The organism is Agrobacterium vitis (assembly GCF_013337045.2).
GTDB lineage: Bacteria > Pseudomonadota > Alphaproteobacteria > Rhizobiales > Rhizobiaceae > Allorhizobium > Allorhizobium vitis_B.
This window is the reverse complement of the sequence record NZ_CP118260.1, coordinates 114,654-172,324: the sequence shown is the minus strand read 5'-3', so window position 1 is coordinate 172,324 and position 57,671 is coordinate 114,654. Positions and strand designations below refer to the sequence as shown.

Annotated in this window: 43 protein-coding genes and 2 pseudogenes (2 of these 45 cut by a window edge); 15 read left to right on the top strand and 30 right to left on the bottom strand. The window is 57.2% G+C overall.

What is annotated here, in order from left to right:
- Positions 1-584 (top strand): annotated as a pseudogene (locus G6L01_RS18735) (IS6 family transposase); it begins 169 nt to the left of the window's first position.
- A gap of 79 nt (positions 585-663) precedes the next feature.
- On the opposite strand, the gene G6L01_RS18730 reads toward G6L01_RS18735, so the two are convergent.
- Entirely contained in the window at positions 664-1,740 is a 1,077-nt protein-coding gene (locus G6L01_RS18730) for a LacI family DNA-binding transcriptional regulator (protein WP_070163484.1), read from the bottom strand.
- Between the two features lie 298 nt (positions 1,741-2,038).
- Between G6L01_RS18730 and G6L01_RS18725 the strand changes: the two genes are divergently transcribed.
- The 3 genes from G6L01_RS18725 (at position 2,039) to G6L01_RS18715 (ending at position 4,937) form a co-directional block, all read left to right on the top strand.
- A complete protein-coding gene (locus G6L01_RS18725) occupies positions 2,039-3,352 on the top strand; it encodes an MFS transporter (protein ID WP_070163483.1) in 1,314 nt (437 codons plus the stop codon).
- Between the two features lie 75 nt (positions 3,353-3,427).
- The gene (locus tag G6L01_RS18720; RefSeq protein ID WP_197432327.1) at positions 3,428-4,369 is read left to right on the top strand and encodes a dihydrodipicolinate synthase family protein; all 942 of its coding nucleotides are present in this window, start codon (positions 3,428-3,430) and stop codon (positions 4,367-4,369) included.
- An 88-nt stretch (positions 4,370-4,457) separates the two neighbouring features.
- Entirely contained in the window at positions 4,458-4,937 is a 480-nt protein-coding gene (locus G6L01_RS18715) for a NanQ anomerase/TabA/YiaL family protein (RefSeq protein ID WP_070163482.1), read from the top strand.
- Between the two features lie 137 nt (positions 4,938-5,074).
- On the opposite strand, the gene G6L01_RS18710 is transcribed toward G6L01_RS18715, so the two are convergent.
- A complete protein-coding gene (locus G6L01_RS18710) occupies positions 5,075-5,269 on the bottom strand; it encodes a hypothetical protein (protein WP_070163481.1) in 195 nt (64 codons plus the stop codon).
- Between the two features lie 488 nt (positions 5,270-5,757).
- Here G6L01_RS18710 and katG point away from each other — a divergent pair, with 488 nt between their 5' ends.
- Both katG and G6L01_RS18700 read left to right on the top strand, forming a co-directional pair.
- A complete protein-coding gene (gene katG, locus G6L01_RS18705) occupies positions 5,758-7,941 on the top strand; it encodes a catalase/peroxidase HPI (protein WP_070163480.1) in 2,184 nt (727 codons plus the stop codon).
- A gap of 435 nt (positions 7,942-8,376) precedes the next feature.
- Positions 8,377-10,029, top strand: a complete 1,653-nt coding sequence (locus G6L01_RS18700) for an ATP-binding response regulator (RefSeq protein ID WP_234891895.1) — start codon at positions 8,377-8,379, stop codon at positions 10,027-10,029.
- Here the strand turns inward: G6L01_RS18700 and G6L01_RS18695 are convergent.
- The 14 genes and pseudogenes from G6L01_RS18695 to G6L01_RS18630 all read right to left on the bottom strand — a co-directional run bounded on the left by G6L01_RS18695 (position 10,000) and on the right by G6L01_RS18630 (position 27,064).
- The gene (locus G6L01_RS18695; protein ID WP_070163479.1) at positions 10,000-10,662 is read right to left on the bottom strand and encodes a response regulator transcription factor; all 663 of its coding nucleotides are present in this window, start codon (positions 10,660-10,662) and stop codon (positions 10,000-10,002) included. The genes G6L01_RS18700 and G6L01_RS18695 overlap by 30 nt on opposite strands.
- A 235-nt stretch (positions 10,663-10,897) precedes the next feature.
- Entirely contained in the window at positions 10,898-11,425 is a 528-nt protein-coding gene (locus tag G6L01_RS18690; protein WP_070163478.1) for an invasion associated locus B family protein, read from the bottom strand.
- A complete protein-coding gene (locus tag G6L01_RS18685; protein ID WP_070163477.1) occupies positions 11,425-14,406 on the bottom strand; it encodes an autotransporter domain-containing protein in 2,982 nt (993 codons plus the stop codon). The genes G6L01_RS18690 and G6L01_RS18685 overlap by 1 nt, the downstream gene beginning before the upstream one ends.
- 565 nt (positions 14,407-14,971) lie before the next feature.
- Positions 14,972-15,546, bottom strand: a pseudogene (gene istB / locus G6L01_RS18680) (IS21-like element helper ATPase IstB); the annotation flags it as partial.
- A 510-nt stretch (positions 15,547-16,056) separates the two neighbouring features.
- Complete coding sequence (locus tag G6L01_RS18675; RefSeq protein ID WP_070163475.1) at positions 16,057-17,358, bottom strand: LLM class flavin-dependent oxidoreductase; 1,302 nt, start codon at positions 17,356-17,358, stop codon at positions 16,057-16,059.
- A 133-nt stretch (positions 17,359-17,491) separates the two neighbouring features.
- Positions 17,492-18,853 carry an MmgE/PrpD family protein gene (locus G6L01_RS18670; protein WP_070163474.1) on the bottom strand — a complete coding sequence of 454 codons (1,362 nt, stop codon included), beginning with the start codon at positions 18,851-18,853 and terminating at the stop codon, positions 17,492-17,494.
- An 8-nt stretch (positions 18,854-18,861) separates the two neighbouring features.
- Positions 18,862-19,647 carry an amino acid ABC transporter ATP-binding protein gene (locus tag G6L01_RS18665; RefSeq protein ID WP_070163473.1) on the bottom strand — a complete coding sequence of 262 codons (786 nt, stop codon included), beginning with the start codon at positions 19,645-19,647 and terminating at the stop codon, positions 18,862-18,864.
- Positions 19,648-19,659: 12 nt separating this feature from the next.
- The gene (locus G6L01_RS18660) at positions 19,660-20,439 is read right to left on the bottom strand and encodes an amino acid ABC transporter permease (protein ID WP_139190074.1); all 780 of its coding nucleotides are present in this window, start codon (positions 20,437-20,439) and stop codon (positions 19,660-19,662) included.
- Positions 20,439-21,185 (bottom strand): amino acid ABC transporter permease, encoded by a 747-nt coding sequence (locus G6L01_RS18655; RefSeq protein WP_070163472.1) that lies wholly within the window; start codon positions 21,183-21,185, stop codon positions 20,439-20,441. Before G6L01_RS18655 ends, G6L01_RS18660 begins: the two co-directional genes overlap by 1 nt.
- A 104-nt stretch (positions 21,186-21,289) precedes the next feature.
- Entirely contained in the window at positions 21,290-22,126 is an 837-nt protein-coding gene (locus G6L01_RS18650; RefSeq protein ID WP_070163471.1) for a transporter substrate-binding domain-containing protein, read from the bottom strand.
- A 239-nt stretch (positions 22,127-22,365) separates the two neighbouring features.
- The gene (locus G6L01_RS18645) at positions 22,366-23,367 is read right to left on the bottom strand and encodes an ABC transporter permease (RefSeq protein WP_234891897.1); all 1,002 of its coding nucleotides are present in this window, start codon (positions 23,365-23,367) and stop codon (positions 22,366-22,368) included.
- Between the two features lie 7 nt (positions 23,368-23,374).
- Positions 23,375-24,436, bottom strand: coding sequence for an ABC transporter permease (locus G6L01_RS18640; protein WP_070163470.1), 1,062 nt, complete (start codon positions 24,434-24,436; stop codon positions 23,375-23,377).
- Positions 24,426-25,979, bottom strand: a complete 1,554-nt coding sequence (locus tag G6L01_RS18635; protein WP_070163469.1) for a sugar ABC transporter ATP-binding protein — start codon at positions 25,977-25,979, stop codon at positions 24,426-24,428. Before G6L01_RS18635 ends, G6L01_RS18640 begins: the two co-directional genes overlap by 11 nt.
- Before the next feature lie 71 nt (positions 25,980-26,050).
- Complete coding sequence (locus G6L01_RS18630; RefSeq protein WP_070163468.1) at positions 26,051-27,064, bottom strand: sugar ABC transporter substrate-binding protein; 1,014 nt, start codon at positions 27,062-27,064, stop codon at positions 26,051-26,053.
- Between the two features lie 344 nt (positions 27,065-27,408).
- Here G6L01_RS18630 and G6L01_RS18625 point away from each other — a divergent pair, with 344 nt between their 5' ends.
- A complete protein-coding gene (locus G6L01_RS18625; RefSeq protein WP_070163467.1) occupies positions 27,409-28,731 on the top strand; it encodes an O-acetylhomoserine aminocarboxypropyltransferase/cysteine synthase family protein in 1,323 nt (440 codons plus the stop codon).
- Positions 28,732-28,875: 144 nt separating this feature from the next.
- On the opposite strand, the gene G6L01_RS18620 is transcribed toward G6L01_RS18625, so the two are convergent.
- Genes G6L01_RS18620 through G6L01_RS18610 form a run of 3 tightly spaced genes read right to left on the bottom strand, consistent with a single transcriptional unit; the run spans position 28,876 to position 32,866 of the window.
- Positions 28,876-30,138 carry an SfnB family sulfur acquisition oxidoreductase gene (locus G6L01_RS18620; protein ID WP_070163466.1) on the bottom strand — a complete coding sequence of 421 codons (1,263 nt, stop codon included), beginning with the start codon at positions 30,136-30,138 and terminating at the stop codon, positions 28,876-28,878.
- Between the two features lie 21 nt (positions 30,139-30,159).
- A complete protein-coding gene (locus tag G6L01_RS18615) occupies positions 30,160-31,428 on the bottom strand; it encodes an SfnB family sulfur acquisition oxidoreductase (protein WP_070163465.1) in 1,269 nt (422 codons plus the stop codon).
- Between the two features lie 34 nt (positions 31,429-31,462).
- Positions 31,463-32,866 (bottom strand): LLM class flavin-dependent oxidoreductase, encoded by a 1,404-nt coding sequence (locus G6L01_RS18610; protein ID WP_070163524.1) that lies wholly within the window; start codon positions 32,864-32,866, stop codon positions 31,463-31,465.
- Between the two features lie 550 nt (positions 32,867-33,416).
- On the opposite strand from G6L01_RS18610, the gene G6L01_RS18605 reads away from it, so the two are divergent.
- Positions 33,417-35,747 (top strand): methyl-accepting chemotaxis protein, encoded by a 2,331-nt coding sequence (locus G6L01_RS18605; protein ID WP_070163523.1) that lies wholly within the window; start codon positions 33,417-33,419, stop codon positions 35,745-35,747.
- A gap of 391 nt (positions 35,748-36,138) precedes the next feature.
- Here G6L01_RS18605 and G6L01_RS18600 read toward each other — a convergent pair whose 3' ends face one another.
- From G6L01_RS18600 to G6L01_RS18565, 8 genes are all read right to left on the bottom strand, one after another.
- Positions 36,139-37,161 carry a LacI family DNA-binding transcriptional regulator gene (locus tag G6L01_RS18600; RefSeq protein WP_070163464.1) on the bottom strand — a complete coding sequence of 341 codons (1,023 nt, stop codon included), beginning with the start codon at positions 37,159-37,161 and terminating at the stop codon, positions 36,139-36,141.
- Between the two features lie 59 nt (positions 37,162-37,220).
- Positions 37,221-39,293, bottom strand: coding sequence for an alpha-L-fucosidase (locus tag G6L01_RS18595; protein WP_070163463.1), 2,073 nt, complete (start codon positions 39,291-39,293; stop codon positions 37,221-37,223).
- A 75-nt stretch (positions 39,294-39,368) separates the two neighbouring features.
- Positions 39,369-41,594, bottom strand: a complete 2,226-nt coding sequence (locus G6L01_RS18590) for a glycoside hydrolase family 95 protein (protein ID WP_070163462.1) — start codon at positions 41,592-41,594, stop codon at positions 39,369-39,371.
- Positions 41,595-41,632: 38 nt separating this feature from the next.
- Positions 41,633-42,715, bottom strand: a complete 1,083-nt coding sequence (locus G6L01_RS18585) for an ABC transporter ATP-binding protein (RefSeq protein WP_070163461.1) — start codon at positions 42,713-42,715, stop codon at positions 41,633-41,635.
- 60 nt (positions 42,716-42,775) lie between these two features.
- Entirely contained in the window at positions 42,776-43,600 is an 825-nt protein-coding gene (locus G6L01_RS18580) for a carbohydrate ABC transporter permease (RefSeq protein ID WP_070163460.1), read from the bottom strand.
- Positions 43,597-44,520, bottom strand: coding sequence for a carbohydrate ABC transporter permease (locus G6L01_RS18575; protein WP_234624704.1), 924 nt, complete (start codon positions 44,518-44,520; stop codon positions 43,597-43,599). Before G6L01_RS18575 ends, G6L01_RS18580 begins: the two co-directional genes overlap by 4 nt.
- A complete protein-coding gene (locus tag G6L01_RS18570; protein ID WP_070163459.1) occupies positions 44,520-45,821 on the bottom strand; it encodes an ABC transporter substrate-binding protein in 1,302 nt (433 codons plus the stop codon). The genes G6L01_RS18575 and G6L01_RS18570 overlap by 1 nt, the downstream gene beginning before the upstream one ends.
- A gap of 664 nt (positions 45,822-46,485) precedes the next feature.
- Positions 46,486-47,157, bottom strand: a complete 672-nt coding sequence (locus G6L01_RS18565) for a FadR/GntR family transcriptional regulator (protein WP_070163458.1) — start codon at positions 47,155-47,157, stop codon at positions 46,486-46,488.
- Positions 47,158-47,323: 166 nt separating this feature from the next.
- On the opposite strand from G6L01_RS18565, the gene G6L01_RS18560 reads away from it, so the two are divergent.
- The 7 genes from G6L01_RS18560 (at position 47,324) to G6L01_RS18530 (ending at position 55,341) form a co-directional block, all read left to right on the top strand.
- On the top strand, positions 47,324-48,898 hold the full coding sequence (locus G6L01_RS18560) for a sugar ABC transporter ATP-binding protein (protein ID WP_070163457.1): 1,575 nt from the start codon (positions 47,324-47,326) through the stop codon (positions 48,896-48,898).
- Positions 48,891-49,940 (top strand): ABC transporter permease, encoded by a 1,050-nt coding sequence (locus G6L01_RS18555; RefSeq protein ID WP_070163456.1) that lies wholly within the window; start codon positions 48,891-48,893, stop codon positions 49,938-49,940. The genes G6L01_RS18560 and G6L01_RS18555 overlap by 8 nt, the downstream gene beginning before the upstream one ends.
- A gap of 97 nt (positions 49,941-50,037) precedes the next feature.
- On the top strand, positions 50,038-50,979 hold the full coding sequence (locus G6L01_RS18550; protein ID WP_070147936.1) for an ABC transporter substrate-binding protein: 942 nt from the start codon (positions 50,038-50,040) through the stop codon (positions 50,977-50,979).
- A 67-nt stretch (positions 50,980-51,046) separates the two neighbouring features.
- Positions 51,047-52,051 (top strand): aldo/keto reductase, encoded by a 1,005-nt coding sequence (locus tag G6L01_RS18545; RefSeq protein ID WP_070163455.1) that lies wholly within the window; start codon positions 51,047-51,049, stop codon positions 52,049-52,051.
- Positions 52,052-52,053: 2 nt separating this feature from the next.
- Positions 52,054-52,869 (top strand): amidohydrolase family protein, encoded by an 816-nt coding sequence (locus tag G6L01_RS18540; RefSeq protein ID WP_070163454.1) that lies wholly within the window; start codon positions 52,054-52,056, stop codon positions 52,867-52,869.
- Positions 52,870-52,984: 115 nt separating this feature from the next.
- Positions 52,985-54,274, top strand: a complete 1,290-nt coding sequence (locus G6L01_RS18535; RefSeq protein WP_070163521.1) for an L-fuconate dehydratase — start codon at positions 52,985-52,987, stop codon at positions 54,272-54,274.
- Between the two features lie 53 nt (positions 54,275-54,327).
- The gene (locus tag G6L01_RS18530) at positions 54,328-55,341 is read left to right on the top strand and encodes a zinc-binding alcohol dehydrogenase family protein (RefSeq protein WP_070163453.1); all 1,014 of its coding nucleotides are present in this window, start codon (positions 54,328-54,330) and stop codon (positions 55,339-55,341) included.
- A 66-nt stretch (positions 55,342-55,407) separates the two neighbouring features.
- Here the strand turns inward: G6L01_RS18530 and G6L01_RS18525 are convergent, their stop codons facing one another.
- The 3 genes from G6L01_RS18525 to G6L01_RS18515 form a co-directional block, all read right to left on the bottom strand.
- A complete protein-coding gene (locus G6L01_RS18525) occupies positions 55,408-56,016 on the bottom strand; it encodes a J domain-containing protein (protein WP_070163452.1) in 609 nt (202 codons plus the stop codon).
- A 119-nt stretch (positions 56,017-56,135) separates the two neighbouring features.
- Positions 56,136-57,506 (bottom strand): sensor histidine kinase, encoded by a 1,371-nt coding sequence (locus G6L01_RS18520; RefSeq protein ID WP_070163451.1) that lies wholly within the window; start codon positions 57,504-57,506, stop codon positions 56,136-56,138.
- Positions 57,503-57,671, bottom strand: the 3' portion of a protein-coding gene (locus G6L01_RS18515) for a response regulator transcription factor (protein ID WP_070163450.1). Its footprint extends 500 nt past the window's final position; 169 of the gene's 669 nt are visible here — the last part of the coding sequence; the start codon falls outside the window, past its right edge — the gene reads right to left on this strand; its stop codon occupies positions 57,503-57,505. Before G6L01_RS18515 ends, G6L01_RS18520 begins: the two co-directional genes overlap by 4 nt.

The following is a 57,671-nucleotide window of genomic DNA, read 5'->3' as shown; positions in this document are numbered from 1 at the left end:
ATCACAGCACCGTCAACCGCTGGGTTTTGGCTTATGCGCCGATGATTGAAAAACGGCTGCGGCAGTTTCGGCGCCCGCATTGTGGTTCGGTCCGGATCGACGAAACCTACGTCAAGATCCGCGGCAAGTGGCGCTATCTTTACCGGGCCATCGACAAGCACGGAAACCCTATGGATTTCCTGCTGACAGCCAAGCGCGATCTCGACGCTGCCAAGCGGTTCTTCCGCAAAATGCTGAAGGACGAGCCTTTGTTGTCACCGGCAAAGATCGGGACGGACGGAGCCAATACCTTTCCGTCGGCAATCAAGACGTCAGTCGATAGTGGGCACCTGCATCCGGGTCCGGTTCATTATGTCACCAAGCACCTCCAACAGAGAATCGAGAGCGACCATTTCCGGATAAAGAAGAACATGCCAAAGATCGGTGGCTTTCAATCCTTCAACACGGCGCGGCGAACCATCGCGGGTTTCGAGGCGATGCTATAGTTGAAGAAAGGTTTCGGCTTTTCCGGCGGCTGGACTGTCAACGACCAGAACGATTTGCTTGCGCGCCTCTTCGGACTGCAAATGGTTAATAAAGTATGAAACTTAAGATGCTCACGGGATAATCGCGCGCTCCGAAAATGTTTGCGACAAGCCCGTTACAAGTCCACCCTGATACAGTCTATCTCGTTGGCGGGGCCGCTGTACTTTCCCGGATATGCAAGCTGACCGATATTTCCCGGGATTGAGGCGAGGTTATCTCGCCTCCAAGACACAGAACGAGTTGTTCTGCGGCAATGCGTCCGATTTCCTTGTTATCGACAGACATCGTGGTGAGTGCCGGAGACAATCGAGACGAGAGTTCCAGATCGTCGAAACCCGTCACCGAAAAATCGCCCGGAACGCTTGCTCCCATCTGTGCCAAACCCATCAGCACGCCGAGTGCCAGAGTATCATTTCCGCAAATGATCGCAGTCGGACTTATGTCCGTTGGCTCTTGCGCGAGCCGCTTGGCGCTTTCGATGCCAAAATCCAGACTGGCCTTGTCACTGATCAAATGATCGGGCGAAAGTTCCAATCCTGCTGCGCTAAGGGCGGTTGTGATACCGCTGAGGCGCGCGACCACGCGGTCATTATTGTCCTTGGGCTGCATGACGACAGCGATACGTCGATGGCCAAGGCCTATCAGATAATCGGTCATCCGGGCAAAGGCTGCGGCATTGTCGAAGCCCACCATGGCATGCGAGGCGCCCTGTCGATAGGCATAGGTCAGCACATAGGGAATGCCGAGATTGTCCAGATTGTCGTAGAGCGCCTGAGGATGGGATTCGCCCGCCAGCGCCAGTGCCTCCACGCCGCGCTCGATCATGGCTTTTGCCTGTTGGAAACCCAGTTCAGGATCGTAATTCGAACAGGCGATGAGAAGGTTCAATCCGTGTTCGGCAAACACCCGCTGCATTGCACCGACCTGATGGGAGAAGATTTCATTATCCAGCGTTGGGATGATGACACCGGCAATATGGGTGCGGTTCGATGCCAACGCCCGGCCCGCAGCATTTGGAACCCAACCCAGGGCCTTGGCGGTCGAGAAAATGCGCTCGCGTGTTTCAGGAGAAACCCTTTCGGGCGTGTTGAAAGCACGAGAAACAGTGGCTGTCGAAACGCAAGCCCTGCGCGCAACCTCCTCCAGCCTTGCCCTGCCGCTGCCTTCACGGGTGCGTTTCAGAGGGGTTGTGGGCCGATCAGGCGTTTCTGTCATTGCGTCTCCGCTTGCGCAAGTTGTCGTATGTCTTCGTTAGCTCGAAAATCGCCAGTCTGAAATGGCGCCCCTTATCAAGTTGGCTCGATACAAACCGATTTAAAGTCACACATTGATTTTTTGAAAGAAAAAGACCGTTGACAGATTTTTGAAATAATCTCATGTAAGCGCTTACATACAGTCGCGGGGAGGAGCTTGCGATTGCCATGCGGGACACCTTTCAATCCCCACAGCACGGTAATCCACAGGCGACGCGGGATACTCCAACCGCAACGGACATCCAAGGAGGAGAGACGTCATGAGCACCATTGTCAGTTCCGAGCCCTCGGCCCCACTGGGGTCGACCCAAGCCAAAGCACCGCCCCGTGTCCGGCGCATGCAGATCACCTCGCTTTGCCTGCTGGTGGTGGCTGGCGTCATCAATTACATGGATCGCGGGACGCTGGCGGTTGCCAATCACCGGATCACCGAAGACATGGGTTTGACCCTCGGTGAAATGGGCCTGCTGCTCTCGGCATTTTCCTGGAGCTATGCGCTGGCACAGCTTCCGGTTGGAGCAATGGTGGACCGTCTCGGACCGCGTCGCCTTTTGGGTTTCGGTCTGGTGTTCTGGTCGCTGGCCCAGGCCGCCGGAGGTTTTGTCACGTCCTTTACCCAGTTTATCCTGAGCCGTATCGGTCTGGGCGTTGGTGAAGCGCCGCAATTTCCGTCGGCTGCCCGGGTTGTCAGCAACTGGTTTCCGGTCAGCAAGCGCGGCGTGCCCACAGGCATCTTCAATTCAGCATCGCCATTGGGCACAGCTATTGCGCCTTTGCTGCTCACCCAGCTTCTGATCGTTCTGGATTGGCGCTGGGTCTTCATCATCACCGGTGCCGCTGGCCTTGTCATGGCTGTGCTCTGGTTTCTGCTGTATCGCGATCCAAAGGACATAGGGCTGACCGCAGAGGAACGCTCGTACCTCTCTTCGGAGACGGAAGAAAAGCAGGAGAAGGTGACGCTTGCCGACTGGGGCCAGCTGTTTTCCTATCGTGCCACCTGGGGCATGATCCTCGGCTATTTCGGCAATGTCTATCTCAACTGGGTTTATCTCAGCTGGTTGCCATCCTACCTGGTCAATGAACGGCATATGAGCCTTGCCCGCACCGGTTTCATGGCCTCCGTGCCATTCTTCTGCGGCTTTATCGGTTGCCTCGTGGCTGGCTGGCTTTCGGACAAGATCATTAAGAAAACAGAGGCATCACCGGTGCGTGGCCGTCGCATTCCCGTGGTTATCGCCATGCTCGGCATGGCCGCCTTTACCGTGCCGGCGGCGCTGGTTGCCGACAATAACATTGCGATTTTCTGCATTTCCGTGGTGATCTTCCTCACAAATGCCGCCTCTGCCTGCTCCTGGGCGCTGGTAACAGCCGTTGCCCCGAAAAACCGGGTGGCATCGCTGGGTTCCCTCCAGAATTTCGGCGGCTTCCTGGGTGGCTCGCTGGCTCCGATCGCAACCGGGTTTATTGCCGAATACTCGTCTTTCGTGCCGGCCTTGCTCACCGGGGCTGCCATCGCTTTTGTGGGTGCTGCCAGCTACTTCTTCCTGGTTCGCGAACCGATGGACCAGAAATAAGGCAAACGCTTTTCCTGACAGACAGCTTTCCGGGAGGTCCCGGAAAGCGCATTCGAAATTCAATAACGGACATTGATGATGACCAGCAAAGCTCAATCTATCCAAGGCATTATTCCCGTCATGCTCACGCCGTTTCTTGAGGATGGGCAGATCGATTACCCCGGTCTGGAACGCCTCATCGAATGGTATATCGCCAATGGCTCCGGGGCCTTGTTCGCAGTATGCCAGTCCAGCGAAATGATGTTCCTGTCGCTCGATGAGCGGGTGGCGCTGGGCCGTTTCGTGGTAGAAAAGACGGCGGGACGCCTTCCGGTCGTTGTGTCCGGCCATATCAGTGACGATCTGGACAAGCAGATCGAAGAATTGCTGGCCATGAGCCGGGTTGGCGCAGATGGGCTGATCCTCGTGACCAACCATCTCGACCCCAAAAAAGAAGGCACGGCTGCCTTCAAGACAACGCTGGATAAGCTTCTATCTGTGTTGCCAGAAGAGCTGCCGCTTGGTTTGTACGAATGCCCAGCCCCCTATCGCCGTTTGCTGAGCGATGAAGAGCTGACCTATTGCGCCCATACTGGTCGTTTTATCATGCTCAAGGATGTGAGCTGCGATCTCGACACGGTCAAGCGTCGTCTGGAACTGACCAAAGGCACACCGCTGAAAATCCTCAATGCCAATGCAGCCATTGCATGGGATGCGATGAAGGCAGGCGTGCCAGGCTTCAACGGCGTCTTCACTAATTTCCATCCCGATCTTTACAACTGGCTGTGGCGTGAGGGTGAAAAACATCCACAGCTCGCTAAAGAGCTGGCCACCTTCCTGGTGCTGTCGGCTGTTTCCGAAGCGCTCGGCTATCCGGCCCTTGCCAAGCTTTATCACCAGCGGATCGGCACATTCGACAGCATTCGCTGCCGGGTGATTGATTATGACATTCGTGAGCGCTTTTGGGCGCTGGATGCTGTGCTGGATAAAATCGTTGAAGGCACCGAGCATTTCCGTGCGCGGATTGCCAAACTCTGAGGCGAGTGCCGTCACCGGGATCAGAAGCGCCAAATGTATTCTGATCTCGGCTCCAACCCGCATTCCCTAACATTTCAGGAGAGTTCCCATGATCACCGGCTCCCTTCATCATTGGCAATTTTACCGCGCCACTTTGCCAGCCTGCCTCAACTGCGCCATGGAGGCCGTCACGGCTCTCGATCTATCCAGCTTGCCTACCGGGCGACATGAGATCGACGGAGAGGACATTTTCCTGCTGATCCAGGAACTGTCGACCAAACCGGCGAACGAGCTTCGTCCAGAGGCTCATCGCCGCTATATCGATATCCAGATCCTGCTTGAGGGACGGGAAGCCTATGGCGTGGCCTTTCCCGACCCTCACCTTGTTCCGATTGACAACCGGCTGGAGACCCAGGATATCGCCTTTTATCCCGCACGACCCAGCGAATATTCTGTGGAGCTTAGCGCCGGCGATTTCATCGTGTTCTTCCCGGGAGAGTTTCATCGTCCCTGCTGCGAGATCGGAGCCCCCTTGGCGATCCGCAAAGCAGTCATCAAGATCGACTCCAGGCTACTGGCTTCTCAATAATATTTCCGATGATCCAAGCGGATGATGTCGAGGATGCGTGAGCATCTTCGAGATTTGATTAGGCGCCTGTCAGGTTCATACTGAACCAGACAGGCCCTACAGCATCTTTATAGCGGCTTTACCAGTGCCTTGCCCGATCAGGAAACGCGATTGGAGTAGTAGAGTCCGAAATTCAAAGCCAGCATGACCAGCAAAATTCCGATCGCCACCACAATAAAATAGCCGATCCTTTTAAGAGCGCTCCACGGTTTGTTCTTTCGGCTGAAGGCTGCAAAACCAGCAGCGCCGAGTGAGATACCGAGAATGGCGGGGAGTGACAGCATGTTCATCATCTTTCTTCATTTCCGGCACCGGTTTGGTGTTTTTCGGTGCACAAACCAACTTGCTGGCGCATGCTGTCCACGCCTGCCGAATGACGAGCTGCGGAAGCTATCTGACCAAAACTGTTGAATTCCCCCGACACCCCCTATCGTGCTCAATAACGCGGAGGCTGGAAAGCGGCAAACAGAAATTTCAGCCGAGCGCATTTCGCTCGGAACAACCAATTCCGATCACCCTGGCTGCAAAAAGCGGAACTGTTCAACCTGACGTCCCTGATAGGTTTAGCTTATCGTGACCATCAATAAATCCAACTTAAATTTAACATCGACCTCCTCTATGAAGATGCCAGGGATAATTTCCGTCAGGCCCTTTATGCCATTTCCCGGTTAAAATCGGGCGAGCCGTCATACGAGAGCACATTGTCGACACTACGAAATTGAATGGTCGACGGAAGATGCCCCTGAGTGGATAAAGTATGAGGATATCAAGGGAGAATCCTATGGATACCAAGGTTGAAACTGGTGGAAAATGTCCGGTTGCACATGGGGCAGCTGGCGCGAAGGGTCGCGGCAATCGCGATTGGTGGCCTGAACAGCTCGATGTGCAGATCCTTCACCAAAAGAACAAGATCGCCGATCCAATGGGCCCTGACTTCGATTATGCCGAAGAATTCAGGAAGCTCGACTATGAAGCCCTGAAGAGTGATCTCCATGCGTTGATGACCGATTCTCAGGATTGGTGGCCAGCCGACTTCGGCCATTACGGTGGCCTCTTCGTCCGCATGGCATGGCACAGCGCAGGCACCTATCGCATCACCGATGGCCGCGGCGGCGCAGGCGCCGGGCAGCAGCGTTTCGCGCCGCTCAACAGCTGGCCGGACAATGCAAACCTTGACAAGGCACGCCGTCTGCTCTGGCCGATCAAGCAGAAATACGGCAACAAGATTTCCTGGGCAGATCTCTTCGTTCTGACCGGCAATGTCGCCCTGGAATCCATGGGCTTCAAGACCTTTGGTTTCGCTGGTGGCCGTGCTGACACGTGGGAACCGGAAGAGCTGTTCTGGGGTCCGGAAGGCACCTGGTTGGGTGATGAACGCTACAGTGGCGAACGCCAGCTGTCCGAGCCGCTTGGCGCCGTGCAGATGGGCCTTATCTACGTCAACCCGGAAGGCCCCAATGGCAATCCAGATCCGATCGCTGCAGCCCGTGACATCCGCGAAACGTTCAGCCGTATGGCAATGAACGACGAGGAAACCGTCGCATTGATCGCTGGCGGTCACACGTTCGGAAAGACGCATGGCGCGGGCGATCCGTCTTTGATCGGTGCCGAGCCGGAAGGCGGCGCGCTTGAAGATCAGGGCCTTGGCTGGAAAAGCAAGTTCGGCACTGGTTTCGGCGCAGACACGATCACCGGCGGACCGGAAGTTACCTGGACGCAAACCCCGACCCGTTGGAGCAATTTCTTCTTCGAAAACCTGTTCAACTTTGAATGGGAACTGACAAAAAGCCCGGCTGGGGCCCATCAGTGGAAGGCAAAGAACGCCGAGGCCTCCATCCCGGATGCCCATGATCCGTCCAAGAAGCATCTTCCGACCATGCTGACGACAGACCTGTCGCTGCGGTTCGATCCGGCTTACGAAAAAATCTCGCGCCGCTTCCTGGAAAACCCCGATCAGTTCGCTGACGCTTTCGCCCGCGCCTGGTTCAAGTTGACCCACCGCGACATGGGGCCAAAGGTTCGTTATGTCGGCCCGGAAGTGCCGTCAGAAGATCTCATCTGGCAGGATGTCATTCCTCCCGTCGATCATCCGCTTGTCGACGACAAGGATGTGGCCGATCTGAAAGCCAAGGTTCTGGCGTCTGGTGTTTCGGTGCAGGAACTGGTTTCGACAGCATGGTCATCGGCTTCGACCTTCCGGGGTTCTGACAAGCGCGGCGGTGCCAATGGCGCCCGTATCCGTCTTGCTCCGCAGAAGGACTGGGACGTCAACCACCCGGCACAGCTTGCCAAGGTCCTGAGCGTTCTCGAAGGAATCCAGCAGGAATTCAATGCCGCGCAATCTGCGGGTAAAAAGATTTCCCTGGCCGATCTGATCGTGCTTGCCGGTGCAGCAGGCGTCGAGAAAGCAGCCAAGGCTGGCGGTCACGATGTGACCGTTCCGTTTACCCCAGGCCGGACAGATGCATCGCAGGAACAGACCGATGTCACCTCCTTCGATGCTTTGAAGCCACGCGCCGATGCTTTCCGCAACTATCTGAGCGGGCATCAATTCATGAAGCCGGAAGAAGCACTTGTCGACCGTGCACGGCTTTTGACCCTGACGGCACCTGAAATGACCGTTCTCATCGGTGGTCTGCGCGTGTTGAAGGCTGGCCAGCCGGAACATGGCGTTCTCACCCGCAATCCCGAGGCGCTGACGAATGATTTCTTCGTCAACCTGCTCGACATGCGCACGCAGTGGGCGCCGGTTGCAGGCAAGGAGGGCGTCTATGAAGGGCGAGATCGCAAGAGCGGCGAACTGCTTTGGACCGGGACGCGTGTGGATCTGATCTTCGGATCGCACTCGCAGCTTCGCGCATTGGCGGAAGTCTATGCGCAGTCGGATATCAAGGAAAAGTTCGTCAAAGACTTCGTTGCAGCCTGGACGAAAGTGATGAACGCCGATCGTTTCGATCTGGTCTGATCGATGACATTGAACGGGACGCGGCATCTGCCGCGTCCCGTCAGATTGCCGGCAGACCTGTCGGACGTCGCGGCAATGCCGCCTTTGCGAAATGCAGTGCCTTATCGCATCCCTCCCCTTTTGCATCCCCCTCACATTCAAAGCCAAGCGCACCGTTTACTGCCGCGCCGAGTGGACGCGCATTGCTGAGCCGGACAGGTGTTCGCAGCAGTTTTCTCCAGTTACCCGCGATTGACCATCAGCGGTTGAAGACGCACTGGCAAACCGGGCACACCATCCTCAATAAGCTACACTTCTGCGGTACAGCAACGCAGCAGGTTACGTCGCCATTGAATCCCGATTGCACAAAGGGTTAAACAGGTATGGCGCCATGCCTGTTGGGCAAGGAATGACACCAAAGCGGATATTTCACAGTCAATCGAACGGAAAAATGATTTGAAATCCAACGGTTTTATTCGGCTTTTCGGCATGCGCAACGATGCCTCATTCGATACCGAGCGGGCACAGGCGATCATGCGCATTGCGGTTATTTTCATAACCGCCGCCTATGTCATGCCGCTGGTTGCAAATGGTGCAACGCCTCCAGAAGGACAAAGTTTCTATTGGCTGTTTGCGATCTACATCCCCTATTCCTTCCTGCTGCTCCTGTGGATCGTTCTGCGGCCAGGTGTCAACATGCTGCGGCGTACCATGGTTACGCTGCTCGACTATACGTTCACGACATTTGCGATGTCCGTCGGCGGGGCGCCACTCTTTCCGATTGCAGCACTTGTCGTCTGGCATACGGTTGTCAGCGGCTTACGTTTCGGCCCCAAGCATTTACTTCCGGCCACGGCATTGGCGTTGAGCTCTTTCGCAATCGCCACCTATTTCAATGTCTACTGGCAACAAAATCCTTATGTCGTGCTGACATTCATAATGATGGCAATTCTGGCCCCATCCTACACCTTGGCATTCTTGCTTCGGCTGCAAAGTGCCTATGCCGCCGAGCAGGAAGCAAACCTGTCGAAATCGCGGTTTCTTGCCCATGCCAGCCATGACCTTCGCCAACCTATCCACGCCATCAGCCTGTTTACGGCATGCTTGCGCGACGCGGGGCTGAAACCGGACGAACTGGCCATGGTCGACAATATCGATCGCTCACTGCAAAGCGTGTCACGGCTCTTCAAATCCTTGCTCGATATTTCCACCCTGGACAGCGGCAAACTGATTCCGCAGATGGAAACGGTAGCGATTGCCGATATCCTCAATGAGGTTGTCGATCAGAATATGGAGGCCGCACAGAAAGCCGGATCACAGCTACGGCTCGTCAATTGCACGCATTTTGTTGCGGTTGATCGGTCTCTGCTGAATACGATTCTGCAAAATATCCTGAGCAACGCGATTAAATATGCCGGGGGCCGTAAAATCGTGATCGGCTGCCGCCGCAGGGGCGGCGGCCTGACCATTCAGGTCTATGACCAAGGCCCAGGCATTGCGCCAGAGCATCATCTTCGCATATTCGACGAGTTTTATCAGGTCCGTGAGCGGGGTGACAAGGATGTCGACGGGGTCGGTCTGGGCTTGGCAATCGTCAAGCGCCTCGGCACCCTCATGGGGTTGCAGGTCTCATTGCGGTCGGTCGTCGGAGCGGGAACGGCGCTCTCCGTATCGGGATTGAAGATTGCCGTCCCCATGAAGGTTTTGAGCGCGGAGCAGATAGCCCCGCCCGTTGCCAATCCGGCTCATGGCCTGCGCGTGCTGCTTGTTGAAGACGATGAGGCTGTGCTGCTTGCCACAGCCAGCCTACTACGCAAATGGGGCTGTACGGTTCAGGCAGAAACAGCGATACCCTCCCAGCTGCACCATTGCGATCTGCTGATAACGGATTTTGATCTCGGCGGACGCATGACAGGCACGGAATGTATCGCCAAGGTTCGCCAGCTTGCCGGTTGGAAAGTCCCGGCGGTGGTGATGACGGGACACGCTCCCTCAAGAGTGATCGAGGATATCGCCGACAGTGACATACCGATCCTCTCGAAGCCGGTTCGCCCCGCCGAGCTTCGCTCGGCAATCCTGCTACCGGGAATCGGAGCTCCGCTCCGATGAGCCAGGAGAGGTCGGCACCAATCCCATGGCAATCCCCTTGGTCACGGCTCCGGCGCGGGTCGCCACGCCAAGTGAGCGGAAAATAGCCGAGACATGGATGCGAACCGTGAAAGGAGAAATACCAAGAATGATGGCGATCTCCTTATTGGTCCGGCCCTCGGCAAGGAGTTGCAAAACGTCGAGCTGGCGCTGGCTTAGCGTCGGGCCGACATAACTGGCAATGGCATTCGCCGATACCGGTACCTGGACAACGACGTCACCTTCGCGAACCGCCCGCAGGATTTCCTTTATCTCATCCGGCAGGGCTGCTTTATTGATGAACCCGTTGATCCCGGCATTCATGACGGTATCGACCAAAGCTTTATCGCTGGCCATGGTGACCACGACGATCGACGCCAGGCGAAATTCTTCGCGAAGCGCGCGCAAATTCGATACGATGTTGTTTCCCTCAAAAAACAGGTCCAGGATGAACATGCTGGGCGGGACAGGATTGGCTCTTGCAATTTCAAGAGCGGCTTCGAGCGTGTCGGTGGACGCAATTTTTGAATTCGGCAAAAGCTGCCGAACCAAAGCGAAAATGCCCTCCCGGAATATCGGGTGATCATCAGCGATAATAATGAATTCGTCAGTCATATAAATTTATGATCCGCTTCATCTCCATTAACACCAAGGCTTGAAGATGCCTGCGCATCCTCGCCTTAAAGGCATTGCAGATATCTCAAATGCATCAGGCACTTGGGATATTTGCAAAGGGAATACGAAGTGTCCTTTTCAATGACTCTTCGCATTACACAACGCGTCTCGCTGAATGTCCACTTCTGCCGGATGAAAACAGCCAGGCGTGACCTTTGTGTCATATGCGACACCTTCACTTCGACAGGACGGCGATCCTGTCGAGCCCGCTTGCCAGACCTTTCAAGGAAATCGTGAATGGAACCTCTGTACCTGCACCATAAGCGTAAGCAATGAGTTTTAACGATTTACCACTTTTCAATGCGTTAGCCCCCTTATCCGTAAAGGTCAGGGATACAAGGCAGCCGGAGGGAAGGCATGTCGAAAACCGCGAGGACTTTCCAGGCGGTGTATCGTCTATCGCAAATGCGACTCCCTTATCCAGGTCCAACCCAAAAGGCAGAACGAGCGAACCCTTTATGCTCTTATCGGCAGCAGGCGTGAGTTCGATGCCAAGAACCTGCTGCCCGTTTTGCTGCACCTGTCGTTGAAACGTCGAGCAGACGCGGCTTTCGTTGCGCTTTGCGCAGGCAACCGTCCAGTCCTCATAGGTTTCGGAAAGGGAAGACGGAGCATTGGGGCGACCATTGCCGTCTTGTGAAAAAGCGACGGTGGACGCAAGATTCGCGGCCACCATGATCGCAACAATTTTGGCGATCTTCATCAGAAACGGACATCCAGCTTTGCATTGATGCTGTTTGAGGTTTCATTACTACCGAATTCACCGGAATAGCCAATGCCGATCGTGGCGGTATCGCTGAGCCCGACATCGAGGCCGAGTTCGACAACGGCCGCATCCTTGGTCAGAGGTGTACCGGACACAACGTAGCTCTGGCTGCCGACAAATGCCAGGCGTGAGGTTGGGTCGGTATCACCGAAGGCGTGCTGCCAGCCAAGCATGCCTCTGGCCTTGGCGATATAGCCGCCCAGCATGAAATCGGAAGAGGCGCGCAGGCCAAGGGTCGTCAGTGTCGTGTCCAGGCTGTCGCTCGGGCTCGACAAGGCCGCAATCCCACCACGCTCATTAAAGCCGTCTCTCTGAACATTGACATGGGTGAGGTTGGCAAAGGGCTCGAAAGCCACGGTGCTGACATCAATGCGATAGCCGAGTTCACCGAAGGCCTGGAAGCTGCCAGCGTCGTAATCAGCCTTCAGATGGTCGTTGAAACCGGAGAATGCCACGGACCGATTGGTCGATACCTGATGCCAGGTATAGGTAAGGCCTGAGCGGAAGGACAATTCTCCATATTGCGCTCCGGCATACATGCCGAGATGATAGTTGTCGCTATGGCCAAAGGATGAGCGGTCATTGGCATCGAAGCTGGACCGGCTATAGCCGCCAACGGCACCCAATCTCCAATCGGCGGAGACCGGAACGTCGAGACCCGCCACGAAACCGCCGGTGGACGAACTCAGGTCTGCAGCATTGCCATTGCCGTCGATGCTGTTCCATGTGCCGAAGCCCTGGCCCCAGGCCGTAAAGAGCGGAATATCCTTGTTAGCCGTACCAAATCTGTCGTCACCGTCAGCATAGGCCATGACTGGCGTAGGACGCGAGGCGACCGAGCTGAACGATGCCCGCATCCGGTCGTTCACCGAGTTGCGCAAAAGCGTGCTGCTGGTGACCAGCGTATTCATGGCAGATGCATGCACTTCACCAGACAGGGCTTCAAAAGCATGCTGCGCTTCTTCTGCACTTAACGGCAACAGGCTGTTATAGAGCGCAAGCGACTGCCCGCTCTGCTGCAAGGTGTTGAGAGCCCGAGCGACATTGCGCTGATTGCCGGTTACGGCGACAGAATCGAACAGGCCGGGCGATGGCGTGCCAGGGTTGGGTGTTCCGGGGTTTGGGGTTCCCGGATCGGGATTACCCGGATTGGGCGTACCAGGATTAGGGGTTCCCGGATCAGGATTGCCGGGATTAGGAGTTCCGGGGTTAGGCGTACCCGTATCCTTGACTGCGATGGTCAGATCGACCTGGTTTGACGTTTGAGCCAATGCCACATCCAGAAATGCCGACTTCGAAATCGCTTGAGCGAATTGCCCCTGGATACCGCCAGCCGATGATAGAATCGTATAGGTTTGGCCATTCTGGTAGCTGGTTGCAGCATCGAGAGCTGTCACCTGCACGGATACATTGTTAGCGATTGAGGTTTTACCCGCACTATCCACATAGGTTGGATTATTCTGGGCATCGGTTCCGCTCCATGCCTTCAGGGTTTGAACGACGATTTTGTCACTCGCCCCATTTCCAGCGATGTCGACATCATATGCCGAACCTTCGCCAAAGGAGAGGTTGCCGTTCACCGTGAAAGTGCCAATGGCATTGTCGGAATTTCCAGGTGAAATCAGTGCACCCTTTTCCAGCGTGACATTACCGACGGCTCCAGACCCGATCAACCGTCCGAATGCACTGCCGGCATTCCGATCGCCCCAGACGTCGATATTCGATGAAAAATATTCGCTTCCAAGGAAGTTCTTCCTGATAGCACCCGTGTCCGCCTTGACGTTGAAGGTGCCGTTCTTGACATCAATATTGGTCTGCCATGCGAAGACATTGTCGTAATTGGTAACACCTGTTCCCAGATTGCTCGCCAGAACCAATGTACTGCCCCCATCGACAATGATTCCGCCGAGATTATCGGTGGCCTCAAACTTGCTGAGATCCCCCGTCAGGATTGTTTCGCCCGACATCGACTTGATGTTTCCGTCACCGGTCAATGCATTGGCAAAGACATAGCCGGTTTGGGTGTGGTTAAAATTCAGGTATGCCCTCTCGGATGAACCGAAGGAAATAACGGCATCGGGATTGATATAGCCGGCTGCGGCAGCCGCTTGGCCTTTGGGCTCTCCTCCAAGGGCCAGATTTCCCAGATCGATCTTGCCGCCAATCGTCAAGTGACCGCCGGTTGCCATTGTGATGCCGTTCTTGACATTCAAGTTGGCGCTATCGGCAATGGATATATTCGAGTTAGGGGCATAGCCACCATTGACTGTCAAAGTCCCATTCACATCCATGCGGGATTGGGCGCCTGTGACCACGAAATTCTGAAAACTGCCGCTTGTACCGATTCCAACGTCCTGGGCGACGATAGCACCGCCATCTTCGATGCTTGCATTGGCGCCAACCGTCAAAGTTCCGGTGCTCGTCACCTTCGAACCAGCGCCGCGAACAACAAAAGTCGCAAGGCTGTTATCCGTGCCGTCCGCCGGGAGGCCATCGAACTGTGCGTCGATCGCATTGATCGAGCCCCCATTCCCGACGAGGACCGTTCCAGAATTGGAAATGCGGTCCGCTGTCAAGGTCGAGCCATTTCCAGTCACATTCAGTTGCGACGTGCTGGCGAACGTAAAATATTTCGCGTCGACATTACCGCCATTCTCGATGTTGAGAGTGCCGTTTTGATTGACCGTAATATTATTTGCCAGGACGTAATTGACCCTGGGAATGATCCAGGAAGAACCGGGACCACTCACCGTGACGGTCCCTGAACTACCAACTCGGTAGCCTATGTAACCATTTGTACTGTACACTTTTGCGCCATTGGCGATCGTCAGGCCAATGTCTTTGTTGTTATAGCCGACATAGAGATCACCATCGACCAGCGTATCACTCGTCCAGGTCGTGTTACCGCTATCAAGCACGACATCTTGAGCAAGACTGACGCCTGAACAGGAAACCACAGCCGTTACAGTAATAGATGGGAAAACAAGCGATTTCGAGATGTATTTAACGATTCCAGGGAAGATGTTCTTATGTTTTAAAAGTGTACCGCCAAAATTCTTGCTGGATATCTTGATCATTACGTCGCCCCGTATTCCAGTGAACATTTGCAAGCAACATTGTTTTCCACAATAACAATATTGCCCATACTATTTATCGACATGCCTATGTCGCATTCAGCACAGAAACGAAGCAGAGGCCATTAGTGCAGATGTGCTATACGCGACATCAAACCGTGGAGGGTGATCGACCTTTCCATCTCCGCGCCTGTGTCGGAGTCGTATTCTTGAGGTTTGGAGCCGCTGGAAATGGGTCGGTTTTAGGCCTTAAAAACGAACCTGAAAGACCACTGTAGGCATTGAGCCAAGCGCCGATAAACGGCCATCGTGCGCGCTTGATGAGCTTTCGCAGATGTCGGCATTTCTCTTCACCACATTGAGAGAGGAAGAAATCCAAGCCACAGGGGCAATGATTTGAATAATAAATCTTTCCCTGAAAGCTGTCATTTCCTGTTTCGGGGATATGGCAACGGTGGGTGAGACGGTCGAGCAGAGCGGTCGTCATCTTGGCCTCGCCGAAGACAGTTGCTCATTCGCTGAAGTTGAGGCTGGTGGTGATGATGACGCTTGTGCGCTCGTAAAGCTTGCTCAGCAGGTGGAAGAGTAAAGCGCTGCCGGGGTCGCTGAATGGAGGATATCCCAGCTCGTCCAGGATCAGCAGATCGAGACGGACCAGGGTCTGCGCGGTCTGACCCGCTTTGCCTTTGGCCTTCTCCTGCTCGAGTGCATTGACCAGTTCTATGGTCGAGAAGAAGTGGACCTTTCGGCGATGATGCTCGATCGCCTGGATACCAAGGGCCGTCGCGACATGTGTTTTGCCTGTTCCCGGCCCGCCGACAAGGAAATATTCTGCGCTCCGTGCGGGAACTCGCAGCGGTGCAGTTGGCGCACCGTAGCGTCGTTAATCTCGCTGGCGGCGAAGTTGAAGCCGGAGATGTCCTTGTCGGCCGGAAAGCGGTCCGCCTTCATGTGATAGGCGATGGAGTGGACCTTACGCTCGGCCAACGCGATCGACTGTCGTTTTTATGGTGTCATAGATGCCACGACCAGGCACACCGCCGAAGACCCGGAACCCGTGCCAATGGCCATCGAACACTGTTGCGCGATAATCCGGTGCGTCGGCTGATCTCACGGATCGACTGCTTCTCGCGCAGCGCCATCCGACGGATGACGTTTAAAAGTCCCATGTGGATCACTCCGTTATCCCCGTCGCTCACCGCGTTGGGGGGAAGGTTCAAATGGCTCAATTCTCAATGGAATTTATGGACCTAATCGGCGCAGTTCTGCGTGGAAACCGACACATGTTCATGCTCCGCAGGAAGATATCTTCCTGTCGATCCTCGGCCGTGCAGCGTTTGATCGCTGGCAGCGCCAGGAAACGGCACCGCCAAAGTCTGGCGTAAAACAATCCGTGCTGAAAACCGCCTGAGGCATGGAATACGCAGGGTGATTGGGAACGCGGTCAAGGCGAGGATACTTGAGCATCCTCGCCTTGGTGGAAGTCTTACCTCATCAAGAAGACAGGTTTGGCCGGGATACGCCCAGATGATCGCGCAATGTCACGCCGCTGTAATCTGTGCGGAACAGGCCACGTTCTTGTAGGATTGGAACCACCAGGCGGGTGAAATCTTCCAGTCCCTCCGGGAAGAAAGGCGGCATGATGTTGAAACCATCGGCGGCGCGTGTTTCAAACCATTGCTGCATACGGTCGGCGATGTCTTCAGGTGTACCGAGCACGATATGATGTCCCCGCCCGGCGGCAACCCGTAGGGCCAATTGCCTTATGGTCAGGCTCTCGCGCCGGGCCAATGCGGTCAGCAGTTCGGCGCGGCTGCGCAGCTGGTCGGAAATCGGCAGGTCCGGCAATGGACCATCTGGATCATAGTCGGCAAGGCTATGGCCGATCCGCTCCTCAAGCAGCGGCATAGCGCTTTTCAGTTCGGTCCATTGGTCGAGTTCGGCCAGCTTGTCGGCAGCCTCCCTTGCCGTGCGGCCGATGACCGGCAGAAAGCCCGGCATGACCGCGACATCATCGGGATGCCTGCCAAAACCGGTGACCCGATCCTTGAGGCTTTTGTAGAAGGCCTGTGCTTCATCGAGGCTTTGCTGAGCCGTGAACACCACATCGGCGGTCCGGGCCGCGAGGTCTTGCCCCGGCCCGGATGAGCCGGCTTGAATCAGAATTGGATGGCCCTGCGGAGACCGGGGAATATTGAGCGGGCCTTTGACCGAGAAATATTTGCCCGTGTGGTCGAGGAGATGCACCTTGTTCGGATCGGCATAGATGCCGTTCTGCTTGTCCTTGATAAAGGCATCATCGTCCCAGCTGTCCCAAAGGCCGCGCACCACATCGACAAATTCTTCGGCGACGGCGTAGCGTTCGTCATGGCCTGGATGGGATTTGGAAAAATTATTGGCGGTCCGGGCATAGGATGTGGTGACGATATTCCAAGCGGCACGCCCATGGCTCAAGTGGTCAATGGAGGAAAAGGCGCGGGCCACATGGTAGGGCTCGCCATAGGTGGTCGAGGCGGTTGCGGCAAGGCCGATCTTTTCGGTCACCATGGCAAGTGCGGCCAACAGGGTCAGCGGTTCGAACCTGGCAATGGTCGAGGGATGCGCATCGACGCCGCTCGTCAGCCCGTCGGCGAGGAAAACCATGTCGAATTTCGCCTGCTCGGCGAGCTGCGAGACGCGGCGCAGCAGGTCGAAATTTTCGCTACCGGCTTCCGCATTCGGATGCCGCCAGCCGGAGACATGGTGGCCAGCCCCTTGCAGGAACAGGCCGAGGTGGATTTCTCTCTTGCGGGTCATGGCACAGTCTTTCGTCACGTTTGGGGCTAGTGTCTGTCAGGTTCAGATTGAACCAGACAGACACTCGTTTCTTTTGTTTTCGTTTGTCTTTTCGGGAAAACCGGTTTCCACTTTTCCCTGACAAACTCTAGCTTCATTTACGGGTATTGGAGGCGTCCTGGTTAAGAAGGGCAAGCAGGTGGCGCAGATCGGCACTGCTGCTCATTTGCCGGACGAGCGAAGGGATCTCGGCAAAGGAGGAATCCGCCGCAGTCGCCTCGCGGAATTTGTCGGCTGGATCGGCAAGCCCAGGCAGGCCGTCGAACCGGCGCTGGATGGTACTGCCGTCTTTCAGCACGATATCGACGATAACGAACCGCGTCGTCGGATCGCTCGACATTCGGGGAGCACTCTCCTGATGCCGCCGACTGGCGCGGGCAGCGAGTGCCATCAGCCGGGGCTCCACCGGCCGCTCATCGAAATGGTCGAGCCGCAGGGCTCCGTCGATCAGGCTGGCGGCAAAGACATATTCCGGGCTGAAGCGTGCCTCAATCCCATTCGTCGGCTTGGTGACAACCAGTGCGGCATCGGCACCGGGCGGATAGGTGAAGGTGATCGTGTCGATGGCGTCAGCGGCAAGGCCCTCGCGATGCAGGTCTATGCCGAGGGAGGCGACCGGATGGCTGGCCGTGCAGCAGGGATAGGCTTTCAGCGTCAGGCCGGGCGAAACGATTTGCCAGGGCGCGCCCCAGTTCTCAACGATTGATTCAGGATGCCCGGCTCCGAAAGCATAGGCAGAATGAAAGCCAACCGGATTATCCAGAAAATCAGGCGCGCCTCCAAAACCTGCCGAGGCCAGCCGCGCCGCCAGCAGGCCGGAGCGCGCCGCCATGCCCGCATGATAGGGCTTGGCATCGAAACCGAACTGCAATCTGAGGCCGGAGGATTGCGTGGCGGCAAGGCCAAGCGCCAACGCCGTTTCTTCCGGTGATGCCTGCGTCACATGGCAGATCGCTGCCGCAGCACCCACAGTGCCAAGGGTGGCCGTAGCATGAAAGCCATTTTCGTAATGCCGGGAACCGAGCGACAGGCCCAACCGCGCCATAGCCTCCAGCCCGACAACATAGGACGCGATCATTGCATCTGCGGTAAATTCGCGCTCCGCAGCCAGCGCAAGCAATGCCGGAGTGATCACGGTCGTCGGATGGCCGCGCACGCTGGAATGGACATCGTCATAGTCAAGCACATGGCCCGCATAGGCGTTGACGACAGCCGCCACCAACGGATCGGCGCGGCGCGCGCTGCCGATCAGGATGGCGTCACCGCCGATACACCCGCCGAGTGCGGTTGCGACGATAGCCGTTGTCCGCTCCCCTGCGCCAGCAATCGCGCAGGCCAGAAAATCAATGATCGCGGTGCGGGCCGCCGCCATCGCCGCACTGTCGCGGTCAGGCTCAGACTGCACAATTGCCTGTGCGAAAGCGCCGGTCAGCGGCGCGGCTGTGGTCGTCGTCATGGCGGCTCCTATATGCCTTCGCCTTCGCGCACCGTACCCCGGCCTGATAACCCGCCGACGAACTGGCGAATGCGTGGATTGTCGCTCTGATGGAAGATCTGCTCCGGCGAGCCTTGGCCAACGATGCGGCCATTCTCGGTAAACACCACGGTGTCGCTGATCTCTTCGGCAAAGCGCATCTCATGGGTGACGAGAATGCTGGTCATGCCCTCGCGGATCAGGTCACGGATCACCCACAAGACCTCACCGACCGTTTCAGGATCGAGCGCCGAAGTGACCTCGTCAAACAGCACGAGATCCGGTTTCATTGCCAGCGCCCGGGCAATCGCCACGCGCTGCTGCTGCCCGCCGGAGAGTTGGCCCGGATAAGCATCGGCCTTTTCGCCAAGCCGCACCTTGTCCAGCAATTCACGCGCGACACTTTCCGCTTCACGTCTTGCCGTCCCCAGAATGCGGGTCGGGGCAAGCATGATATTGTCGAGCACCGTCAGATGCGGAAAGAGATTATATTGCTGGAAAACGATGCCGACCCGCTTGCGCAGCGCAATGCGTTCGCTTTCCTTGGTCAATTGGTCAACGCGCGTCCCAGCCACGGTGATCTGGCCGCTTTGGGCCGTCACCAGCGCATTGATGCAGCGCAGGATGGTGGATTTGCCCGAGCCGGACGGACCGATGATCGAGACGGCATCGCCCTTGTTGACCGTCAGGTCGATGCCCTTCAGCACCTGCGTCTGGCCGAAGGACAGGTGTACGTCTTCCAAACGGACGATGGCATTGTCGGTATTTGCAATCATTCTCTCAAATCCTCAGGCCGCCTTGAAACGGCGCTCCAGGCGGCGGGTCAGACGGGCGATCGGGTAGCAAAGCGCAAAGAAGGCGGCCATCACCACAACATAGGCAATAACGGTGAAATCAAGCCGGCGCACGGATGTGCTGGCATCGGTGGCGGCATGGAGAAGTTCATGGACGCCGACCAGCGAGGCCAGCGACGTCCCCATGGTGATTGAGGCAAGCACATTCATCCATGGCGGCAGCGACCGGCGCAGGCATTGCGGCAGGATGATCCAGCGCAGCGCCTGCCAGCGCGAAAAGCCCAGGCCTTGTGCCGCCTCCCATTGCGCCGTCGGAATAGACAGGATGGCGCCACGGGTGATTTCGGCGATATAGGCGCTTGCCGGGATGGCCAGACCGACCATGGCTTTCACCCAATCGGGAAAGGACAGATAATTGCCAAAGATGATGATCTCGAAAGGAAAGATATAAGTGGTCGCAAAGATCAGCACCAGATGCGGCGCATTGCGAAACACCTGCACATAGACCGCAGCCGGGTAGCGGACCAGCCGGAATGGCACCATTTGCAGCATGCCAAGCAGGATGCCCAGCACGCTTCCAAGCGTCATCGCCGACAGGCTGATGACGATGTTCATCGCAAAGCCGGAGCCGAGATAAGGAAGCCATTGCAGCAGTTCACGGCCAAGCGACAGATCGGCCAGCGCCCAGATGAGGATTGCCAGCGGCAAGGCGACAAGGCCGATATTGCGCAGCGCGGCGCTACGGCCCGCATCGTTGTGAAGCATTGGCGACATCAGAGCCCATATCCCGGAATGGAGAGCTTGCGCTCTACCCAAAGGCCGACGCGGGCGACGACCAGATTGATGAGGCTGAAGAAAGCCAGGATAACGATCATCAATTCTACGACATTGTCACGCTGCGTCCAGACCATGATCGATGCATAGGTGATTTCGCTGACAGCAATCGCATTGCCGACCGTCGTCAGCTTGACGAGATTGATCAGGTTGTTGACGATGGCCGGTAGCGAGGCCCGAAAGGCCAGCGGCACCTCGACGTAACGCAGGATCTGAAACTGGCTGAAGCCGATGCCGCGGGCCGCCTCGATCGTCGAAGCCGGTACAGCTTCAATCCCGGCGCGGATGGCTTCGGAATGCAAGGCCGCCACATGCAGGCCCACCACCGCGACCACCCAGAAAAACGGCGTCAACGGATTGTTCTGCGCGCCACCGACAAGATTGGACACAACCGTGTTCAACACCAGAAAGCTGAACATCAACTGCACCAGCGTCGGCGTATTGCGGGTCACTTCCACGAATGCCCGCACGGGTGTGGAAAGCCATGACCGGCCCGAAGTCAGGCAGGCCGCAAACAGCAGACCAAACAGCAAACTGACGGGAATGAGCAAAACCACCAGATACAGCGTGGTCAAAAAACCATCCCGCCAGATCTGCGCCTCATATCCCGTTGCCAGGAACTCAAAATTAAGACCGATACTGCCCGTCAGACGGACGAACAGATCGGTGAGATTGATATCCTGCATGTGTCTCTACCGTTGCGCCGCTGATACAAAGTGCCATCGAAGACGGCAGTTCGTATTCCGTTTTCGAAGGCGAAGATGCGATACACATCTTCGGTGCCTTCGTCTTACTTAGTCGCGGCGAGCGCCTTGTGTTCCTGCTCGAGATAGTCGGTATTCAGCAGGCGGCTGGACTTGGCGAAATCGAGCAGTTTGCCGGAAACATGCAGTTTTTTGACGGCACTGTCGAGGGCGGCCTGGGTATCCTTCTCGCCCTTGCGCAGCCAGATGACCGAGTCCGAGGGAACCAGTTCGGTTGGGAACGGAATAGCATAATCCTTCCATTCCTCCGGACGATCCTGCAACAACAGCCCAACGGTTGCGCCGACATGCACGGCCGCCACGCAATTGCCGCCCTGCAAAGCCAGCAGCGATTCCGGCTGGCTCGGCAACGCCTTGACGACCGCGCCATATTCCTCGATCAGCGGCTGGGTATAGTTCGAACCCTGCGAGACGCAGACCGGCTTGCCCTTCAGGTCCGCCCAATCTTTCAAACCGCTATCCTTACGCACCACGGCAGCGCCGCCGCTGCGATCATAGGGTGTCGGCACGAAATCGAGCACCTTGGCGCGGTCCTCGGTATACTGCATATTGGCGATCAGAATATCGACCTTGCCCTGCTGAAGAAATTGCACCCGATTGGGTGGCGTGACCGTCACCGTCTCAAGCTTGACGCCGAGATCATCGGCCAGCGCCTGGGCAATATCAACGTTAAACCCTTTCTGTTCCTGGGTTTTCGGATCGATATAGCCAAAGGGTGCACCGGACAGGATAACACCGACCGTCAGCTTGCCACGTCCCTTGATGCGGTCAAGCGTGGCATCGGCCGAGGCATGGGTTGCTGCGAGGGTGGATATCGAAAGAACAAGCCCAAAAATTGTCTTGGTCATGGTGGCGGACAGCATGGAGAGGCTCCTTATTTTTAGCGACACCCTATTGAAGAGCCGCACCGATCACGAGCAATTGCATTCCTCCATACGCAGCCATCAAGGATCGGTCTACCGGAGATTAAGACTAAAGTAGAATTTTCTTCATTCCTCACTGGCTTCGCCTGTTTGGCAGACGCACGATCCTGGTAGATTTGAGACTGCACCAACAAGGCAAGACTTGTCTCCCCTATAGGCTCCGAGAACTGTCTTTACGATCACGACCGGCGCCCCGTTTTGAAGCTCAGGGCCAGCACGGAGAAAATCAGCAGGCCCGTTGCAACCTGCTGCCAATAGAAATTCAAACCGGACAGCAGCAACCCGTTCGAGACGAGGCCAAGCAGCAGAACGCCAAGCACGGTGCCAATCACATTGGGGCGGCGCAACGGATGGAGCGTGGTGCCGATGAAGGTCGCGCCAATGGCATTCAACAGGAAGGCATTGCCGGATGACGGAATGTAGACATTGACTGTTGCCGTCAAAAGGATGCCGGCAATTGCGGCAATGGTCCCGGCCAGAATATAGGCGCTCGCAACAACTGAGGCGACAGACAGGCCGGAATAGCGCGCCACGCTGGCCTGGGTGCCGATTGCAATCAGGACCCGCCCGAAACGGGTCATTGCCAATATCACGGCAGTCACAACAATCAGCAGGAGCGTGACGACCAGCGGCACGGGTACACCGAACAAGTGTCCATGGCCGATGAAGGAAAAGCCTGGCGGAATGGCGGCTTGGGACAGATAGACCGGATTGCCGCCATTGGTGAGCAATTGCTGCACGCTGCGACCGATGAACAGCGTTCCAAGCGTCGCCAGAAACGGCGAGATGCCGATTGCCGAAATCAGCAGGCCATTCAAGGCACCGACCAGTCCGCCAGCGAAGATTGCCGCAAGCACGGCGAGGCCAACAGGCACACCACCCAGCACCAGCGAGACGAAGGTGAAACTGGCAAAATCCACCGCAGTCGCGACCGAAAGATCGATGCCGCCGGAGGCGACGGCAAAGGTCATCGCAATCGACACGATGGCGAGCAAGGCGACATTGTTGACCAATACGCTCATCAGGTTGGCGCCCGTCAGGAAACTTGGCGCCAGTGTTGAAAATATCGCGATAACCGCGAGGATGGCAAAAACTAGCGCATAACGCGCCAGATATGCACCGCGACGGCGGCCACTTGCCAAGGCCCCAGCCGTCCACGTCTTCGCATCAACCGTTGACATGATGATCCTACCTCCTGCGCAGCAAAGTAGTGGCCGAGACGACCAGAAGGATCAGCGCGCCCTGGACGCCAGCCACCAATGTGCTCGACAGATTGAGCAGTTGAAACCCATTGATCAGCACACCGACAAAGATCGCCGAAACCAGCGTACCGGGAATGGTCGGCACCAGCCGCCGTGAAAAGACCGAACCCAGCAGGGTGGTCACCACGACGGGCAGCAAGATATCGCCAGCACCGGTGGAACTGCCGCTGAGATAGGACGTATTGAGGATGCCAGCGATGCCACCCAATAAACCCGCCGCGATGAAAGCGCCTGCCGTCAGGGTTTTGACCCTGAGACCCGCCGCCCTTGCGGCTTCCGGAAATTCGCCGACCGCGTAAAGCCGCAATCCCAGCGGGGTATATTGAACGACGGCTGCGACCAGCAAGGCTGCCCCCAGCAGGATATAGCCCAGCACCGGCAGACCGAATGGCCCCGTGGCCGAAAGCAACGAGAGAAAGTCGGTTGAAGCCGGAATGACGGTGTTTTGGGTCAACACCAGTTCGAGACCGGCCACCACATTCATCACCGCAAGCGTTGCCAGAAGCGGCACGATACCGACAATGACCACAGCCAAGGCATTAACGAGACCGATGACCAGCCCGGTGGCCAGCGCCCCAAAAACAGCGACGCCGTCGCTCCATCCCAGTTGCACAAGACTGGCGTAGACCGCTGCACTGAGGCCCATATTGGCGGCCAGCGACAGATCGATCCCGCCCGTCACAACATTCGACCCGCCCGCGATGATCACCAGTGTCAGCCCGAAGGCCAGCACTCCGAGAATGGCCGATTGCGCTAGCACATTCCCCAGATTGCCAAGGCTGAAGAAGAAGGGCGCCGTCAGCGAAAAGAACAGGAAGACGCCGAGTATTCCAAGTATGGACCCGGTCCGCAGCAGCCAGGCCGCACTCCGGGCCGCACCATTGCGGCGCGGGACAAGTTCGCCTCCCTGGGACGAGCCGTGGTGACGCATTCCGGTGGCTGTCGGCGACCTCACGCCAATCGAAACGGAATTGACCTCAGCCGACATGGCGCAATCCTTCCTTCGACCCCGTTACGGCATCCGAGCCGGTTGTGGCGGCAAAGACTGCATCCGCCGTCGTCTGGCTGGACGTGAGTTCCGCCGTGATCCGGCCCCGGAAAAACACCAGAATCCGGTCGGTTATGCCAACCAGTTCCGGCAGGTCGGACGACAGGATGATGACGCCGGCCCCCTTTTCGACCAGTTCGCCGATCAGCTGGTAAATTTCGACTTTCGCGCCGATATCAACGCCAACAGTCGGCTCATCCAGAAGATAGAGTTCCGATTGGCGGCTCAGCCATTTTGCAATCGCCACCTTCTGTTGATTGCCACCGGACAGGGTTCGGACCGGTGCATCGCGACTAGACGTCTTGATCTGCAATTGCGCGATCAGCCGGTCCACCGCAGTCTTTTCGAGACCGGTCTTCAGAAAACCCGCCCTCGAAAAACGGTCGAGACTGGCAAGCGTGGTATTTTCCGCCACCGTGAGGTCCAAAGCCACGCCATTGCCGCGCCGGTCTTCCGGAACAAGCGCCAGATTGCGCGACACGGCTTGGCGAGGATTTGCAAATGACACCACCGTCTCGCTCGTATGAATCTCGCCGGAGCCTGCTGTTTCCAGACCAAACAGTGTCTGCAACAGTTCCTTGGCACCGGAGCCTAAAAGACCGGTAATGCCGAGCACTTCGCCCCGGTGCAGGCTAAAGGACACGTCCTCATACCGGCCTTCGGCGGTCAACCCACGAACGTCCAGCAGGCGCTCGCCCTTGGCGACGACCGGTTTTGGAAACATCTCGGCAATGTCGCGCTCCACCATCAGGGTTGCGATCTGTTTTGCTGAAAGACCGGCAAGCGCGCGGCTGGCAACGACCTCCCCATTGCGCAGCACGGTTACGTCGTCGCAAAGCGCTTCGATTTCGGCCAGGTAATGCGAGATATAAACGATCGTCACCCCCTCATCCCGCAGCCGCCGGATCAGGGAAAACAGCATATCCGCCTCGCGCCGCACCAGCGCCGCCGTCGGCTCATCGAACACCAGCACCTTGGGCTTGGCCAGCAGCGCGCGCGTGATCTGCACGATCTGCTTTTGCGCGGTGGTCAGCTCGCCGATCAATGCACCGGTCGGAAGGCTCAGGCCGAAATAGTCCTGCAAAATCGCCTGTGCCTGGCGTTTCATCGCCCGCCGATCCAAAAATGGTGTACCGGCAATCTTCGGTTCGCGCCCCAGAAACAAGGCCTCACCAACCGTGAAGGACGGAACCAGAAGACGATCCTGGTGAATGAAGTGGATGCCCAGATTTTCGACCCGCGGCGGCGTCAGATCCGGTATTGCGACCCCGTCGATCTCAATCGTTCCGTCATCCTGCCGGTGAAGACCGGCGAGAATTTTGATCAGGGTTGATTTTCCCGCACCATTCTGGCCGACAAGCCCATGGATCGTTCCAGCGCGGACGCCAAAGGAAACCTCGGTCAGCGCTCTTGCTCCGCCAAACCATTTGGAAATGCCATGGAAGCGGATTGCATCGCCCTTCGCAGGCTGTTTGTCACGCATGAAAATGTCCCTCGCAAAGCCGCTTGGCGCCCTGGCTTAAGTTGTGGCGTTCCAACACCGTGTTTTGGCGATCAACCGATCCCGAGCTTCCTGGTGACATCGTTGACAGTCTGCTTGTTGGCCAACAGGGCTGGCACGTAGCTCTCACGCGGCAAGGTCTTGCCGGATAGCAACAAGGCCACATTCTGAATGGCCTGGCGGCCAAGTTCGGCGGGCTGTTGCGCGACATCGGCGGCGGCAGGCGAGGCCGGGTCCGCCACCAGTTGCAACACTTCAGGGCTGCCATCGACGCCGTAGGTCTTGATTTCCGTGCGCCCGGCTGCCGCCAGCGCCTGGGTTGCCCCCAATTGCGGAATATCCCAGGCGGACCAGATGGCTTTGATCGAGCCTTTTTCCGGATATTTGTTGAGAATGGCGGTGACCTGCGCAAACGCATCCTGAACGGTATTGGGAATGATGTCGCGCAGTTCCGGCTGGATGATCTTGACCTTCGGGAAATATTTGATGACGTTGACAAGCTGGTCATAGCGGATGGCGCAGGGCGTCACGCCATAAAAGCCGTTGAAGACCACGACATTGCCTTCCCCACCAATGTCAGAGACCAATTGCAGGGCAAGATCCTTGCCGATGCCCCAATTGTCGGAGGTCGAATTGTTCTGCGAATGGCTGGAGCCGACATCGATTGTCAGAACCGGAATGCCAGCGTCGCGCGCCCGTTTCAGCCAAGGGTCGATAACCGTCAAGGTGCCGAGCAATTGCACGATGGCATCCGGCTTTTGCGCGATCAGGGTTTGGAGTTGAGCCACCAGCTTGCCATCGCTGCGGCCCGCGTCAACGGCAAGCGGTTCGCCGCCCAGGCGCTTCACTTCAGCGATCTGGGCATTATAGGCTTGCAGGTCAAAGAAATGGTCGGTTCCCGCCGTGCTGATGCCGATCCGCTTGCCCTTCAGGCTGAGAGGTTCATCTGCTGCATGGGCCACATTGACCCCAAACAGGCTTGCGCCCGCAGCAGCCACGCCAGCAAAGGCCGAGAGCTTAATGAGCTGACGCCGTCCCAACCCATTGTTGAATTCATTGCCCGACATTCTGCCTTCTCCAATTATCTATATTTTCTATAGATTAAGATAATTTTCTGTTTGGCCCAGAAAGAATTTTGCGTCTTGATAAACCAAGCGGGAAAAACAGACCCCATCAGCAGAGAAATGTCGCATCGATCATCCTGACAGGCTTTTTGCCCCGGAAAACCAGCGAGCTTGAACAACCGACCTTCAAGGCAGGCGCAATTTCTAAGCGCCCGTGAAAGAAGGGAAGAATATTTCTCTACTTAATCGATGGATTATTCCATCATGCAACCGTCACAGAGGCCAAAGACCTAGCAAAAATCCAGGGCGGTGACTGGCGGAAATTCAACACAGGACGGGAGTTACAGATGAGCAGCAAACCATTGCATCCAGAAACGCTGGCCCTTCATGCCGGCTGGCGCGCCGACCCGACGACGGGGTCTGTCGCCGTTCCGATCTATCAGACCACGTCTTTTCAGTTCCGGGATACGGAGCATGCGGCCAATCTGTTTGCCCTGAAAGAGCTGGGCAATATCTATAGCCGCATCGGCAACCCTACCGTGGATGTGCTTGAGCAGCGCATTGCAGCCATCGAAGGTGGCGTGGCGGCTTTGGCGCTTGCCTCCGGTCAGGCGGCATCTGCGGTCGCGATCCAGAATCTCGCCAAAGTTGGCGACAATATCGTCAGCTCCACTGATCTTTATGGCGGCACCTGGAACCTGTTTGCCAACACACTGAAAGATCAGGGCATCGAGGTTCGTTTTGTTGATCCGACTGATCCGGAAAACTTCCGCCGCGCCACGGATGGGCGCACTCGCGCCTATTATGCCGAGACGCTGCCCAATCCGAAACTCACGGTTTTCCCGATTGCCGAAGTGGCAAGCATTGGCCGGGAATTCGGCATTCCGCTGATTGTCGACAATACCGCCGCCCCCTTGCTGGCGCGGCCCTTCGATCATGGCGCGGCTGTGGTTGTTTATTCCTCCACCAAATATCTCGGCGGCCATGGCACGTCCATTGGTGGCTTGATTGTTGATGGCGGCAATTTCGATTGGGAAGCGCACAAGGAGCGCCAGCCCGCGCTGAACACACCTGATCCAAGCTATCACGGTGCGATCTGGACCGAAGCCACCAAGCCACTTGGACCGATTGCCTATATCATCAAGGCCCGCGTCACCCTGTTGCGTGACCTCGGGGCTGCACTCTCGCCCTTCAACGCCTTCCAGATTTTGCAAGGCATTGAAACCCTGCCACTACGCATTGAGCGCCATGTTAAAAACGCCGCAGCCGTTGCGGACTATCTGGCCAAGCGCCCGGAAATCGCCAAGGTGATCTATCCATCGCAGCAGAGTGGCGTATGGCGTGAGCGGGCAGATACATATCTCAAGGGTGGTTACGGTGGTCTTGTCGGGTTTGAGTTGAAAGACGGGCTGGACGCTGGCCGCCAGTTTATCGACAGTCTCGAATTGCTCTATCATGTTGCCAATATTGGAGATGCCCGCAGTCTGGCCATTCACCCGGCCTCGACAACCCATTCCCAGCTCACAGCAGAAGAGCAGGCCTCAAGCGGTGTTTCGCCGGGCTATGTGCGCCTTTCCATCGGCATTGAGCATATTGATGACATCATCGCCGATATCCAACGTGGTCTCGATGCCGCATCTTCTGGTGTCCAGAACAGCAAGGCTGCCTGATTAAACATTGGAAAACGGAAGCACCGTGCGGTGCTTCCGTTTTTATCTGCGCATCGGATTTTTCCGAAAACCGGTTCCCACTTTTCGGCCGATGTTCGAAAGCTCAGGACGAGAAATTACATACGGCGTACAACATACAGACCGTCAGATCGCCCCGTGGCGTGGGGGCAGCTGATCATTCAGGTAGAAATTGCCGATATGGTGATATTTCCAGCGCACCGGATCATGCAGCGAATGGGTGCGGGCATTGCGCCAGTAGCGATCCAGCCCGTAGGCTTCCAAGGTCGAGCGTGCGCCTCCAAGCTCGATCAGCTTGGTGGAGGCCAGCTGCGCCACTTCGGTGCCCAATGCTTTCACTTCGGCAACGGCGATAGAGGCTTCCGCCACGGTTTGCGCGGTGGGATTGGAACTAGCAATATCCAGAATGCGCCCAGCCCGAGCCAGAAGTGCATCGGCGGCATGCACGCGGATTGAAACATCACCCACGGCATGGATGGTGTGCGGGTCTTCATGGCCATGCTCAATGCTCAGCTCGAAAAACGGCCTTGCATGGGCGCGGACATAGGAAATGGTTTCTGCCAATGCACCGCGCGCAATGCCCACTTGTACCGCCGAATGGATGATCTGGGCAAACGGCCCCATGGGCGTTGGCTGATCAAACACCTCATCATGATCCACCACGTGAAACGGGGTGATCTCGACATCATCAAAGGTCACGGTGCCGCTGCCGGTGGAGCGCTGGCCAAAGGAGGTCCAGTCATCCACCAGATCAAGGCCAGGCGTGGCACGATCAATAAACACCAAATGCACCCGGCCATTCGGGCCTTTGGCAACGGCCACAATGATATGGGCAAACAGCGATCCGGTGGCATAGAATTTTTGCCCGTTCAGCAGCAGCTTACCATCACGCTCGGCAAAATGGGTCTTGTAATCCACCGGGGTTTTGGTGCCGATTTCGGTAAAGGCATTGCCCAGCCGATCCCCATCAAGAACCCGTTGGAAATAATGGGCCTTCTGCTCATCAGAACCAGACAGCCGCAGCGCTTCGACCATATAGAAATGGTTTTGCGGAATCTGCCCGATGGAGGAATCTGCCGCTGAGATGATCGCCGTCACCTCCGCCAGCGTCACTGCTGAGACGCCAGCGCCGCCATAGGCCTTGGGCACCGTAATGGCCCAAAGCCCACTTTGCGAAAAGCGCTCAATCTCGGTCACTGGCAAACGCCTTTGCCGATCACGCTCCGCAGCACCCACCGCAAAGTCACGGGCAAATTCTTTGGCAACGGCAATAGCCTCGGCATCATCCTTGATCACATGCGCCTTGATACGCCGTGGCGGAATATGCGGTGCCGGGCGGCCAGCCGTGAGGGTTGCCTGCCGGTGGAGTGTACGATCTGTGCTGCTCATTGCTCTGCCTCAGTTCCCCACTCAGTTCCACGCATGGCGCGGCGGATGCTCCCCGTTCAGGAAATAATTGCCGACATGGTAGAATTTCCAGCGCACCGGATCGTGCAAGGTGTGCACCCGCGCATTGCGCCAATGGCGATCCAGACCATGTTCCGCTAGCGTCGAGCGGGTGCCCGCCAGTTCAAACAGCTTGTTGGTGGAAAGAATGGCAATCTCGGTGGTCAGTACCTTGGATTCACCGGTCTTGATGGTTGCTTCCGAGACGGTATCCAGCGTCGTATTGGCCCGCGCTGCATCAATGCTGCGACCAGCAATCTCCAGCAGCGCTTCCGCCGCATGCAGGCGGATTTTCAAATCGCCAATGGCCGCGATGGTGAAAAGGTCCTCGCTGGCCTTTTGCTTGCCGCTGTCAATCCACGGACGGCTGAGGGTTTTGACAAAGCTGATGGTGTCATCAATCGCCCCACGAGCGATGCCCGCATCAATAGCCGATTGGATGATCTGCGACACCGGACCACCCACCGTGGGATGATCAAACGAGGTGACTTTCAGAGCGCGAGCCTTCGGAACCCGCACATTCTCAAGCTTCACCGAGCCAGACGCCGTGGTGCGCTGGCCAAAGCTGGACCAATTGTTGGTCACGGTCAGGCCGGGTGCTTCACGGTCGGCAAACACCAGATAGCCCTGACCGGTTTCATCGACACTGACAATCGGCACGACATGGGAGAGAAGCGCACCGGTGGTGTAAAATTTCTCACCGTTGACGATCACGTCGTCGCCGTCATGCACAACCTTGGTTTCAAAATCGGCGACAGTCTTGCTCTTCAATTCAGAAAAGGCATTGCCATAACGCAACCCCTGCAAAGCCCAGCCGAAGAACAGTTTTTTCTGCTCTTCCGTGCCATCCAGATCAACGGTTGCAACAATGGCCAGATGGTTTTGCGTCACCTGCGCAATGGCCGGATCAGCGGCAGCAATGGTGGAGATCACCTTGGCAAGCGTGGCATAGGAAACCTCCGGCCCGCCATAGGCTTTTGGCACATTGATGCTCCACAACCCGCTTTGGGAATATTCATCCAACTCGTCAATCGGCAACAGGCCTTCCCGGTCACGCAAAGCGGCCCCGACCTTGAAACGCTCGGCAAGACGCTGAGCAATCTCAATGGCCTCTGCATCGGATTGAACAATATGCGCAGGCGTGATCGGGCGCGGACGGGGTGCGACCGGATCGTTGGAATTGACGCGCGGGTGAACGGTGTAATCGATCTTGGTGTCAGTAACGGTACCCATAATCGTGCCTCGTTGCTTGAAATTGGAAAGGGAATTAGCTGGCGTTCGCCAGCGGGGCGGTCTTTGCGCGTTTGAGCGCCTCAATATCGCGGTATTGATCGGCGGGATGATTTTGCGGCAAGTATGGGCCTTGGCCGAAGAGCTTTTCACGCAGCGTTCCCGGCTTGTAGGCGGTGGGATAGGCCCCGCGCTTTTGCAGTTCCGGGACAATGTAGGTGACCACATCCTCAAAACTGCCGGGTGTCACCGCATAGGCAATGTTGAAGCCATCGACATCGGTGTCAGTCACCCATTCTTGCAAAATATCGGCGACCTGATCTGGTGCGCCAACGAAGACCGGCCCCAGCCCGCCAATGCCGCCGAATTTTGCCAGTTCTTCAATGGTCCAGGATTTATCGCCACCGGCGATATGCTCCACGAAGGAATGGATGGCGTTGGTCTCCACCTTCTGGATCACATCGGTTGGCGCATATTGGCCAAAATCGATGCCACTCCAGCCGGACATGAACACCAGCGAGCCATCGTAAGAGACATATTGTTTGTAGTCCTCGAACTTGGCCTTGGCCTTTCCCTCGGTCTCGTCGGTGATGATGGTGATCAGCGTGTAGATTTTCAGGGCATTCGGATCACGCCCTGCGGCAGCCGCCTGCTGGCGAATTTCGGCCACATAGGCTTTCAGCACCGATTTGGTGGGTGCGGCCACAAACACACATTCTGCATGTTCCGCGGCAAATTTCTTCCCCGGACCAGAAGCCCCTGCTTGATACAGCACCGGGGTGCGCTGTGGCGAAGGCTCGGTCAATCCATAGCCGGGAACATCGAAATGCTTGCCCTTGTGGCCGATTTCATGAACCTTGGCCGGATCAGTAAAAACCCGCCCTTTCGGATCACGGATTATAGCGCCCTCTTCCCAGCTGCCTTCCAGCAATTTGTAGATCACCTCAAGATATTCATTGGCAATCTCATAGCGATTGTCGTGGCGCTTCAGGCCGGATTGGCCGACATTTTTGGCACCGCTCTCCAAATAGGACGTGACAATGTTCCATCCTACCCGACCCTTGGTGTGGTGGTCCGCTGTCGCAAGCCGTCTTGCAAACGTATAGGGATGCTCAAACGAGGTTGACGCGGTGATGCCAATACCCAGATGCTCCGTGGCCAAGGCAATGGGTGCCGCCAGTTGCAACGGGTCGTTGACTGGTATCTGTGCCGCCTGCCGGATTGCGTGGAAATTAGAGCCTTTATAGACATCGTAATAGCCGATCACGTCAGCAATAAAGATGCCGTCAAAAATCCCGCGCTCCAAGGTACGCGCCAGATTTTGCCAATAATCCAGATCCTTATAGGTATAGGATCGGTCATCCGGATGCGCCCACAATCCAGGCGATTGGTGTCCGACGCAATTCATGTCGAAAGCGTTGAAGTGAATTGTCCTGGTCATCGGGCCGTCCTTTGCTGCATACATACCGATGCAGCATCGCAGACATTGACGGTTATTAAAGTTAATCTATGTTTTTTATAAACTAAATGAAGGTATGTTTTTCTGCCCGCCAAGGACATTGAGAAAAACGTGGTGCTGGTACGGCGGACTCATCATGGACCTTGAGGAAGGTTTTCAGATGCAAGGCCTTCGATCAGAAAACATTGGCCGGCATAAAAGTTCTGACCGTGATATCATGGCGCCACCATAGCCTGTCTTGTAAGCGCCCCTGTTTCGCAATTCCGGCACCACAAACTCGATAAAATTATCGGGCTTGCAGGCGGCGAGCGATAAAATCACCACTGTCGATTGAATCGATGATCAAATGATTAGACACCTTAAGTATATGCAAAACTCACGCCACTGGCCACTTTGAGGCCTCTACACCCGAGCGAATGGCGCGTCTGGCAATTTTATGCGGAAAGACGTCATAAAAAGCATGATGGCGTTAACCGCAGTTTATCCAAATTGGCTTTGAATGAGTTGAAATTTGCAACCATTGGAACTTGCCATGACGCTCTCCATTAGAAATGTGCTCATTAGCGTTTTCGCCCTGCTCAGCCTTATGCTGAATGTGCTGGTTGGAAATTCAATGCTGAATTCGTACCGCACCTATCAGGTCAATGCCGAAATTTCGGAACTGACCGGCTTTGACAAGGCCTTGTTCAAGGCGCTTTTGGCCTTTCGCAGCGAGCGCGGCGATAGCGCCTCCGCCCTGTCGATCTCAATTGCCGATGGTACTGGCTCCGTACAATCGGTGCAGAAAAACCGGGCGGTTGTCGATGCCGGTATGAATGAGGCAAAGGCGATCGCTGCGGGGATCAGCGTTGCCGAATTGTCGGCGCCGATCGCAACGGTGTTAGCCACTTACGAAAAAGTCGCGACCTATCGCAAAACTATCGATGCCGAGCTGACAAAACCGCTCGAGGCTCGTGACGCAAGCATCACCAAGGCGTCAATGGATCTGGGCGGGACGTTTCTGGCCGATCTTGAAAAGGCGTCCGAGGCTGCGGAAGGCCGCATGCGCACGCTCGATGCGGCGATGATGCCGATGATTCAGATGCGTGCCTATGCATGGTCGACCCGCGCCCTTGGTGGCGGCAGTGCCCTGATCCTCAACAACGCCGTGACATCCGGCCAGCAGATTTCGGCTGAGAACCAGGTCAAGCTGGCCGTGGGAGACGCGAATGTCGCCTATGCGTGGAAAGCCGTGCGGGTGCTGGTCGATCATAAGGATACGCCCCAGGCCATCAAGGAGGCCTTCAAGGTTGCAGATACAGCGTATTTTACCGGCGACTACGCCAAAATGCGCGCCGACGTCATAGCCAAACTGAGCGCTGGCGAAAAGTCACCGCTGACAATCGATCAATGGAGATCGCCGACCACGGCTGCCCTGGGGAAGGTTGCCGATATCGCATCGCTTGCCATGGATACGTTGAATGCCAATGCAGCAACGGCCAAGTCCGCCGCGCTGACCCAGACACTATCCTTCCTGGCGCTCTTCCTGTTGGTGTTGGCGCTCGGCATCGTGGGATTGGTCGTCATCGTCCGTAAGGTCATTCGCCCGATCGGCGCGCTGACGCGTTGCATGGGCGCACTGGCCGACGGCGACCTGTCGGTCGTCGTTCCCGGCGCCAAACGCCGGGACGAAATGGGCGAAATGGCGCGTTCCGTGGAAGTGTTCCAGGTTGCAGCCATCCGTAATAAGGAACTCGAAGCCAGCACCGAGGAAAACCGTAGGATCGCCGAACGCGATCGCATCGAGACGCAACGCCGGATCGAAGCGGAGGCCGAAGAGCGCCTGACGCGCGCCACCGGCGCGTTGGCAAGCGGTCTGCGCAAGCTTGCTGCTGGCGACATGCTCTGTGAAATTGCCGAGGAGTTTGCGCCGCGCTTCGAGGAACTGCGCCAGGACTTCAACGCCTCCGTCAGCCAGTTGCGCACCACACTTCTGGCGGTCGGCGGCTCGGCCATGGCCGTGTCGGGTGGCAGTAGCGAAATCTCCCATGCCTCCGACGACCTCGCCAAGCGAACCGAGCAGCAGGCTGCCTCGCTCGAAGAGACGGCCGCTGCCCTTGAGGAAATCACCGCCAATGTGAGAGCGACCTCGAAGCGAACCGGCGAGGCCCGCGATCTGGTGCGCGATACCAAAAGCCGCGCGGAGCAATCGGGTATCGTCGTCAATAACGCTGTCACAGCGATGGAGCGTATTGAACATGCCTCCCGCCAGATCGGCCAGATCATCGGCGTGATTGATGAGATTGCCTTCCAGACCAACCTACTGGCGCTGAATGCAGGCGTCGAAGCCGCCCGCGCTGGTGAGGCCGGAAAGGGCTTTGCCGTTGTTGCCCAGGAGGTGCGCGAACTGGCGCAGCGTTCGGCCAATGCCGCCAAGGAAATCAAATCGCTGGTCTCCAATTCGGAAGTCGCCGTCAGCGAAGGTGTCAAACTGGTCAACGATACCGGCGAAGGATTGACGGCGATCGCCAGCCTCGTCCAATCGATCAACCAGCACATGGATGCGATTGCCACGGCAGCACAGGAACAGTCTGTGGGACTTGGGGAAGTCAATACCGCTGTCAACCACATGGACCAGGCGACGCAGAAGAATGCAGCCATGGTCGAGGAAATGAACGCGGCCGGCGCTGGCCTGGCGCAGGAAAGCGGCAAGCTGACTGAATTGCTCGGCCAGTTCCGCACGGGAGATAACCGTCAGGCAGGCTACGCGCCCGCCGCTCACGTACCTGCCAAACCGGCAAGTCGACCCGCCGCACAATCTCGTCAGACCTATGCCACACAGGGCAATGCTGCGCTGAAGGGCGAGAGTTGGGAAGAGTTCTAGGGCTTATAAGGGAGAAGCGGTCACCGGCTTTCCCGAAAAGACAAAAAACACAAGAAACGAGCGTCTGTCAGGTTCAATCTGAACCTGACAGACTCTAAGGTCCGCTTTATTCTCAACGGACACCGTCCTGAGGCTGTTCAGTTCGTGAGCGCGTTTCACCCCGGACAGGTATTTATGGATGCCCACTGGCACGCCGCCGACAAAGCGGAAACCGTGAGGCAAGCTCAAGCGCCTTCTACCCCCGTCTGAGCAAAAGCCTCAATTCGCAATCCTGATTGAGGAGCCTTTGGTTCACGATACCCGTCCAACGCAGTCATCGTATATGGTCATGCACGACCTGAAAGTTCACACCTACAGCGCCGAGCAGGTTTGAGAAGACACACAATAGGGATTATCGGCGAAAGTGGCTTGATCCGCGCAATATCAAATTGCAATCAAGCGTGCGCGTGCGTATGTCCGGAACATTGTTTTCAGTCAATCGTGACAGAACATAAGTACTGATCGATTGCGCTATTTTTTCAATAGGTTGGGCGATAGCCGTTACGCCGTCATCGTAGAGGCGAAACAGTTCCACATCATCGAAACTGACGATGGCGATGTCTTCCGGCACCCTTGCCCGGTGTTCTCGAACCCATTCCAGAATGCCGTAGGTCATTTTATAATTGGCTGAGAAAACAGCTGTTGGCGGCTCAGCCAGTGCCATAAACTTCTGAATGGCGGAATATCCGCCTTCTTCGGTCCACTCGCCGGAATGCAGGTAGGAAGGATTGAGGGCAATCCTGCCCTCTTCCAGCGCCTGATGGTAGCCATTCAGGCGCTGTAATCCCGATGACGTATCCAATGTGCCAAAGGCGGTGGCGATCCGTGTATGCCCGAGATCGATCAGATGGCGGACAGCGCGGTAGGAAGCCTTGGCATTTTCAACGAACACGCGGTCAACACGCAAGCCCATGATATCGTTATTGTAGACGGTTACGGGAATACCGCGTTCCACGAATCTCTCGACTTCATTGGGAATGTCTCCATGTCCCGCAAGAATCAGCGCATCGACGTTCTGTCCAGCGAAATAGGAAAGAGATTCACTCAACAGCCTGCTGTCGCCATCATGGCAATAGGTTAGCAGCGTTCTGCCGCTCTGGCGAAACAACCGGGCCAGATGATTGAGAAGCTGGGCATGAAACTCGTCCAGCTCCGGTGTCAAAAAGCCAATTACATCGGTCTTGTCGCTTTTCATCGCCCGTGCGGCAGCGCTACGCTGAAAAGACAGGGCCTCGATGGCCCGCTCAATTTCGGTGCGGTTGCCATTGCGCACCGTTTGCCCATTGAGATAGCGCGACACCGTGCCGATGGCGACGCCCGCTGCCTCGGCGACATCGTGGATGGTGGCCTGTTTTCGCTTGCCGGTTATTTCCACAGGTCCTCCCCCAGATCCATTGATAGCTTCAGCAAGGACAACCAACCCATGGCCTCACATCATCCGGGTGCCATTCCGTCGATAACAATCGCACGGTGAATGGAAATACCTGGCAGATCAACCGTGATTGCGCCATCTGCTTGTTTTTTCCAAGCAAATGTCTCGCCCGAAATCGCGTCATAGACCGATGATGGCGTTCCAGGCAGCCGTAGCGTGAAGGATACCGGGCCGATGGAGGGGATGTCCTCGATCATTTCCATCGGCCTTGCCGTCGGCTGCCAATTGATCCGCACCGATTGACCCCGGATCTGTGGAAAACCGCAGAGAAGGTGAACGATGCTGCGATTTTCATGGGCCTGCACCGTCAGCGTCGCACGGCCTGCGGATGGCAAAGTGGTTTCAAGCGTCCGCCCCGGCATCAGCCGTTCGATCAGCGCATCAACCAGATATTTGTAGAGAGGCTGCCCAATGGCGCGGTAAAGTGCAAAGACCGGATAGGCGATGGTACCCACCTTGCCATGGATTGCGCAGGCCACGCCAATAGCCTCAGCTTCAGGATCATCTGGCGTATGCTGATGCGAGCAGAAGTGGTTGAAGGCGCGGTTGAAATAGGGTGGCCTTATGCTTGCCAGAACAGTGGCACCGGCCGCTTGCAGTTTTTCCGCCCCAGCATAGACCACGAAGGGACTTGCTGGCAGGCGCGCATCGCTCAATTCTTCGGTGATCTGTGCATAGGATGGCTCGAATGCGATGTCCTCGCCGGTCAATGTCAGCCCGGTCTCAAAGGCAAAAGCGCCGGTGTCCGGCGTGCGACCAGAGTGACCGGAAATGAGGACCGCGCCGCCGGAGGCGAGATAGGCATCGAATTTTGCCTTTAAGGCAGCATCCACCGGGATCGTATCGGGCAAGATAATCAGGCGATGGCGCGAAAAATCCATCTCCGGGTCGATCACGTCGAAACATCTGTGCAATTCCAACAACATCTGCACCACGCCGTCATCACTATCGCGCACACGCTCGACACCGTTCCGATGGAAATATTCGGTGGCAAGAATGGCGATGTCAGAAACCTGTTCCACCCCCTCCAAAAAAGGTTCAAGGGCGGCAATCCGGCGAAAGGCCGGGGCGATGCTGCGATAGGTATCGGCATTGATCCGGCCATTGGGATGGAGCTGATCGCCAACCAGGCATTTGGAGCCCAGTGCCACCATCATCGCACATTCATATTCCAGCGCATCGGGATGTTTGAAGCCGCCAAACTCACCCCAACTGGTGTGGAATTTGCCGGTGTGACTGACAAAATCCAGGCCAAGCCGCGCAGCATAGCGGGCGCTGGAGGGAAAGTGATTATAGCCCCAGCCGCCCGTGGGCAGGCTTTCCAGCTCAAGATGGGTGTAGGGCGCGAAACGGTCCTTGCCATATTTGTTGATATGGCCGCTGTTGTAAAAAATGCGCGCCTGCGGAAATTCGCGCCGCAGAACGGTGCTCATCTCCTCGCGGAACTGCGCATTGACGGCCTCGTCATTGGCCAGCCGATCCGCCTTGTTCAATGGGTCAAGATTGAGGCGTGCCATGCGGGAAAGGCAGGCATTGCAGACACAATCCGGTGTCTGGATGATATCGAAGAACAGCCCGGCAGTGGGATAAAGCGTCAGAACCTCCCGCGCCTCAGTGATCAGGTGGGCGCGAAACTCATCATGGTTGAGGCACAGGGTGTGCCAGGCGGCGCTTAACTGGTTTTGGGCCGAACGATCATGGTCATCGGCATGGTCAAGATGATTGTTGGCCTTCATCACCCGCCATTCAGGATGCAGTCGGGCGGTCCGCTCATCCCACTGCACCGAGAGATAGATCGGCGTTTCAATGTCAGCGGCATTGCAGGCGGCAATCATCTCTCCCAGCAGATCGGGGCGAGACAGATTGGGATGCGGCGCACCCACCTTGGTCGGGTAATAGGACCACCCATGGTGACATTTGGCAAACAGCGTAATGGAATTCACATGCGACTGTTTGAGTGTTGCAACAAACTCTTCGGCGTCAAACTGGCTGCCAATGCCCGCAATATGCTCGGACGTGTGAAAATCGAGATGAATTTGACGATACCGCAAGGGGCGCAATGAATTCTGCGACATGATGGCTCCTTTTCTCCGGCACGAAAGCCGCGAAAATCCTGTTAGAACACCAGAAAATGCATGTTGAAATATCTGCTATCGATTTTCCCAAACCTCGCCTTGCTTGAGCTGAAGCTCAAAGACATCAGCAGGTTGGCGGATGGTGAGTGGCCCGGAGTGGCCAGCCGTGATGCGGAGTGAAGACAGTTCCCCCCCCTGCCAGCTGAGATCAACCGTGTGACCGCTACGGATGCGCACCCCCTTCAGGCTGCCGCTTGACCATTGTTCCGGCAAAGCGGGCAGAAGGCGAAGCTCGCCGGGGCGCGATTGCACCAGCATTTCGACAATCCCGGCGGCTCCCCCGAAATTCCCGTCGATCTGGAAGGGAGGATGGGCATCCATCAGGTTTGGATAGGTGCGCTCAGGGGTCAAAAGCTTGGCCAGAACCTGTGCGGCCCGATTGCCATCAGCCAGTCTGGCCCAGAGGTTCAGCCGCCAGCCAATGCCCCAGCCCGTTGCATCATCGCCGCGCCGCTCCAGAACAACCTGTGCGGCCTTGGCCAGATCCGGCGTGTCCAATGGGTCGATTTGCAGGCTCGGATAAAGCCCATAGAGATGAGAAACATGGCGATGCTGCTGCTCTGGCGCGTCCAGATCCCAATCTTCCATCCATTCCTGCAACTGACCGCCTTTGCCGATACGGTCTTCCGGCAGACGGGCGCGGGCGGCGCTCCCCTCTGTGCGAAGCTCGCCGTCCCGGCCAAGCATGGCGCTGGCATCCGCGAAGGCCTCAAACAGATCGCGAAGAATCTGGTTGTCCATGGCCGGTGCGGCGCAAAGCGACGAGCCGAAGGGATGGGAATTTTCCGGCGACAGCGACGGGCAAGTGCCGAGGTAATTGCTATCGGGCAGGGCAACCAGCGTATCCAGCGCAAATTCCACCGCGCCTTTGAGCAAAGGATAGATCCGTTCCAGCACGGCGCGATCCGGATTGAAGCGGTAATGATCATAAAGCTGGGCGCAGAGCCAGGCGCCGCCCATCGGCCACATCCCCCAATGGGGTCCATCAATCGGGCCGGTGGCACGCCAAATATCGGTGTTGTGGTGCAGAACCCAGCCGCGCGCGCCGTAATGGGCCTTGGCCATCTCACGGCCGGTTTCGGCCACATCCTCCACCAATTCCACCAGCGGCAGGAAGGTCTCGGAGAGATTGGCAACATCGGCCAGCCAGTAATTCATCTCCAGATTGATGTTGACCGTGTATTTGCTGCCCCAGGCAGGCAGAATGTCTTCATTCCAAATGCCCTGGAGATTGGCCGCCTGCGTGCCGGGTCTGGAACAGGAAATGGCAAGGTAGCGGCCATATTGCAGATAGAGCGCGGCCAGCGAGGGATCATTGCCGTCGGCATAGGCGGCAATGCGCTTGTCGGTCGGGATCGTTGGTACGGACTTGTCACCAAGGGTAATCTGCATCCGGTCAAACAGGCGGCGATGCTCTGTGACATGAGCCGCGAGCAGCGCCTCATAGGGCAGCATAGCCGCCGCATCCAGGCGTGCTTTGATCTGCGCCTGCGGATCACCATCAATAGTCTTGTAGTTTTGAAAGCTGGTGCCTGCATCGATCAGCAACACCACGCTGGACGCTTCACGCACCCGAATGGTTTCTTCGCCAATATCGACAAAGCCACCCTCGGCCAACACCCGCACCCGGAAGGCAAAGCGCAAAGCCCCGTCAATGCCGTTCTGCCGACGATTGCGCCCGTCATAGCCAAGGGTGGCGTCGGCGATATCAATCGGGTCACCGTTTTGCGGACTGCTGAGCATCACCGTCATCGACAAGGCACCCGGCTGATCCACGGCAATGCGGCAAACAATCACGTCATGAATGGCGCTGGCAAAGACATCGCGGCGAAAATGCACGCCATGGCAATCATATTGCGTGACAGCAACAGCCGTTTCGAGATTGAGTGAGCGGCGATAATTGGTGACGGTCATATCATGGTGTAGATCAAGCCAGACATCGCCAATCGGCTGATAGGAGGTCTGCCGATCCGGCTTGGCCATGGCCCCTTCATAGGCCTTGCGGTCTGCCTCCTGATAGCGTCCCGCAAGGATCAGATTGCGCACCTCAGGCAAGGCGGCATGGGCATCGGGATTGATCGGCTGGTAAGGGCCACCGCTCCAGAATGTGCTCTCATTGATCTGAAGGCGCTCATTCCAGGCATCTCCAAACACCATGGCCCCCAGCCGACCATTGCCAACGGGAAGGGCCTCGGTCCAGACGGATGCGGCACGGTCGTACCAGAGTTCATTATCGCTCATGATTAGAAATCCTATGAAATTAACAGCTTAACGGTGGATCAACGAAGGCGCGCACCGCTGGCCGGATCAAACAGCAGGGCCTTGGATGGATGAAAACCGGTGTGGATGATATCGCCCGCCCGCACGGACCGATCGCCCTTCAGGTCAACCGTCAGGGCATCTTCGCCGCGCATATTGCTGTAGCCATAGGAAACGCCGCCGAGGCTCTCCACCATGTCCACCCGAAGGTCGAACCGAGCTGATCCGTCAGAGGAAAAATGCTCAGGCCGCATACCAACAGAAATCTTTGCGCCGGGGGCGAGATCTGCACCCAGTGCAAGCTCGAATTCCACGTTCTCAAACTCGCTGAGCTTGATGCGGACGCCCGATGGACTGCGCGCCACGACATGACCGGCCAGAAAATTCATGCGCGGTGAGCCGATGAAACCGGCAACAAACATGTTGTCGGGGTCATCATAGAGACTGATCGGCGTGCCGATCTGCTCGACATTGCCCGCCCGCAACACCACGATCCGGTCGGCCAAGGTCATGGCCTCCACCTGATCATGGGTCACATAGATCATGGTTGACGCCAGAGACCGGTGCAGTTCGGCAATTTCCAGCCGCATTTTCACCCGCAGTTCGGCATCGAGATTGGACAGCGGCTCATCGAACAGAAATACATTGGGATCGCGCACGATGGCCCGCCCAATGGCAACCCGCTGGCGCTGGCCACCAGATAAGGCGGCAGGCTTGCGCTCCAAAAGGGGTGTGATGTGCAGCCGGTTTGCCGCCTGTTCCACCCGCCGTCCGATGTCGGCGCTTTTCATGCCAGCCATGCGCAGCGGAAAGCCGATATTGTTGCGCACCGTCATATGCGGATAGAGGGCGTAATTCTGAAACACCATGGCCACACCGCGCTCCGTGGGCGTAGCATCGTTGATGCGTTGACCATCGATGAGAATGTCGCCTGTCGTGATTGACTCAAGCCCGGCAATCATCCGCAGCAGGGTGGATTTGCCACAGCCGGATGGCCCGACGAAGACGGTCAGGGAGCCATCTTCAAGGTCAAGATCAATGTCATCGATGACCTTCAAGGCACCGTAGCGCTTGCCGACCCCTTTAAGTTCAACGGTTGCCATATGATTTTTCCTCCCGATGACCGTTTTTTGGCTTGGCCATGTACACTGTGGATGACGCGATCATTCCTTGCCTCCCGAGCGATTGCGGGCGTCTGCCGCGAAGAAGCGCTGAAACACGATGAAGACCACCAAGGGAACCGCCATGGTGACGATGGCCGCCACCGATTGTTGGTCAAGGTTAGGCTCGAATGAGCCTGCAATGCGGGCCAGAAGCACCGTCAGCGGCACATCGGAGCGCAAATACAGCATGGGCAGCAGCATGGAATTCCAGCACCACAGGAATTGCAGGATGCCAACGGTTGCCATCGGCGTGAGGGAATTGGGCAGAACGACATGAAGAAAGGTTCGGATCGGCGTACAGCCATCAATTTTTGAGGCCTCGATCAGTTCACGTGGAAATTCCGCCAGAAAGCTCTGCACCAGAAAGATCGACCAGGCGAAAGACAGTCCGACAAAGGGAATAAGCACGGCCCAGACATTGTCGATCATGTGCAGATCGCGCCAGAGCGTGAACAGCGGAATGATCACCACCTGCTGCGGCAACACGAAGGAATTGACGACAACCAACAGCAGAAGGCGCCGTCCGGGGAATTTCAGAAACTGAAAGGCATAAGCCGCAGCTGGTGCCAGAAGAACTGTCAGCAGCGTCGCAAGCCCGGTCAGTTTCAGGGATGACAAAAAGGCGGGGGCCAGCGGATATTTTGTCCAGACCGTCTGCCAGGCGTCCAGCGTGAAGCGCAGTGTGTGCAGCGACCACCAGCCGCCAACGGCAATATCACCAGCAGGTCGGATGGAAGTCAAAACCAGACCGACAACCGGCACAATCCAGAGGATGGCCAGAAGGCCGACGAGAACCGGAATCCAGAGAGGAGCACGGGCGTTCATGTCGCCTCCTTGGTGCGCTGGCGCAGCAAGGGAATCGAGACGAACAGCACAACGGCGAGCAACACGACGGTGGCCGCCGCGCCATAGCCAAGCTTGAACTGCATCATCGATTCCCGAAACATGAAATAGCCAACCGTCTCGGTGGAGCGCACCGGGCCACCGCCCGTCATGACGAAGATCATGTCAAAGGCCCGCAAGCTGCCGAGAAGATTGATGAAAACTGCCACTTTCAACCCCGGCAGCGACAGAGGCAAAATGATGTGGCGCATGATGGAAAGCGGCTTGGCCCCATCAATATAGGCCGCTTCCTTGATGCTTTTCGGAATGGTCTGGATCGACGCAAAGCAGGTCATCAGGGGCAGACCCACTTGGGTCCAGGCATAGGCAATCACCAGACATGCAAGGGCTGTGGAGGTATCGCCCAGCCACGCGCGGGTCAGGTTTTCCAGACCAAGCGTGTTCAAAACGGCGTTCAACAACCCGCTATCGCCGGGCCGGTAGATGCCGAGCCAGATGAAGCCGCTGACGGCCTCGGCAATGCCATAGGCGCAGAAAATCATCACCCGAAACGGCAGAGTGGTGCGCGGGGCCAGCGAACACAGCACCGCCAGACCCCAGCCGATGCCGACGGAGAGAGCCGTTGTGCCGACCGTCCAGACAATAGTGGTGATCACGGCGACACGAAAACTGGCATCCGCCAGCAGGTTTGCGTAGTTGGAAAGCCCCACCCATTTTGCCGGGGCAAGACCGCGAATATCAAAAAACGATAGACGGATCGTATCGATCAACGGATAGACGACAGCGCACAGAAACAACAGCACCATCGGTGCCAGCAGGATGAGAGCCGCTCCCCCATCCGTCTGGAAGAAGCGCCGGTTGGCGCTCCCTCCCGTCCGTGGCAGATCGGTGATGGCCGGCATCAATACGATCCCTTTGCCTTGGCCTCGATGGCAGCCGTCACCCTGTCGATATTGGCATCGCTGGGATCGCCCAGGAATTTCTGAAGCTGGATGCGATACTCGTCCGCCAGATCTCCAGGCAGGCCATCCCCCAGCACGAAGGCCGTATCCGCCCCGGTCACAAAGGTGTTGGACGCCTGAATGGCAGGGCTATAAAGCCCAACATCAACCGCTTTGGAGGAGGATGCTAACCCGCCCTTGGCAATGATGTTGGCACCTTCCCGGCTTATGGTGAAATCCATGAAGGCATCCGCAGCCTCGCTGTTGCCGCCGGAGGCCAATGCGACAAACTCCTTGGCATCGACACTGGCGGCAGTGTCATGCCCCTGCCCTGTGGCTGGAAACTGGAACAGGCCGAACTGATCCGGGGCAAGCTTGTAGACGGTCTCGGCGCGGTTGTTGATCCACATTCCCATCTGGAAAAAGCCAGACGTACGCTCCTTCAAAACCCGGTCGGAAGCGTTGTCCCACTCTGTTCCAAGCATTGTGGACGCATCGCCGCAGCAACCCGCGCTCAACAGTTCGCGCCATTTGCGAAGGGTCGCCTTAACGCGATCATCTGTCCACGGAATTTCATGGGCCACGAGTTTGCGTGAAAGATCCGCACCGCCTTCTCGCAAGATCAGCGTTTCAAACACTTCGGCATGCGCCCAGGTCTTGGCAGGGACGGCCATCGGCACCACACCAGCGCTTTTCAGCTTGGCGATAGCCTCCAGAAACTGCGCCCAATCCTTGGGCGGCGTGGCAATTCCTGCCTTTTTGAAGGTTCCGGTGTCATACCAAAGACCGCTGCGGTCGCCGTAAGTGAAGGTAACGCCGTAGAGTTGGCCGGAGACGGACCCAAGATCCTTCCAGCTGTTGTCGAGCCGTTCTCCCCACTTCATGGCGGAGTATGCATTATCCAGCGGGCGTAAAAGACCGGCGGTAACAAGTTCTGTGCGGAACGCTGGCCAGGTGTTGATCATCAGGTCGGCCTTTTCGCCGCCCATCAGCGAGGTGCGAAGACCTCCACGCGGATCGCCGGACCATGTCACCGGCACTTCCTTGATTTTCACATCCGGATATTTGGCCATGAAGGCTTTTTCCAGATTTTGGATCACCTCAAGGTCAGACCCCGCCATCCATTGCAGGATGACCAGATCACCTTTGGGCGCGGCCAGCGCCGAACCGCTTGAGGCCAATGCAAGGGTAAACGCTGCCAAAGTGAGACGCGCGCAGCGTGACGCATCCCCGGCAACAGCCGTGAAACTGGTAGTCATCATAGGGGCTCCTCCTCCCGTTATGACGCCATACTGCCATCTAAAATGAAACGATGTCAACTAAATTGATACTGCAAACAAAAACTGCCGGATTGCTGTTCTGTGTCGGGAATTTCGTATTGGGGAATTTGGAGGACGCCGGTGGACAACGGCATAAATCGAGAGGAAATGATGGGAATCTCGGGCTGATTTGAACCCGCCATCAGCCGTTTGCTTGACTATGCTGACCAGCGCACCACTTGCGAATTTCGTCGTTAAAATGCCGACCAAATGTCTCCGGTCTAACAAGAAGGGGCAAGTGCGAACGAGTATCCCAGGCGTTGACAGCAAATGTTCAACAGGCCTTTAGCAATCTTTCAACGAGGCCGAAGTTGTCCAGCTGCCTGGCTGAATTATGATAATTTATCAATACTTTACAGCCAAAGAGACTCAACAGTCGTGGGACACGACACAAGCGTTTTCAATCGTGGCTCACCCCCCTCTGGCTTGCCAGCCATCTCCCCCTCAAGGAGGGAGATCGGATGGGGTCAACCGCCCAGATCGACATATACGAGTGTGAGTTTCGACATGTTAAGATGAGATGTGAATTCCGCGCTGACTCTATCTCACCCCTCGAGGGGAGATATCCGGCAGGACAGTTTGGGCCGCGGAATAGCTCCGTCAGCCGTCAGTTTTCCAACCATCGCCTTCGTGATGCCGTCAGATGGGCATACATTGCCGCCTGTGCCGCGAGCGGGTCTCGTGCTTCCAGCGCAGTCAGAATTGCCTCGTGCTCGATCAGCGCCAGTGACCAGGTTTCGGGCGTCTCGAAGCGACCCCTTATATGGTCTGAGATGGGGCTATGGCGTTCGTCAAACAGATTGGCGACGATCTCCGCCAGCACCGAATTGCCCGATTGCTCGGCGATGGTCAGATGAAACTGGCGGTCCTGATCGATCGGCTTGCGCCCCTCGGCAATCTCCTGACGCATCTCTTCGACAATCCCGACAAGCGCCGCAAAAACCGCATCGGTCATTGCCGCAGCAGCCTTGACGATAACAGCGCTTTCGATGACGGCACGCGCCTGCATCAGCTCTGTCGGGCTCTCCCCCAGTGATCGCCCAGAGGCGGCGGACTTGCTGGCCGACAGGACATAAATGCCCGATCCCATGCGAATCTCGATTGTTCCGTCGATTTCCAGCGCAATCAACGCCTCGCGCAAGGACGGTCGCGAGACCCCTAGGGTTTGCGCCAGCTCACGTTCAGCGGGCAGCCTCGACCCTGCCGGATAAGGGCCGCTCTGGATCAGATGCCGAACCTGGTCGGCAATCTGTTGGTAAAGGCGTTTGGGCAATGTCATTTTGGTCAGTCCAATTTAAAGAATTTCGTCAATAAAACTATATTTATCCGAGATATTGCAACGCATGCAAGCAGGAAAGAATAATTGGCTTGACCAATTATCGCGGCATGCCCTATGTCTGTCTACCGAAAGTCTGGGAGGCTTTCACGAACTGGAGGACACCGCGATGGGAGGAGTGTCGCTTGCCGCTGGCGAGTGCAAACCCGCGCCGCTGCTTTTAAAACTGGAAGGCGTCACCAAGGAATTCCCTGGGGTGAAGGCCCTGCAGGACGTCAGCCTTGATGTCAGGGCCGGTGAAGTCCATGCGGTTTGCGGCGAGAACGGAGCCGGAAAATCCACGCTGATGAAAATCATCAGCGGCGTCTACCAGAGAGACGCCGGCAACATGATCTACAAGGGCGAAACGGTTCATTTCACCTCCACATTGCAGTCGGAAGCCGCCGGAATTGCCATCATCCATCAGGAACTCAACCTCGTTCCGCATCTCTCCGTCGCCGAAAACATCTATCTTGCCCGCGAACCACGGCTAAGTTTTATCGGTGGGCGTTTTATGGTCGACAGACGCAAGCTGCGCCAAGACGCCAAGCGATGCCTTGATCGCCTGGGTGTCGACATCAACCCCGACGCCCAAGTGCGCACGCTCTCCGTCGCGCAGCGGCAGATGGTCGAGATTGCCAAGGCCCTGTCGCTGGATGCCTCCGTGCTCATCATGGACGAACCGACCTCCTCGCTAACCCAACAGGAAGCACAGCTTCTCTTTCGCGTCATCCGTGACCTGAAACGCGAGGGAACCGGTATCATCTATATCTCGCACCGGCTCGATGAGATGGCAGAAATCGTCGATCGCGTCACGGTGCTGCGCGATGGGCGCTACATCTCAACGGATGATTTCGATGCGATCACCGTGGACTATATCGTCGCCCGCATGGTGGGCCGCTCGCTGGAGGAAAAATTTCCGGCACCGACCCGTTCGCCAACCAGGGACACCATCTTTTCCGTTTCGGGTCTTAGCCGCCATGGCGCTTTCACCGATATCGGCTTCGAACTTCGCCGCGGCGAAATTCTGGGTTTTGCGGGATTGATGGGCGCCGGTCGGACGGAAGTGGCCCGGGCGATCTTCGGCGCCGATCCGTTCGACAGCGGAACAATCCAGCTCGAAGGACGGCCCCTTTCGATTTCCGACCCGCGTTCGGCGATTGATGCAGGGATCGCCTATCTTTCCGAGGACCGCAAGGCGGGAGGCCTGGCAGTCAAGATGCCGGTCGATGCCAACCTGATGATGGCCAATATGGAGGCCGTCTCCAATCCGTTCGGCGTGATCGACAAGGAATTGCACCGCCAGTCGAGCCAGCACTATGTCGATCTGCTCAACATCAAAACGCCCAGCCTGAACCAACCCGTCCGCCTGCTGTCGGGCGGCAACCAGCAGAAGATCATTATTGGAAAATGGCTGTTCCGGCAGCCGAAGATCATGTTCTTCGACGAGCCGACACGGGGCATCGATGTCGGCGCCAAGCTCGCCATCTACCGGCTGATGGATGAGCTTGCTGCCAAGGGCATCGGCATCATTCTGATCAGTTCCGAGCTTCCGGAAATCCTGGGACTGTCGGACCGCGTTGCGGTTTTCCACGAAGGTCGCATCACCGCAACCCTGACGACGCGCGAAACGTCGCAGGAAGAGATCATGCTTTATGCCTCCGGCCGTGTCCGGGAGAGCGTGCGAGGAATGACCCATGGTTGAGATCACCACCGACAAGCCACCCCAGGCGGGCCAGGAAAAGGGACCCAAAAGGGGATTAAACGACCGACAGAAGGATATCATCCAGAAATTTGCAGCGCTTGGCTGCCTGGTCGTTCTGGCCGCTGTGTTTGCCCTCACCTCCAATGCCTTCCTGAGCGTCAATAACGGCATGACGATTGCACTACAGGTCACGTCCATTGCCTTTCTTGGTATCGGGGCAACTTATGTCATCATCACCGGGGGTATTGATCTCTCGGTCGGCTCGGTGCTGGCGCTGGCCGGAGTGGTCGCCGCCCTTGCCGTCAAGGAACTCGGCGCGCCGGTGTGGATCGGCATGCTGCTCGGCGTTCTCACCGGCACGGCCTGCGGGGTCATCAATGGCCTGGTCATTACCAGGCTGAAGCTGCCACCGTTCATTGCCACCCTTGGCATGATGCTGATTGCGCGTGGTGTCGCACTACAAATCACCGGTGCACGCGCCGTCTCGGGCCTTGGAGAGTCCTTCGGCGTTCTCGGCAATGGCTCGCTGCTGCGCTTTGAAAGCATTGACGATCAAGGATTTCCGGTGGTCAGCTTTCCGGGCATTCCCTATCCCGTGGTGCTGATGGTGATCATTGCCGTGGCCGCAGCCTTCGTGCTGAACCGAACCGTGCTTGGCCGGCATATCTATGCCACCGGCTCGAATGCGGACGCAGCCCAGCTTTCAGGCGTCAATGTCGCCCGCGTCACCGCCTTCACTTATATCGTTTCCGGCACGCTGGCTGGCCTTACCGGCTGCGTGCTGATGTCTCGTCTCGTCACCGCCCAGCCGAATGAAGGCGTGGCCTATGAGCTGGACGCCATCGCTTCGGCGGTGATTGGCGGAACCTCGCTGATTGGCGGGGTCGGTACGATTTCCGGAACCTTCATCGGTGCCTTTGTCATCGGCATCCTGCGCAATGGCCTGAACATGAACGGCGTCTCCGCCTTCACCCAGCAGATCATTATAGGCCTCGTCATTCTCGGCACCGTCTGGATCGACCAGATCCGCAATCGGAAATAACACCCGCCGTCAGGCGGAGACAGAACGAACATGGGAAGGGAGGAGCCTTCCCCCGCATCGGTCCCCGGCTGGGCCCGTCACACTGAGGAGGAAAGACATGCGTAAACTAGCCCTGGCCCTTGCGGCCTCCGTCTTTACACTGTCGGGCGCGCTCACCGCTTCGGCGGGCGAAATCGCCGTGATCGTCAAGACCGTCAACTCCACCTTCTGGCAGAACGTCCAGAAGGGCGCGGATGCCGCAATTGGCAAGCAGAAGGCGCACACAATGACCTTCCAGGGTCCGGCTGCGGAATCCGCCATTGCCGATCAGGTCAATATGGTCGAGAACGCCGTGAACCGGAAGGTCGATGCCATCCTGCTTGCGCCATCCGACCCGGACGCACTGGTCCCGGCGGTGAAGAAGGCCTGGGAAGCCCGCATTCCCGTCGTCATCATTGACTCGATGCTCTCCAAGGATGCCGAGAAATATTACCAGGCTTTCCTGGCGACGGACAACAAGGCCGCCGGCGAACTGGCAGCCAAGGCGATGATCCAGAAGGTCGGGACCGAAGGCAAGATCGCCGTGATGTCGTATGTAGCAGGTGCCGGTTCTGAAATCGGCCGCGTTGGCGGCTTTACCGACTACATCAAGGCCAACTCGAAACTCCAGATCGTCGGCCCTTATTATTCGCAGTCGCAGATGGCGACCGCGCTGAACCAGACGACCGACGTTCTTGCCGCCAATGCCGACCTGAAGGGCATATTCGGCGCCAATGAACCCACCGCCATCGGCATGGGCCGGGCGATCAAGCAGGCTGGCAAGACCGGCAAGCTCGTCGCTATCGGCTTTGACGGCAACCAGGACCTTCAGGAATTCGTCAAGGACGGCACGCTGGAAGCCACCGTTGTGCAGGGTTCCTATCAAATGGGTGAAAAGGGCGTGGATACGCTTTTGAAGCTTCTGTCGAAGGAAAAGGTCGAAAAGTTCATCGACACTGGTGTCGTGGTCGTCACCAAGCAGAACATCGACAAGCCGGAAGCCAAGAACGTGCTTTACTAATGCAAGTGCGGCACGCGGGTTTACCTCGCGTGCCGTTTCCCGAATTTTCCAGTTTATGGGCAGGACAATGCAGGTCAACGACAGGCGCACGCTGCGCAATCGCGATGTTTCCTTCACGGTGATGGGTCTGGGCTGTGCGCAGATGGGCAATCTCTATCGCTGGACGAGTTACCTGGAAGCGCTCGGGGCCTTCGATGCCGCCTGGGATGCAGGCATTCGTTACTTCGATACCGCACCCTTCTATGGCTACACCCGCTCCGAACGCCGTCTCGGAACGATGCTGACCGAGCATGAGCGCGCAGACTACGTGCTCTCCACCAAGGTAGGCCGCGTGATGGTCCCCGATGAGACCGTCGGACCAGAGGAAGACACCTATATTCAGCCCCTGCCGTTCCGTCCGGTCTACGATTACACCTATGATGCCATTCTGAAATCCTTTGAGGCAAGCCAGCAGCGCACCGGCGTGCTGAAGCCTGACATTCTCTATGTCCACGACATCGGCCAGATGACGCATGGTGACAAGCACGGGCATTATTGGGAGCAGTTGACCAAGGGCGGCGGGTTCAAGGCGCTCGGCCAGTTGCGCGACGCTGGCCTCGTCAAGGCCATCGGCCTCGGCGTCAATGAATGGCAGGTGGTCTGGGATGCCATGGATGCCTTCGATATCGATGTCGCCATGCTGGCCGGGCGCTATACGCTGCTGGAACAGGACAGCCTGACACTGCTGGACCGGGCGGATAAAGCCAATGTCGGGATCGTGGTGGCCGGGGTCTTTAATTCGGGCCTGCTGGCGGGAAACCGCAAATTCAATTATGCCGAGGCACCCGCCGACATTCTTGCCCGCGTCGCCGAGATCGAAGCGGCATGCGCCACTGAAGGCGTATCACTGCAGGCGGCGGCCTTGAATTTTCCGCTGCTGCATCCCGCCGTCGTCTCCGTGGTATCCGGCGTCCGCAACGGCGAGCAGATCCGCGCCAACGTGGCCTGGATGCAGGAAACCGTCCCCTCCTCCGTGTGGCGATCTCTGAAGGACAAGGGCATCATCGCCGATGGCGTGCCGATCGGAGCGTGACCATGATCATCGATGCACATCAGCATTTCTGGCTCCTGAAAAACCGGCAAGGCCAATGGCCCCCACCGGAACTTGCCGCCATCTACCGAGACTTCGGGGCCGCAGACCTGGAGCCGCAACTGGCAGCGACGGGCGTTGGGGGGACGGTCCTGGTTCAATCGCTGGCAACCGTCGATGACACGCGCTTCCTGCTGGATCTAGCGCAACACCATGATTTCATTCTCGGCGTGGTGGGCTGGGTTGACCTGAAGGCGGCGGATGCGGCCACCCTCATCACGGAGCTGGCGACGACCTATCCGAAGCTGAAGGGCCTGCGCCCCATGGTGCAGGATATTGCCGAGGATGACTGGATCGACGATCCCGCACTCGACCCGGCCATCGGGGCGATGCTGGCCTCAAGTCTTACCTTCGATGCGCTGGTTCTGCCCCGCCACCTCGCGCCATTGGAAAGGTTTGCGCGCCGTCATCCCGCTCTGCCTATCGTCATCGATCACGGCGCAAAACCCGTCATCGCGCAGGGGTTCTACAGCGACTGGCGCAACGCCATGACGCGGCTTGCCGACCTGGAAAACATCTCATGCAAACTGTCCGGCCTGCTGACCGAAGCCGGTTCGCAACAGCCCGAAGCCATTCGTCCCTATGCCGAGACGATCCTCGATCTCTTTGGGCCGGACCGGGTGATATGGGGCAGCGACTGGCCGGTGTTGACCCTCGCCAGCGATTACCAAAGCTGGTTTGCCCAGGCCCGAGCCATCGTGCCGGAAGCCGCCCATGATCGGGTATTTTGTGAAAATGCCCGCCGCTTCTATGGCCTTTGAGGGGCGTGATGACCCGTCTTTTAAATGAACTGAAGAAGGCACCAATGCTTGTTTCAATTTGCAGGCCCGGCGCAAAAGCGCATCACCGCTTTGTGGACCTGCCCAAGAGGCTGATATGACCCGCATTACCAATCTCAATGTTTTCGACCTGCGCTTTCCGACATCCGCAAGCCTTGATGGCTCCGATGCCATGAACCCGGACCCAGATTATTCAGCAGCCTATGTGGTTCTGGAAACCGATGAGCCGGGCCTGGAAGGCCATGGTCTCACCTTCACCATTGGCCGTGGCAACGACATTTGCTGCATGGCAATCAAGGCCATGCGCCATCTGGTGGTGGGCGTGGATCTGGACGAGGTGCGCGCAGCACCTGGCCAGTTCTGGCGAAAGCTGACCGGCGATAGCCAGCTGCGCTGGATCGGACCCGATAAGGGCGCCATGCATCTGGCCACCGGCGCTGTCGTCAACGCCTTCTGGGATGCCATGGCAAAGCAGGCCGGTCTGCCGGTGTGGCAGTTCGTATCGACCATGTCGCCGGAGGAGATCGCCGACATCGTCGATTATCGTTATCTCACCGATGCGCTGACCCGCGAAGAGGCTGTTGCTATCCTGCGCAAGGCGGAGGACGGCAAGGCCGACCGCATCGCTCTTCTCGAAAAGCAAGGATACCCCTGTTACACGACCTCGGCCGGATGGCTGGGATATGACGATGACAAGCTGCGCCGTCTGGCGCAGGACGCCATCGACCAGGGCTTCGATCATATCAAGATGAAGGTTGGACGTGATCTCGAGGACGACATTCGTCGCCTGACGATTGCCCGCGAGGTGATCGGGCCGGATCGGTATCTGATGGTCGATGCCAATCAGGTCTGGGAAGTCGGCCAGGCCATCGACTGGATGAAGAAGCTCGCCTTTGCCAAACCTTTCTTCATCGAGGAGCCAACCAGCCCCGACGATGTGGCAGGTCACCGCAAGATCCGCGATGCCATTGCGCCGATCAAGGTCGCGACCGGCGAGATGTGCCAGAACCGTATCATGTTCAAGCAGTTCATCACCGAGGGGGCGATTGACATCGTCCAGATCGATTCCTGCCGCATGGGCGGGCTCAACGAAGTTCTGGCCGTGCTGCTGCTGGCCGCGAAATACGAAAAGCCGGTCTGGCCGCATGCTGGCGGCGTCGGGCTCTGTGAATATGTCCAGCATCTTTCGATGATCGACTACATCGCGGTCTCCGGCACCAAAGAGGGCCGCGTGATCGAATATGTAGACCATCTGCACGAGCATTTCATCGATCCCTGCGTCATCCAAAATGCTGCTTACATGCCGCCATCCCGTCCCGGCTTCTCCATCGAGATGAAGCCGGAATCGATTGCGGCCTATACGTTTCCCACGTCAAAGACGGTCTGATACGTCAGTTTCCAATCACGCGACCCGTCATCCACTGAATAAAGGACATCCTGATGAAAGCGCTGATCTGCGACGAGCCCGGCCGCCTCTCCCTTATCGAGCGCGCCCCACCCTCACGGGCAGAAAACGAGGTTCTTGTGCGCATCCGCCATATCGGCATCTGCGGCACGGATTTTCACATCTATGCGGGCAAGCATCCCTTTCTGGAATATCCTCGGGTTATGGGACATGAATTGTCGGGAACGGTTGCGGAGGCGCCCGCAGGCAGCCGGTTGAAGACCGGCGATCCCGTCTATATTGTCCCCTACCTGTCCTGCGGCGCCTGCCACGCCTGCCGCAAGGGTCTGTCAAATGCCTGCCAGAACATCCGGGTTCTTGGGGTTCACTGTGATGGCGGCATGGCCGAATATGTGAGCGTGCCAGAAACAAACGTCGTGCCGACAGGTGGCATTTCACTTGCTGACGCGGCGATGATCGAGTTTCTGGCGATCGGGGCCCATGGTGTGAAACGCGGCAACATCCAACAGCAAGATCGTGTTCTCGTCACCGGCTCCGGCCCGATCGGCATGTCGGCAATCATCTTTGCCAAGGCAAGAGGCGCGCATGTTACGGTGATGGATACCCGCGAGGATCGCCTTGCCTTTGCCGTGGATCGCCTTACGGCGGATCAATCGCTGTTTGCCGATGCGTCGGCAGAGGCTGAAGTTGAGAGGATGACGGGTGGCGATGGGTTCGACGTGGTGATCGATGCCACCGGCAATGCCATTCCGATGCAGCGCGGTTTCAATTTCCTCGCCCATGGCGCACGCTACGTCCTGCTTTCCGTCGTTCGCCAGGACATCACCTTCTCTGATCCGGAATTCCACAAGCGCGAGGCAACGCTAATCGCCAGCCGCAATGCCCAACCGGACGATTTTGCCGAAGTCGTCCGCCAGATCGAGGCTGGCAAGGTGCCAACGCGAGCCCTGAACACCCATACCGGCCACCTTGATGATGGCGTCAAGCTTTTTCAGGAATGGTCTCAGCCGCAAGCCGGTGTGATCAAGGCTATCCTGGAGATTGGCTAGGTTCAGGGGTTGGCAATTCAGGAGACAGGCCGCACTTGAACCTGCCAGTTCTTTCGTGTCCTACACTCAACAAAATCCGTTGAGCTTTAGGATTTTATGGGCGTCGATCGAAGCCTGAAGCTTGTCCTCGGAGTTTCGATCGCCGTTATTTGCATCCGGATGATGCATTTTGAGCTTCTGCTTATAGCGGCTTCTGATCTCTTCCGGCGTTGCATCCGGCGAAAGGCCAAGCGTCTCGAAAGCCTTCGCTTCCAGCACCTTAAGCTTACGGCGTTGAGTATCCAATTTTTCCGCTTGGCGTTGTGCAGCGCTTTTACGTGCGTTTGTCGCCTTTGCCGAGCCGGAGCGGGCCGTGGAAGGGAGCGGAATTTCCGACGGTTTATTGACGCTGGTTCCCCACGTCTGCAACTTGCCGCTCGCCGCATCCTTCTGATAGCGCGCTGTTACAGGGTCGGACAGATTGGGTGCGAAATTGTAACCTTTGGTATAGGTTTTCACATGATCGGCACAGAACAGCAGATAGAGGCCCTCGGCAATTTGGCCGACAGGAGCGCGATGCGTTCCAGCCTTGTCGCAGCCATCCCATTGGCATTTCGGACCTGTCGATCCACGGTCTGGAGCAGGCTTTTTACGCGTCGACCGTAGGCCAACGAAAATCTTTGAATCAGAGGTCATGCTGCCTTATATGGCTTTACCGCTACCGTCGGCAAGGAATTTGGATAGGGGTCCCTTGCAGAAAATGCGTCAGCCGTCACGATTGGTTGACCAGTCAAGAGAAGCGCCATTTCATCGGGTTATTGGACGGAACCTTTGGCAGCTGGAAGTGCAAGCACCGCACGCAAGCCAGTCGGGGCAATCTGCTGTAGTTCAAACGATCCCCCGTAGAGACCGGCCATTTCCGTTACAATCGTCAGACCAAAACCATCGCCTGGAACCCGTTCATCTTCCCGAACGCCAGGCAGGAGAACTGTATGGAGACGCTCCAAGGGAATGCCGGGGCCATCGTCTTCGACGCTGATTCTCACCATGGAACCGTCCCGCACAGCAAGAACTGAAACATGCGCCGATGCCCATTTGAAGGCGTTGTCGATCAGGTTGCCAAACATTTCCTCGACATCCTTGTCGTCGCAGGCGACACACAATCCGTCCGCCACTTCCGTTTGAAAGCTAATCCCACGATCCGCATGGATCAGGCTGATCGCTCCATAGACGTCGGCAATTGACTGCGCCACATTGGTGCGCGCAACTATGTTTGCCGATGCCATCACCCGACGGGCGGCACTGAGATGGTGCTTGATCCTGTTGTCTATTCTGGCGACGAGGTCGCGCAGCGCGCCGTCCTGATCATTGCGGCTATCAAGCGCGAGCAACAGGCTGGCGACGGGTGTCTTCAATCCATGCGCCAGATTGGCAAACTGAATGCGGGTTGCGGCAAGTCTCTCCTCGTTGGCCTCAATCAACGCATTGGTCTTTGATGCCAGTGGCGCGAGTTCGATGATGGGTATATCGGGAAGCCGAGACCTTTCTCCACGGTTGATGGCGTCGATGTCGGCAGCCATCGATGTAAGAGGGCGCAGGCCAAAGCGGATCTGCCACAGCGTACCGATCATCAGCACAGCACCCAACAAAAGCATACTGGGTGCCAACCATAGCAAGGCGCGAACAGCGGGATCAGCGAGCGCTGCCTGAGGCGCGGACACTGTAATCGTCATGATGGCGCCACCGACATCACGGGTGGTCTGACGCAAATAGAGCTTTCGCCCGTGATCATGACCCTCTCCAGGGGTCGGCGTGGCGGTGATCATCTGGAAGAAATCTTGGCTTGGTGGCGGAGTGTCTATGGTTCCACCCAAAAGCGAACGCGAGGTGAGCTGCTGCCCCATGCTCTCGATCTGCCAATACCAGCCTGATCCGGGACGATCGAAAGGCGGTGCATCCAGCGGTGTGGAAAGCGTGAGCCTACCGCCTTCATCCCGCACCACCGCACTGGCCAGCGCACTGATCTGCGTGTCGAGGCGCTGATCGATCTGCTCACGGATAACGGTTTTAAGCGCCAGCCAGAGAACGACAGACGCCACCACGAGGGCCAGGGTCACGAAGACGCCGGAGAAAATCAGCAGGCGTCCGGCGATTGATCTGGGCCGATTAAGCGCCGGAAATATCATGACTGCACCGACGCTGTCAGCATATAGCCTCGACCTCGGACGGTCTCGATAATGTCAGAACCAAGTTTTTTGCGCAGCCTTGCGATGATGACTTCGATGGAGTTGGAATCCACTTCAGCGTCTCCGTCGTAAACGCGCTCATTCAGCTCGCGCCGATCAACAACC

Bases quoted from the DNA above. Each gene is read 5' to 3' on its own strand.
- G6L01_RS18665 (WP_070163473.1), bottom strand. From the start codon at position 19,647: ATGATTGCAAATACCGACAATGCCATCGTCCGTTTGGAAGACGTACAC.
- G6L01_RS18540 (WP_070163454.1), top strand. From the start codon at position 52,054: ATGATCATCGATGCACATCAGCATTTCTGGCTCCTGAAAAACCGGCAA.
- G6L01_RS18615 (WP_070163465.1), bottom strand. From the start codon at position 31,428: ATGGGTACCGTTACTGACACCAAGATCGATTACACCGTTCACCCGCGC.
- G6L01_RS18675 (WP_070163475.1), bottom strand. From the start codon at position 17,358: ATGACCCGCAAGAGAGAAATCCACCTCGGCCTGTTCCTGCAAGGGGCT.
- G6L01_RS18690 (WP_070163478.1), bottom strand. From the start codon at position 11,425: ATGAAGATCGCCAAAATTGTTGCGATCATGGTGGCCGCGAATCTTGCG.
- G6L01_RS18535 (WP_070163521.1), top strand. From the start codon at position 52,985: ATGACCCGCATTACCAATCTCAATGTTTTCGACCTGCGCTTTCCGACA.
- katG (WP_070163480.1), top strand. From the start codon at position 5,758: ATGGATACCAAGGTTGAAACTGGTGGAAAATGTCCGGTTGCACATGGG.
- G6L01_RS18610 (WP_070163524.1), bottom strand. From the start codon at position 32,866: ATGACCAGGACAATTCACTTCAACGCTTTCGACATGAATTGCGTCGGA.
- G6L01_RS18565 (WP_070163458.1), bottom strand. From the start codon at position 47,157: ATGACATTGCCCAAACGCCTTTACCAACAGATTGCCGACCAGGTTCGG.
- G6L01_RS18570 (WP_070163459.1), bottom strand. From the start codon at position 45,821: ATGATGACTACCAGTTTCACGGCTGTTGCCGGGGATGCGTCACGCTGC.
- G6L01_RS18715 (WP_070163482.1), top strand. From the start codon at position 4,458: ATGATCACCGGCTCCCTTCATCATTGGCAATTTTACCGCGCCACTTTG.
- G6L01_RS18585 (WP_070163461.1), bottom strand. From the start codon at position 42,715: ATGGCAACCGTTGAACTTAAAGGGGTCGGCAAGCGCTACGGTGCCTTG.
- G6L01_RS18545 (WP_070163455.1), top strand. From the start codon at position 51,047: ATGCAGGTCAACGACAGGCGCACGCTGCGCAATCGCGATGTTTCCTTC.
- G6L01_RS18590 (WP_070163462.1), bottom strand. From the start codon at position 41,594: ATGAGCGATAATGAACTCTGGTACGACCGTGCCGCATCCGTCTGGACC.
- G6L01_RS18620 (WP_070163466.1), bottom strand. From the start codon at position 30,138: ATGAGCAGCACAGATCGTACACTCCACCGGCAGGCAACCCTCACGGCT.
- G6L01_RS18710 (WP_070163481.1), bottom strand. From the start codon at position 5,269: ATGATGAACATGCTGTCACTCCCCGCCATTCTCGGTATCTCACTCGGC.
- G6L01_RS18575 (WP_234624704.1), bottom strand. From the start codon at position 44,520: ATGCCGGCCATCACCGATCTGCCACGGACGGGAGGGAGCGCCAACCGG.
- G6L01_RS18605 (WP_070163523.1), top strand. From the start codon at position 33,417: ATGACGCTCTCCATTAGAAATGTGCTCATTAGCGTTTTCGCCCTGCTC.
- G6L01_RS18660 (WP_139190074.1), bottom strand. From the start codon at position 20,439: ATGTCGCCAATGCTTCACAACGATGCGGGCCGTAGCGCCGCGCTGCGC.
- G6L01_RS18560 (WP_070163457.1), top strand. From the start codon at position 47,324: ATGGGAGGAGTGTCGCTTGCCGCTGGCGAGTGCAAACCCGCGCCGCTG.
- G6L01_RS18595 (WP_070163463.1), bottom strand. From the start codon at position 39,293: ATGTCGCAGAATTCATTGCGCCCCTTGCGGTATCGTCAAATTCATCTC.
- G6L01_RS18725 (WP_070163483.1), top strand. From the start codon at position 2,039: ATGAGCACCATTGTCAGTTCCGAGCCCTCGGCCCCACTGGGGTCGACC.
- G6L01_RS18530 (WP_070163453.1), top strand. From the start codon at position 54,328: ATGAAAGCGCTGATCTGCGACGAGCCCGGCCGCCTCTCCCTTATCGAG.
- G6L01_RS18640 (WP_070163470.1), bottom strand. From the start codon at position 24,436: ATGTCGGCTGAGGTCAATTCCGTTTCGATTGGCGTGAGGTCGCCGACA.
- G6L01_RS18635 (WP_070163469.1), bottom strand. From the start codon at position 25,979: ATGCGTGACAAACAGCCTGCGAAGGGCGATGCAATCCGCTTCCATGGC.
- G6L01_RS18580 (WP_070163460.1), bottom strand. From the start codon at position 43,600: ATGAACGCCCGTGCTCCTCTCTGGATTCCGGTTCTCGTCGGCCTTCTG.
- G6L01_RS18630 (WP_070163468.1), bottom strand. From the start codon at position 27,064: ATGTCGGGCAATGAATTCAACAATGGGTTGGGACGGCGTCAGCTCATT.
- G6L01_RS18525 (WP_070163452.1), bottom strand. From the start codon at position 56,016: ATGACCTCTGATTCAAAGATTTTCGTTGGCCTACGGTCGACGCGTAAA.
- G6L01_RS18670 (WP_070163474.1), bottom strand. From the start codon at position 18,853: ATGACGACGACCACAGCCGCGCCGCTGACCGGCGCTTTCGCACAGGCA.
- G6L01_RS18655 (WP_070163472.1), bottom strand. From the start codon at position 21,185: ATGCAGGATATCAATCTCACCGATCTGTTCGTCCGTCTGACGGGCAGT.
- G6L01_RS18625 (WP_070163467.1), top strand. From the start codon at position 27,409: ATGAGCAGCAAACCATTGCATCCAGAAACGCTGGCCCTTCATGCCGGC.
- G6L01_RS18520 (WP_070163451.1), bottom strand. From the start codon at position 57,506: ATGATATTTCCGGCGCTTAATCGGCCCAGATCAATCGCCGGACGCCTG.
- G6L01_RS18650 (WP_070163471.1), bottom strand. From the start codon at position 22,126: ATGCTGTCCGCCACCATGACCAAGACAATTTTTGGGCTTGTTCTTTCG.
- G6L01_RS18730 (WP_070163484.1), bottom strand. From the start codon at position 1,740: ATGACAGAAACGCCTGATCGGCCCACAACCCCTCTGAAACGCACCCGT.
- G6L01_RS18550 (WP_070147936.1), top strand. From the start codon at position 50,038: ATGCGTAAACTAGCCCTGGCCCTTGCGGCCTCCGTCTTTACACTGTCG.
- G6L01_RS18645 (WP_234891897.1), bottom strand. From the start codon at position 23,367: ATGTCAACGGTTGATGCGAAGACGTGGACGGCTGGGGCCTTGGCAAGT.
- G6L01_RS18695 (WP_070163479.1), bottom strand. From the start codon at position 10,662: ATGACTGACGAATTCATTATTATCGCTGATGATCACCCGATATTCCGG.
- G6L01_RS18555 (WP_070163456.1), top strand. From the start codon at position 48,891: ATGGTTGAGATCACCACCGACAAGCCACCCCAGGCGGGCCAGGAAAAG.
- G6L01_RS18720 (WP_197432327.1), top strand. From the start codon at position 3,428: ATGATGACCAGCAAAGCTCAATCTATCCAAGGCATTATTCCCGTCATG.